56 protein-coding genes and 1 tRNA gene (1 of these 57 running past the window's edge) are annotated in these 55,226 nt (G+C 72.2%); 18 read left to right on the forward strand and 39 right to left on the reverse strand.

Annotation, left to right across the window (positions count from 1 at the left end):
- The 3 genes from ACFFF6_RS12415 to ACFFF6_RS12425 form a co-directional block, all read left to right on the forward strand.
- Positions 1–253, forward strand: a 253-nt coding sequence (locus ACFFF6_RS12415) for a putative immunity protein (protein WP_376981157.1), incomplete at its 5' end; no start/stop codon positions are given.
- Between the two features lie 20 nt (positions 254–273).
- Entirely contained in the window at positions 274–1,098 is an 825-nt protein-coding gene (locus tag ACFFF6_RS12420) for a TrmH family RNA methyltransferase (protein WP_376981159.1), read from the forward strand.
- On the forward strand, positions 1,095–1,505 hold the full coding sequence (locus ACFFF6_RS12425) for a GNAT family N-acetyltransferase (protein ID WP_376981161.1): 411 nt from the start codon (positions 1,095–1,097) through the stop codon (positions 1,503–1,505). The genes ACFFF6_RS12420 and ACFFF6_RS12425 overlap by 4 nt, the downstream gene beginning before the upstream one ends.
- A 228-nt stretch (positions 1,506–1,733) precedes the next feature.
- On the opposite strand, the gene ACFFF6_RS12430 is transcribed toward ACFFF6_RS12425, so the two are convergent.
- The 5 genes from ACFFF6_RS12430 to ACFFF6_RS12450 form a co-directional block, all read right to left on the reverse strand.
- Positions 1,734–2,438 (reverse strand): VOC family protein, encoded by a 705-nt coding sequence (locus ACFFF6_RS12430; protein ID WP_376981163.1) that lies wholly within the window; start codon positions 2,436–2,438, stop codon positions 1,734–1,736.
- Between the two features lie 264 nt (positions 2,439–2,702).
- Complete coding sequence (locus ACFFF6_RS12435; RefSeq protein WP_376981164.1) at positions 2,703–3,287, reverse strand: CG0192-related protein; 585 nt, start codon at positions 3,285–3,287, stop codon at positions 2,703–2,705.
- Positions 3,288–3,350: 63 nt separating this feature from the next.
- A complete protein-coding gene (locus ACFFF6_RS12440; protein ID WP_376981166.1) occupies positions 3,351–3,857 on the reverse strand; it encodes a GNAT family N-acetyltransferase in 507 nt (168 codons plus the stop codon).
- Positions 3,854–4,873, reverse strand: a complete 1,020-nt coding sequence (locus ACFFF6_RS12445; protein ID WP_376981168.1) for a GNAT family N-acetyltransferase — start codon at positions 4,871–4,873, stop codon at positions 3,854–3,856. The genes ACFFF6_RS12440 and ACFFF6_RS12445 overlap by 4 nt, the downstream gene beginning before the upstream one ends.
- 14 nt (positions 4,874–4,887) lie before the next feature.
- Entirely contained in the window at positions 4,888–5,985 is a 1,098-nt protein-coding gene (locus ACFFF6_RS12450) for a winged helix DNA-binding domain-containing protein (protein WP_376981170.1), read from the reverse strand.
- Positions 5,986–6,066: 81 nt separating this feature from the next.
- Between ACFFF6_RS12450 and ACFFF6_RS12455 the strand changes: the two genes are divergently transcribed.
- Positions 6,067–6,870 carry a sulfite exporter TauE/SafE family protein gene (locus ACFFF6_RS12455; RefSeq protein ID WP_376981172.1) on the forward strand — a complete coding sequence of 268 codons (804 nt, stop codon included), beginning with the start codon at positions 6,067–6,069 and terminating at the stop codon, positions 6,868–6,870.
- Between the two features lie 55 nt (positions 6,871–6,925).
- On the opposite strand, the gene ACFFF6_RS12460 is transcribed toward ACFFF6_RS12455, so the two are convergent.
- On the reverse strand, positions 6,926–7,420 hold the full coding sequence (locus ACFFF6_RS12460; RefSeq protein ID WP_376981174.1) for a 4a-hydroxytetrahydrobiopterin dehydratase: 495 nt from the start codon (positions 7,418–7,420) through the stop codon (positions 6,926–6,928).
- Positions 7,421–7,564: 144 nt separating this feature from the next.
- On the opposite strand from ACFFF6_RS12460, the gene ACFFF6_RS12465 reads away from it, so the two are divergent.
- The 5 genes from ACFFF6_RS12465 (at position 7,565) to ACFFF6_RS12485 (ending at position 12,437) form a co-directional block, all read left to right on the forward strand.
- Positions 7,565–8,557, forward strand: coding sequence for a PAC2 family protein (locus ACFFF6_RS12465; RefSeq protein ID WP_376981176.1), 993 nt, complete (start codon positions 7,565–7,567; stop codon positions 8,555–8,557).
- A 181-nt stretch (positions 8,558–8,738) separates the two neighbouring features.
- Positions 8,739–9,485 (forward strand): sugar phosphate isomerase/epimerase family protein, encoded by a 747-nt coding sequence (locus ACFFF6_RS12470; RefSeq protein WP_376981178.1) that lies wholly within the window; start codon positions 8,739–8,741, stop codon positions 9,483–9,485.
- A gap of 8 nt (positions 9,486–9,493) precedes the next feature.
- On the forward strand, positions 9,494–10,618 hold the full coding sequence (locus ACFFF6_RS12475) for a Gfo/Idh/MocA family protein (RefSeq protein WP_376981180.1): 1,125 nt from the start codon (positions 9,494–9,496) through the stop codon (positions 10,616–10,618).
- 110 nt (positions 10,619–10,728) lie between these two features.
- Positions 10,729–11,730, forward strand: coding sequence for a sugar phosphate isomerase/epimerase family protein (locus ACFFF6_RS12480; protein ID WP_376981182.1), 1,002 nt, complete (start codon positions 10,729–10,731; stop codon positions 11,728–11,730).
- A 38-nt stretch (positions 11,731–11,768) separates the two neighbouring features.
- Positions 11,769–12,437, forward strand: a complete 669-nt coding sequence (locus ACFFF6_RS12485) for a TIGR03085 family metal-binding protein (RefSeq protein ID WP_376981184.1) — start codon at positions 11,769–11,771, stop codon at positions 12,435–12,437.
- 11 nt (positions 12,438–12,448) lie between these two features.
- Here ACFFF6_RS12485 and ACFFF6_RS12490 read toward each other — a convergent pair whose 3' ends face one another.
- Positions 12,449–13,468, reverse strand: coding sequence for a methyltransferase (locus ACFFF6_RS12490; protein ID WP_376981186.1), 1,020 nt, complete (start codon positions 13,466–13,468; stop codon positions 12,449–12,451).
- A gap of 134 nt (positions 13,469–13,602) precedes the next feature.
- Here ACFFF6_RS12490 and ACFFF6_RS12495 point away from each other — a divergent pair, with 134 nt between their 5' ends.
- On the forward strand, positions 13,603–14,394 hold the full coding sequence (locus ACFFF6_RS12495; protein ID WP_376981187.1) for a ParA family protein: 792 nt from the start codon (positions 13,603–13,605) through the stop codon (positions 14,392–14,394).
- Between the two features lie 108 nt (positions 14,395–14,502).
- Here ACFFF6_RS12495 and ACFFF6_RS12500 read toward each other — a convergent pair whose 3' ends face one another.
- The 10 genes from ACFFF6_RS12500 to ACFFF6_RS12545 all read right to left on the reverse strand — a co-directional run bounded on the left by ACFFF6_RS12500 (position 14,503) and on the right by ACFFF6_RS12545 (position 21,537).
- On the reverse strand, positions 14,503–15,087 hold the full coding sequence (locus ACFFF6_RS12500) for a MerR family transcriptional regulator (RefSeq protein WP_376981189.1): 585 nt from the start codon (positions 15,085–15,087) through the stop codon (positions 14,503–14,505).
- A 152-nt stretch (positions 15,088–15,239) separates the two neighbouring features.
- Positions 15,240–15,935 (reverse strand): transcriptional regulator FtsR, encoded by a 696-nt coding sequence (gene ftsR / locus ACFFF6_RS12505; RefSeq protein ID WP_376981191.1) that lies wholly within the window; start codon positions 15,933–15,935, stop codon positions 15,240–15,242.
- Positions 15,936–15,938: 3 nt separating this feature from the next.
- A complete protein-coding gene (locus ACFFF6_RS12510; RefSeq protein WP_376981193.1) occupies positions 15,939–16,376 on the reverse strand; it encodes an FHA domain-containing protein in 438 nt (145 codons plus the stop codon).
- A 133-nt stretch (positions 16,377–16,509) separates the two neighbouring features.
- Positions 16,510–17,262: a DUF881 domain-containing protein gene (locus ACFFF6_RS12515; protein ID WP_376981195.1), complete on the reverse strand. Its 753-nt coding sequence runs from the start codon at positions 17,260–17,262 to the stop codon at positions 16,510–16,512.
- Positions 17,259–17,591, reverse strand: a complete 333-nt coding sequence (locus ACFFF6_RS12520; protein ID WP_376981197.1) for a small basic family protein — start codon at positions 17,589–17,591, stop codon at positions 17,259–17,261. The genes ACFFF6_RS12515 and ACFFF6_RS12520 overlap by 4 nt, the downstream gene beginning before the upstream one ends.
- Entirely contained in the window at positions 17,588–18,499 is a 912-nt protein-coding gene (locus ACFFF6_RS12525) for a DUF881 domain-containing protein (protein ID WP_376981199.1), read from the reverse strand. Before ACFFF6_RS12525 ends, ACFFF6_RS12520 begins: the two co-directional genes overlap by 4 nt.
- 256 nt (positions 18,500–18,755) lie before the next feature.
- Positions 18,756–18,829, reverse strand: a tRNA-Pro gene (locus ACFFF6_RS12530).
- 212 nt (positions 18,830–19,041) lie between these two features.
- Positions 19,042–19,362 carry a histone-like nucleoid-structuring protein Lsr2 gene (locus tag ACFFF6_RS12535; RefSeq protein ID WP_376981201.1) on the reverse strand — a complete coding sequence of 107 codons (321 nt, stop codon included), beginning with the start codon at positions 19,360–19,362 and terminating at the stop codon, positions 19,042–19,044.
- A gap of 320 nt (positions 19,363–19,682) precedes the next feature.
- Positions 19,683–20,372: a response regulator transcription factor gene (locus ACFFF6_RS12540; RefSeq protein ID WP_376981203.1), complete on the reverse strand. Its 690-nt coding sequence runs from the start codon at positions 20,370–20,372 to the stop codon at positions 19,683–19,685.
- Positions 20,362–21,537: a sensor histidine kinase gene (locus ACFFF6_RS12545; protein WP_376981205.1), complete on the reverse strand. Its 1,176-nt coding sequence runs from the start codon at positions 21,535–21,537 to the stop codon at positions 20,362–20,364. The genes ACFFF6_RS12540 and ACFFF6_RS12545 overlap by 11 nt, the downstream gene beginning before the upstream one ends.
- 212 nt (positions 21,538–21,749) lie before the next feature.
- Between ACFFF6_RS12545 and ACFFF6_RS12550 the strand changes: the two genes are divergently transcribed.
- Positions 21,750–22,421, forward strand: coding sequence for a DedA family protein (locus ACFFF6_RS12550; RefSeq protein WP_376981207.1), 672 nt, complete (start codon positions 21,750–21,752; stop codon positions 22,419–22,421).
- On the opposite strand, the gene ACFFF6_RS12555 is transcribed toward ACFFF6_RS12550, so the two are convergent.
- A complete protein-coding gene (locus tag ACFFF6_RS12555) occupies positions 22,385–22,885 on the reverse strand; it encodes a universal stress protein (RefSeq protein ID WP_376981208.1) in 501 nt (166 codons plus the stop codon). The genes ACFFF6_RS12550 and ACFFF6_RS12555 overlap by 37 nt on opposite strands.
- A gap of 129 nt (positions 22,886–23,014) precedes the next feature.
- On the opposite strand from ACFFF6_RS12555, the gene ACFFF6_RS12560 reads away from it, so the two are divergent.
- Positions 23,015–24,094 (forward strand): NADH:flavin oxidoreductase/NADH oxidase, encoded by a 1,080-nt coding sequence (locus ACFFF6_RS12560; RefSeq protein WP_376981210.1) that lies wholly within the window; start codon positions 23,015–23,017, stop codon positions 24,092–24,094.
- 36 nt (positions 24,095–24,130) lie between these two features.
- Entirely contained in the window at positions 24,131–25,018 is an 888-nt protein-coding gene (locus ACFFF6_RS12565) for a formyltetrahydrofolate deformylase (protein ID WP_376981212.1), read from the forward strand.
- Positions 25,019–25,027: 9 nt separating this feature from the next.
- On the opposite strand, the gene ACFFF6_RS12570 is transcribed toward ACFFF6_RS12565, so the two are convergent.
- Together ACFFF6_RS12570 and ACFFF6_RS12575 are read right to left on the reverse strand one after the other, a co-directional pair.
- Positions 25,028–25,705, reverse strand: coding sequence for a response regulator (locus ACFFF6_RS12570; protein WP_376981214.1), 678 nt, complete (start codon positions 25,703–25,705; stop codon positions 25,028–25,030).
- The gene (locus tag ACFFF6_RS12575) at positions 25,702–26,979 is read right to left on the reverse strand and encodes a sensor histidine kinase (RefSeq protein ID WP_376981216.1); all 1,278 of its coding nucleotides are present in this window, start codon (positions 26,977–26,979) and stop codon (positions 25,702–25,704) included. The genes ACFFF6_RS12570 and ACFFF6_RS12575 overlap by 4 nt, the downstream gene beginning before the upstream one ends.
- Before the next feature lie 120 nt (positions 26,980–27,099).
- Here ACFFF6_RS12575 and ACFFF6_RS12580 point away from each other — a divergent pair, with 120 nt between their 5' ends.
- A complete protein-coding gene (locus tag ACFFF6_RS12580; RefSeq protein ID WP_376981218.1) occupies positions 27,100–28,323 on the forward strand; it encodes an acyltransferase family protein in 1,224 nt (407 codons plus the stop codon).
- Between the two features lie 103 nt (positions 28,324–28,426).
- On the opposite strand, the gene ACFFF6_RS12585 is transcribed toward ACFFF6_RS12580, so the two are convergent.
- The 11 genes from ACFFF6_RS12585 to ACFFF6_RS12635 form a co-directional block, all read right to left on the reverse strand.
- Complete coding sequence (locus ACFFF6_RS12585) at positions 28,427–29,299, reverse strand: carbohydrate ABC transporter permease (RefSeq protein ID WP_376981220.1); 873 nt, start codon at positions 29,297–29,299, stop codon at positions 28,427–28,429.
- Entirely contained in the window at positions 29,296–30,234 is a 939-nt protein-coding gene (locus ACFFF6_RS12590; protein WP_376981222.1) for a carbohydrate ABC transporter permease, read from the reverse strand. The genes ACFFF6_RS12585 and ACFFF6_RS12590 overlap by 4 nt, the downstream gene beginning before the upstream one ends.
- Complete coding sequence (locus tag ACFFF6_RS12595; RefSeq protein ID WP_376981224.1) at positions 30,231–31,622, reverse strand: extracellular solute-binding protein; 1,392 nt, start codon at positions 31,620–31,622, stop codon at positions 30,231–30,233. Before ACFFF6_RS12595 ends, ACFFF6_RS12590 begins: the two co-directional genes overlap by 4 nt.
- A 130-nt stretch (positions 31,623–31,752) precedes the next feature.
- Positions 31,753–32,379 carry a hypothetical protein gene (locus ACFFF6_RS12600; RefSeq protein ID WP_376981226.1) on the reverse strand — a complete coding sequence of 209 codons (627 nt, stop codon included), beginning with the start codon at positions 32,377–32,379 and terminating at the stop codon, positions 31,753–31,755.
- A complete protein-coding gene (locus tag ACFFF6_RS12605) occupies positions 32,376–32,849 on the reverse strand; it encodes an NUDIX hydrolase (RefSeq protein WP_376981228.1) in 474 nt (157 codons plus the stop codon). The genes ACFFF6_RS12600 and ACFFF6_RS12605 overlap by 4 nt, the downstream gene beginning before the upstream one ends.
- A 15-nt stretch (positions 32,850–32,864) precedes the next feature.
- Entirely contained in the window at positions 32,865–35,099 is a 2,235-nt protein-coding gene (der, locus tag ACFFF6_RS12610) for a bifunctional cytidylate kinase/GTPase Der (protein WP_376981230.1), read from the reverse strand.
- Between the two features lie 19 nt (positions 35,100–35,118).
- Positions 35,119–36,243 carry a prephenate dehydrogenase gene (locus tag ACFFF6_RS12615; RefSeq protein ID WP_376981232.1) on the reverse strand — a complete coding sequence of 375 codons (1,125 nt, stop codon included), beginning with the start codon at positions 36,241–36,243 and terminating at the stop codon, positions 35,119–35,121.
- Positions 36,240–37,085, reverse strand: a complete 846-nt coding sequence (locus tag ACFFF6_RS12620) for a pseudouridine synthase (protein WP_376981233.1) — start codon at positions 37,083–37,085, stop codon at positions 36,240–36,242. Before ACFFF6_RS12620 ends, ACFFF6_RS12615 begins: the two co-directional genes overlap by 4 nt.
- The gene (locus ACFFF6_RS12625; RefSeq protein WP_376981235.1) at positions 37,085–37,957 is read right to left on the reverse strand and encodes a ParA family protein; all 873 of its coding nucleotides are present in this window, start codon (positions 37,955–37,957) and stop codon (positions 37,085–37,087) included. The genes ACFFF6_RS12620 and ACFFF6_RS12625 overlap by 1 nt, the downstream gene beginning before the upstream one ends.
- 138 nt (positions 37,958–38,095) lie before the next feature.
- Positions 38,096–39,070, reverse strand: a complete 975-nt coding sequence (locus ACFFF6_RS12630) for a tyrosine recombinase (protein ID WP_376981237.1) — start codon at positions 39,068–39,070, stop codon at positions 38,096–38,098.
- 49 nt (positions 39,071–39,119) lie between these two features.
- Entirely contained in the window at positions 39,120–40,097 is a 978-nt protein-coding gene (locus tag ACFFF6_RS12635) for a heme o synthase (protein ID WP_376981239.1), read from the reverse strand.
- 321 nt (positions 40,098–40,418) lie between these two features.
- Here ACFFF6_RS12635 and tkt point away from each other — a divergent pair, with 321 nt between their 5' ends.
- The 4 genes from tkt to pgl all read left to right on the forward strand — a co-directional run bounded on the left by tkt (position 40,419) and on the right by pgl (position 47,036).
- A complete protein-coding gene (gene tkt, locus ACFFF6_RS12640; protein ID WP_376981241.1) occupies positions 40,419–42,515 on the forward strand; it encodes a transketolase in 2,097 nt (698 codons plus the stop codon).
- A gap of 99 nt (positions 42,516–42,614) precedes the next feature.
- Positions 42,615–43,727: a transaldolase gene (gene tal / locus ACFFF6_RS12645; RefSeq protein WP_376981243.1), complete on the forward strand. Its 1,113-nt coding sequence runs from the start codon at positions 42,615–42,617 to the stop codon at positions 43,725–43,727.
- A gap of 73 nt (positions 43,728–43,800) precedes the next feature.
- On the forward strand, positions 43,801–45,336 hold the full coding sequence (zwf, locus tag ACFFF6_RS12650; RefSeq protein WP_376981245.1) for a glucose-6-phosphate dehydrogenase: 1,536 nt from the start codon (positions 43,801–43,803) through the stop codon (positions 45,334–45,336).
- Positions 45,333–47,036, forward strand: coding sequence for a 6-phosphogluconolactonase (gene pgl, locus ACFFF6_RS12655; protein WP_376981247.1), 1,704 nt, complete (start codon positions 45,333–45,335; stop codon positions 47,034–47,036). Before zwf ends, pgl begins: the two co-directional genes overlap by 4 nt.
- 89 nt (positions 47,037–47,125) lie before the next feature.
- Here the strand turns inward: pgl and secG are convergent, their stop codons facing one another.
- From secG to uvrC, 8 genes are all read right to left on the reverse strand, one after another.
- Entirely contained in the window at positions 47,126–47,374 is a 249-nt protein-coding gene (secG, locus tag ACFFF6_RS12660) for a preprotein translocase subunit SecG (protein ID WP_376981249.1), read from the reverse strand.
- Between the two features lie 114 nt (positions 47,375–47,488).
- Positions 47,489–48,265 carry a triose-phosphate isomerase gene (gene tpiA, locus ACFFF6_RS12665; protein WP_376981251.1) on the reverse strand — a complete coding sequence of 259 codons (777 nt, stop codon included), beginning with the start codon at positions 48,263–48,265 and terminating at the stop codon, positions 47,489–47,491.
- The gene (locus tag ACFFF6_RS12670) at positions 48,262–49,464 is read right to left on the reverse strand and encodes a phosphoglycerate kinase (RefSeq protein WP_376981253.1); all 1,203 of its coding nucleotides are present in this window, start codon (positions 49,462–49,464) and stop codon (positions 48,262–48,264) included. Before ACFFF6_RS12670 ends, tpiA begins: the two co-directional genes overlap by 4 nt.
- A 114-nt stretch (positions 49,465–49,578) precedes the next feature.
- The gene (gap, locus tag ACFFF6_RS12675; protein ID WP_376981254.1) at positions 49,579–50,583 is read right to left on the reverse strand and encodes a type I glyceraldehyde-3-phosphate dehydrogenase; all 1,005 of its coding nucleotides are present in this window, start codon (positions 50,581–50,583) and stop codon (positions 49,579–49,581) included.
- Between the two features lie 218 nt (positions 50,584–50,801).
- Positions 50,802–51,779, reverse strand: a complete 978-nt coding sequence (gene whiA, locus ACFFF6_RS12680; protein ID WP_376981256.1) for a DNA-binding protein WhiA — start codon at positions 51,777–51,779, stop codon at positions 50,802–50,804.
- Positions 51,763–52,830: a gluconeogenesis factor YvcK family protein gene (locus tag ACFFF6_RS12685; protein ID WP_376981258.1), complete on the reverse strand. Its 1,068-nt coding sequence runs from the start codon at positions 52,828–52,830 to the stop codon at positions 51,763–51,765. The genes whiA and ACFFF6_RS12685 overlap by 17 nt, the downstream gene beginning before the upstream one ends.
- A complete protein-coding gene (gene rapZ / locus ACFFF6_RS12690) occupies positions 52,827–53,726 on the reverse strand; it encodes an RNase adapter RapZ (RefSeq protein WP_376981260.1) in 900 nt (299 codons plus the stop codon). Before rapZ ends, ACFFF6_RS12685 begins: the two co-directional genes overlap by 4 nt.
- A 33-nt stretch (positions 53,727–53,759) precedes the next feature.
- Positions 53,760–55,226, reverse strand: partial view of an excinuclease ABC subunit UvrC gene (uvrC, locus tag ACFFF6_RS12695; protein ID WP_376981262.1) — the 3' portion only. It continues 426 nt past the right edge of the window; only the last 1,467 of its 1,893 coding nucleotides appear in the window; the start codon falls outside the window, past its right edge; it ends in the stop codon at positions 53,760–53,762.

The raw sequence follows: 55,226 nt of genomic DNA on the forward strand, positions 1-55,226 counted from the left end.
CCTGCGCGGGCCGGCCCGCTTCGCGGCCTACGCCGCGGGACAGGCCGCCTGCGTGGGACACGTCGCCGAGCACGACCTGGGCGCCGCCGCCTATGCGATCCGGGCCGTCCGCGCCGCGCACGGCGAGGATCCGGCGGCCGGTCGCGCCGAGCGCGACTGGCAGCGGGAACGGCTGCCCGCGGCGATCCGGGCGCTGGTGCTGGAGGACCAGACCCGGCGCGATGCGATCTGCTGGCACGCCTTCTCGGACTGACCAGGCACTACGCTGGTCCCATGTCGCCCGCACCCCGCCCCGTCACCACGAGGAACGCCCGCTTCCAGCAGTGGCAGGCGATGCTCGCCAACCGCACGAAGCGCCAGCGCCTGGGAGGCTTCCTGGTCCAGGGCGTGCGTCCCATCACGATCGCCCTCGAGCACGGCTGGTACGCCGAGGCGGTCCTCTACGACGCCGAGCGCGAGCTCTCGTCCTGGGCCCGCCAGGTGCTCGAGGACGCCGGCGCACCCCGTTACGCGCTCTCGGCCGAGCTCATGGCGGAGCTGGGGGAGAAGACCGAGGACGTCCCCGAGCTCATCGTCGAGATGCAGATGCCGCGCGACGACCTCTCGCGCATCCGGGTCGGCCGGGACTTCCTGGGCGTCGCCTTCGACCGGCCGTCGAGCCCCGGGAACCTCGGCTCGATCATCCGCTCGGCCGATGCCTTCGGCGCCGCCGGCGTGATCGTGACGGGCCACGCGGCCGATCCCTACGACAGCGCCGCCGTGCGGGCGAGCACCGGGTCGCTGTTCGCCACGCCCACGGTGCGTGTGTCCTCGCCGAGGGACGTGCTGGCCTGGGTGCGTGCCCGCCGCGAGGACGGCGACCCCATCCAGATCCTCGGCACCGACGAGAACGGGCAGGCCGAGGTCTTCGACGCCGACCTCACCGGACCCACCTTGCTGGTCATCGGCAACGAGACCAGCGGCCTCAGCACCACCTGGCGCGAAGCCGTCGACCTCATGGTGAGCATCCCGATGACCGGTTCCGCGAGCTCTCTGAACGCGGCGAACGCGGCCAGCATCGTGCTCTACGAGGCGACCCGGCAGCGGCTGCGGTCATGAGCGTCGAGGGCGTCCGTCTGGAGTGGCGCGGACAGATCGACGACGCCGAGATCGTCGAGCTCACGCAGGCGCACGGCGGTCGCGCCGAACCGGGCTGGTGGGACCGGGTGCGGCCTCATGCGCTGGGCTGGGTCGCCGCTCGCGCCGATGACGGCGAGCTCGTCGGGTTCGTGAACGTCGCCTGGGACGGCGGGGACCATGCGTTCCTCATCGATACCAAGACGCGGCCCGCACGGCAGCGCGGCGGTCTGGGGACCGCCGTCGTCTCGCTCGCTGTCGCCGAGGCGCGCGCCGCGGGCTGCGAGTGGCTCTTCGTGGACTTCTCGGAGGATCTGGCGCCGTTCTACCTCGATGCCTGCGGATTCCGCGCGACACCCGCAGGCCTGATCCATCTCGCGGACCGCTGATGCCGATCTCACCGGGCTGACCCTGCTGGTCATCGGCTACGGGACCAGCGGACTCAGCACCACCAGGCGCGAGGCCGTCGACCTCATGGTGAGCATTCCGATGCCCGGGCCCGCCGAGCTCCCTGGACGCCGCGAGCATCGCCCCGTGCAGGGCGCGACCCAGCAGCAGCCGCGGGCGGTGTGACGACGCCGGGTCGCGGGGGACCGGCGTCCCAGCCCGGCGATGCCTCAGACCGACGAGGCGGCGGAGGCATCGACGCACAGCACGCCCTGGTTGCCCTCCTGGTCGGCGATCACCGTGAGCGACGGGGCGCCGCTCGCGTCGAGAACCGTTCCTCCCGCGGCGACGGCGGCGGCGATCCGGGACTCGGCCGCCTCTGGGGCGACGTAGACCTCGAGGTGGAAGCGCTGCTCGGAGCTCCCGTCGCGGGGAGGATCCCCGAACCAGAGGTGGGGCACGCGGCTCCCGGCGTCGCGGATCTCGTCTCCGGGGGTGCCACGGCCCTGAGAGTCCGGATCCCCGGTCAGCAGGGCCGCCCAGACCGGCGCGATCATCGCCGGATCGGCGGCATCGAGGCCGAGCTCGAGCATGGCGACGGCTGCGGGATCGGCCCTCAGCCCGTGCTCGGCGGCGATCTCGGTGATCCGCCGGGCGAGGTCGATATCCTTCTGCGTCACCCATTCGACGGTGTGCGCCGTCGTGCCGTCGTCATAGATCGCGTCCCGGCTGACGAGCTCGAGATCGACGTGTCCCGCGCCGATCGTGGCCTTCGGGTGGTGGCCCGCGGCGTCTCCGGCCTCGCCGATGCTCACGAGGAATCGTGCGCCGGAGGCGAAGTCGGCGATGCGATATCGCGCATGGAGTCCCTGGGCGAGCTTGCGCCAGTCGGTCAGGTTCGCGGCGGCGATCTCGTCGCCCATCAGCATCGTCATCGTGCCCTCCGGAGTCCGGCGCCCGCGAGCGGTACCCGCGCGCGCGTCGACGGATGGACGGCTGAGGCAGCGGCGGACCGTCACCGCGCCGTAGATCCTCGTAGCGCTACTGTACGGGCGAGGACGCACCTGGGGGCGCTTGCCGCCGCAGGAGCATCGAGAGTCGTTCCGCCGATAATGTACGTTATGTAAAGTCAGGTGGGCGAGGGCGGCATCTTCCTGCGCGGTGCCCGCTCCCGTCCGTTCCGCGGCGGGCGCCGATGATCAGCCGATCGCGGGATCATAGGCGGCGATGACGCCGCGACCCCCGGGCCAACTCGCCACGAGCCGCACCGTGCCGTCCAGGCCCTCGACCGTGCGAGCGATGGTGAACGGCTCGCCGTCCAGCAGCCGCGTGAACTCTGGCGCCGTCGCGCCCTCGTCGATCACGAGATCCAGCCTCACGCTCTGCGGTCGTCGGGCGATCTCCGCACCGCCCTCGTCCACGATCGCGAGCTCCGCCTGCGACTGCTCCGCACACAGGGCGCGGGCGAAGCAGTCCAGCGCGACCTCGTCCGCCAGGCCGTCGTACACGTACCGGGTGCCGAGCACGGAGTGCTCCATCGTCCCCACCAGCGCGTCCTCCGCCCCCTCGAGCGGGGCGTCCCGGTAGGTGAGCGGCAGGTGGTAGAGGTTCTCCCCCACGCGTGCCAGATGGCATTCGACCCCCACCTCGCCCGCCGGATCGTCGAAGCGGTACGCGCCCAGGATCTCGATCTCGCCGCCCTCGCCCCAGGGCCGGGAGCGCAGGAACACCTCCAGCATCTCGGCCTTGGACGGAGTGAGCTGCGCCTGGTGGATGATCGCCATGGCCCCACGGTATCGTCCGAGCCGGACCCGCCGTGCCCGCGCCGCCGGGCGACCCGGTCGGGGTCAGGCAGGCGTCTCCCCCGCTCCCAGGTCCTTGACCAGCAGGATCACCTGGGCGTGGTGGCGGTACGTCCGGCCGTCGGGTCCCCGCTCGTCCCACTCCTCCGGGACGATCTCGCCAGTGCGGACGTAGCCGAGGCGCTCGTACAGCGCGAGCGCCCGCGGATTGTCGTCCTCGACGCCCAGCACGGCGCGGGCTATGCCCCGCTCCCCCGCCGCGCCCTCCAGCGCGGCGATGAGATACGAGCCGAACCCCTCGCCCTGACGCGAGGGATCGGTCGCGAGCTGCCACAGATGTGCTTCACCAGGGCGCTGGCGCGGGTCGGCCCCGCCGATGGCGACGGGGAGATCGTCCTCGAGCACCAGCAGGTAGATGACCTCGCCGCGCCGGGCGCGCTCGAGCTGGCGGGCCACGTCCTCGAGGTGCAGAGAGGATCCCGCCCAGGTGCACCGCGGGAGGTCCGCGACGTCGAGGTCGCGGACGCTCCGCCCGGACGTGACCGGCGTCATCGCCGGGCCGGCGCGGCGGCAGGCATGTCCTTGGCGTAGGTGACGCGCTCGCGGACGGTGCGGAAGCCGACCTTCTCGTACAGCCGGGTGGCGCCGGTGGGGCTGTCTGCGTCGACCTCCAGGGTCGCCTCGTGCAGGGTCCCGTCCTGGGCCGCCCGCGCGATCGTGCTCGCGAGGGCAGCCCGGGCGATCCCGCGCCCGCGGGCGGAGCGCACGGTGCCGACCAGTCCGATGTAGAGGCTGCCGGCCTCGTAGACAGAGGTGAGGACGTAGGCCAGGACCTCGCCGGTCGACGCATCGCGCGCGACCGAGGCGAGGTCGCGGCGAGTCTTCGCCGAGTTCCAGAAGGACGCCCAGCGGGCCTCGTCGATCGGGGCGTAGCCCCAATGGTCCTGGAAGGCCGCCAGGTGCGCGGCGTGCACGTCCGCGGAGTCCTCGTCGCGGGCCGGGCCGATGTGCACGCCGTCGATCTCCGGAGCTGCGAGCTCCTCGCCCGGCAGCTCACGGGCGAGGTCGAGCCAGGTGCGGACCTGCCCGTAGCCCTCTCGCTCGAGCAGAGGCCGGACGGTCGAGGTCGACACGCCGCCGCTCGCCCGCAGATGGTAGGGACGGCCGGGGTGCCGCTGCGCCATGAGCTCGGCGGCGCGCCGCTCGGCGAAGGCCAGCAGGCGGGACCCGAGGCCGGCACGCCGGTGCGCGGCGTGCACGCCGCCGCCGAGGGAGGCCCGGATGAAGCCCTCCTCGTCCGGGCTGGTCCCCAGCATCACCGACGCATACCCGATCAGCTCCCCGTCGAGGCGCACGCCGATCCCGTCCGTCGCCGGGTCGAAGCCGGGGCTCGTGAGCATCTCGCGGGCATCGGTCTCGTCGACCGTCTCCTCGATCCCGTCGACGTGCTCGAGATGGGTGAGCAGCGCCGCGAGCTCGGCGGCGTCCTCGAGGGCGAGCGGGGCGAAGGCGGGGCCGGCTCCTGTGGGCTCGGCGGAAGGGGCGATGGAGGTGGAGGTGCTCGTCATGGCTCCATCCTTCCTCACGCCCGCAGGAACGGGAAAGCGGAATACCGCGCGCGGACCCGACGGTGCGCGACGGCGGGCCAGGGGGCGAGCTCCGTCGTGGCGAGCCGTCGCGCCCCGGGTCTCCCCTCCCGCTTCCAGAGGCCGATGACACGGCCGCGTCGCACGACGGCGGGCTGGAAGACCCCGTTGTTGCCGGGGACCAGCCGCCCGTGATGCTCCGCGTCGATGAGGTCCAGACGATCGGGGTAGCCCAGGACGAGCTCGTCGAATCCGGGCAGGAGGAACGCGTCATCTGCCGGGCCGGGGTCCGCGGCGAGCCGAGAGGCGATCCCCGGCCGGCTGTAGCGCATCTCGCCCCGGGCGTCGAGGCCCGCCTCCTCGAGCTGATCGCGGATGCGGGGCAGCGCCGCGCGCAGTCGGCGCAGCGGGAGCTTGCTGAACCAGCTCGCGTCGCGGACCGTCGCCGGGCCGCGGCTGGCGAGATGACGCAGGAGCAGCTCCGCGACGGCGGCCTCCTCGTCCCCGTCGAACCGGGCCTCCAGCCCGTGCTCCTCCGCGGCGAGCCGTCGCAGGAGGAGGACGCGCTCCTCCCCCGTCGGCTCGTGCGACAGCACCAGGTCGCCGCGCATGACCAGGGAGGTGAGCAGGTGGTAGGCGCCGCCGCCGGCGACCGGGACGCCGGCGTCTCCCCAGAGCGCGATGAGCTCGGCGCGGCCGATCCCCCGGGGGGCATCGGCCGCCTCGAGGGCGAGGCCCCGGCCCCGCGCCGTCAGCTCCGGGGTGATGCCGCGCTCGGCGCACAGGCGCGCCGAGATCCGCAGCGGTGCGGCGGCGCACAGCTGGGTGACCCAGCGGACGTCCTCCGCCGCCATGAGGAAGACCGTGCCGCGCAGGGGGTAGGCGCGCACCAGCCGCCCGGTCCCGACGGCGTTCGCGATGCGGCCGAGCGGATCGTCCCCCGCCAGGCGCAGGGCGAGCGAGGCGATCACCCCGGGCAGGTCCTGGCCCTGCATCGCGAGGAAGGACGCGGCGAGATCGACGGGATCGCGGACCGCGGGGACGGCGAGCCCCTGCGCGAGGAGGCGGGCGCGGATCAGGGCGGGATCGACCATGCCTGGACGCTACCCGGCCCGGCGGACAGGATCTGTCCGCCGGGCGTCGTGGACGGGGCGGCTGCCCTAGGCTGATCGACCGTGCATGATCTCGCGCTGCTCGGCGACCTCTCCCCCTGGCTCCTGCTGTTCCTGTGCACCGCCGCCCTCGTGGCAGGCTGGGTGGACGCGGTCGTCGGCGGCGGCGGGCTGGTGCAGCTCCCCGCGCTGCTGACGGGCATGCCCGCGGACACGGCCACGGGCGCCGTGCTGGGGACGAACAAGGTCGCGAGCGCCGCCGGGACCTCGATCTCCGCGCTCACCTTCGTACGGCGCGTGCGGCCGGTGCTCGCCACCGTGCTCCCGCTCGTGCTCACGGCGGCCGCCGGCAGCGCGATCGGCGCGGGTCTCGCCGGGCTCATCCCGCGCGCGGGCATGGCGCCGATCGTCCTGGTCGCGCTGGTCGTCGTGGGCGTCCACACGCTGCGCCGCCCGGTGATGGGCCTCGAGCACGCACCGCGCTGGAGCGGTCGCGCCCACACGCTGCGGACCGGCGCGATCGGGCTGGGCGTGGGGATCTACGACGGCGTGCTGGGCCCGGGAACCGGCAGCTTCTTCATCATCCTCATGGTGGCGGTGCTGGGATACGGGTTCCTCGAGGCGAGCGTGCATGCGAAGCTCGCGAACCTCACGACCAACCTCGGAGCGCTGCTCGTCTTCGGTCTGCAGGGGCACGTGTGGTGGGCGCTCGGCGCGCTGATGGCCCTCGCGAACGTGGTGGGCGGATATGCGGGGGCGCGGCTCGCGATCCGCTTCGGATCGGGATTCGTCCGGATCGTCTTCCTCGTGGTCCTCGGTGCGCTGATCCTGCGTCTCGCGTGGGACAGCCTTCAGCTGCTGTGGTGAGGTGCCGGTCGCGCCCACGTCCCGGCCCTCGCGACACCCGCCGCGGACCCGCCCCTCAGACCTCGTCCCCGCCGTCCGGGGCTCCGCGCCGAGGATCACCCCCATCGGGCCCCACCCCGCCCTCCGCGGCGGCCGCGCTGATCCCGGCGGCCAGGCGCACATCGCGCCGGGTCACGGCGCGGACGTCATGGCTCACCGTCCTCACCTCGACCGTCGGATAGGTCAGGAGCACATCGGGATGATGAGCGGCGGCCTCGGCGATCTCGCCGATGCGGTCGACCAGCGCGAGGCCGGCCCGGAAGTCGCCCGTGGCGTACCGGGCGCACAGCCCGTCCTCGTCGATGCGCCACTCCCCCGCGCCATAGGCGTCCAGGAGCTCGCGCAGGGCACCGGCCGGGATCGCCTCCTCATCGCTCAGCGCCGCCAGGTCCGCCGGAAGCGTCCTGCCCTCGCCGTCCGGTGTCAGCGCGCCGACGTCGCCCTCGTGCCCGCCGCTGTCGGCGCCGCCGTCCCGGTTCTCGCTCCGACCTCTTCCCGTCGTCTCGTCCATGCTGCCACCCTGGCACAGATGTGGCAGGAACCACAGCCCCGCGGCGGCTCGGAGCGGGGAATAGCGTCGTCGAGCACGGCGTTCCCGCAAATGTCACCACCGTGCCGTCGGCCCTCAGCGGGCGGCCCGACCCCAGGAGGAGCCATGGACCCGACGACGCTGTTCAGCTACGAACGCCATGTGGACTCGCGCTCGCTGAACGCGCGCGTCCTGCTCGTGACCCTCGGCGCCTTCAGCGACGCGGCGGCCGCGCAGGCGACGATCGACGACCACCTGCTCAACACGCTGCCCAGCCGCGTGGTCGGACGCCTGGACATGGACCAGATCTACGACTACGCGGGCCGTCGACCCGAGGTGACCCTCGAGCTCGACCACTTCCAGGACTACGAGACCCCGCAGATCCTCCTGCACGAGGTGACGAGCCCCGACGGGGAGACGTTCTTCCTCCTCACCGGGCCGGAGCCGTCGTTCCAGTGGGAGCGGGTCGCCTCCGCCCTGAAGATCATGGTCGAGCAGCTGGGCATCGAGCGGACGCTCATGCTGCAGAGCTTCCCCGCCCCGGTCCCCCACACCCGGGAGCTGCCCGTGACCCGCTTCGCCGGCGACCCGGACGTCATCTCCGTGCGCCGCCCCATGCCGGGCGTCTTCCGCCTGCGCGCGCCGTTCACGGCGATGCTCACGCTCCGCCTGGCCGAGGCCGGCCACGCCGTCGTGGGCCTCGTCGTCCATGTGCCGCAGTACCTGAGCGACGTCCTCTACCCCGATGCCGCGATCGAGCTGCTGAAGGCCGTCCGCGAGGAGCAGGGACCGGACCTGCCGACCGGCGCGCTCGAGACGCAGGCCGCACCGATCCGGGAGTCGATCGCCGCGCAGGTCGGCGCCTCGCCCCAGCTCCAGGAGCTGGTCCGCGGCTTCGAGCAGCAGTACGACCGGATGATCACCGACGGCCGCAGCCACGTCCCCACCGGGGACGACATCGCCGCCGAGGTCGAGAAGTACCTCGCCGGCCTCGACTCCGAGAGCGGCGGGGATGCTCCGTCCGGCCCCGACGCCTCCGCCGACCCCTCCGGCCCGGACTCCCCCTCCGGCCCGGACGGGCCCGAGGATCCCGGGAAGGACGGTCCGCAGCCGGCCTGAGCACCGCCGCGCAGGACCTCCCGGTCCCGCCCGGACATCCGGCGCCGGAGGCCTCTCCGGGATGCGGACCCTCCCCGCGGCCGGACGGCGGTGACCGCCGCCACCTGATCTGGCATAGGGTTGTCACCCTGACATGGTGTCCCGCTGGGCACCTCCGACGCCGCCGTCCCCAGGAGATCCCGTGCGCACCTCGGTCCAGCTGTACAGCGTGAGAGAAGCCCTCGCGGCGGACCCCCGCGCGACCCTCACGGCCCTGCGGGAGCAGGGCTTCGAGCACGTCGAGCCCTTCGGGCTGCTCGACTGGGCGGAGCGTCTCCGCCCGCTCCTGCCGGAGCTCGGTCTCACCGCTCCGTCCACGCACGCCTCCGTGATCGACGCGGAGGACCCGGCCCGCCTGTTCGGCGTCGCGGCCGAGCTCGGGGTCGGCACCGTGATCGATCCGTACCGGGACCGGGAGCAGTGGACGAGCGTCGAGGGTGTCGAGCGCACCGCGGACCTGCTGAACTCCCTCGCCGATGCTGCGCAGTCCGCCGGCGTCCGGATCGGCTACCACAACCACGAGTTCGAGGTGCAGACCGACCTCGAGGGCCGCACGGGGCTCGAGGTCCTCGCCGCGGCCCTCGACCCGCGGATCGTCCTCGAGGTCGACACCTTCTGGGTCGCCGTCGGCGGCCAGGACCCGGCCCGGCTGCTGCGTGCGCTGGGCCAGCGGGTCCAGCTCGCCCATCTCAAGGACGGACCGCTGAATCGCGAGACGGCCCTGCAGACCCCCATCGGGCAGGGTGAGATGGACGTGCCCGCGATCCTCGAGGCCGCGCCGTGGCTCGAGTACGGGGTCATCGAGTTCGATGACTACACCGGCGACGTGCTGGACGGAATCCGGCAGTCGCGGGAAGCACTGGGACGACTTCAGTCGAACGGAGAATGAGAAGGACGATGAATCAGACCACCACCACCGGCCCCATCGGCGTCGGGATCATCGGAGCGGGTGTCATCAGCGCCCAGTACCTCGAGCACCTGTCGTCCTTCCCGGACGTGCGCCTGCTCGCCATCGGCGACATCGTGCCCGAGGCCGCGGCGGCCCGCGCCGAGGAGTTCGGCGTTCCCGCGCACGGCGGGGTCGACGTCGTGCTGGAGAATCCGGAGATCGAGATCGTCGTCAACCTGACGATCCCGGCCGCCCACTTCGAGGTCTCCAAGCAGATCCTCGACGCGGGCAAGCACGTGTGGAGCGAGAAGCCCCTCACCACGGAGCGCGAGACCGCGCAGGAGCTGCTGGCCTACGCGGCGGAGAAGGGCCTGCGCGTCGGCGGGGCGCCGGACACCGTGCTCGGCGCCGGCATCCAGTCCGGCCTGCGCGCCGTGGCCGCCGGGGAGATCGGCGAGCCGCGCGCAGGGCTGGCGCTCTTCCGCACCCCCGGCCCGGAGTCCTGGCACCCCAGCCCCGAGTTCCTGTTCCAGGTGGGCGCGGGCCCGCTGTTCGACATCGGCCCGTACTACTTCACGAGCCTCGTGCTGGCCCACGGCCCGGTCGCCCGCGTCACCGCGGTCGGCTCCCAGTCGACGCCGCAGCGCACCATCGGCTCCGGTCCCAAGGGCGGCACGGTCTTCGACGTCGAGGTCCCCACCCAGGTCTCCGCGCTGCTGCAGTTCGAGAACGGGTCCAACGCCACCGTGCTGCTGTCCTTCGACGCCGGCACGAACTACCCGCACGTGCTCGAGATCCAGGGCTCGAAGGGCACGATCGCCCTCCCGGACCCGAACGTGTTCGACGGTCCGAGCTCGGTCGCGCTGCGCGAGAGCACCGAGGAGCCGGCCTGGACCGAGCAGGAGGCCACCGGCCCCGTGTTCGGCCGCGGCCTGGGCCTGCTCGAGATGGGTCGTGCGATCCGTGCCGGCGTCCCGCACCGCCTGACCGGCGAGCTCGCCGCCCACGTCCTGGACGTCATGGCGTCCGTGGGCGAGGCCGTGGCGAGCGGCGGTGTCGTCGAGGTCGTCTCGACCGCGACGATCCCCGCCCCGCTGCCCGCCGACTTCGACCCGGCGGCTGCCACCCTCTGATCCTGCGGGATCCTCGGCGCCGGGCCTCCTGAGGGGAGCCCGGCGCCGTCCCGCATCCGCCCCTCCCCGTCCGCCCCCACACGCATCTGCTCACGAAGGAGTCCGCAGCAATGTCCCACCCCCATACCCTGTACACCGGCCAGTGGGCCGACCTCTCCCTCGAGGAGATCGCCGAGCTCGCCGCCGGCTGGGGCTACGACGGCCTCGAGATCGGCGTGAACGACGTGCATCTGGATGCGAGCCGCTGGGACGACGACGCCTACGTCGCCGAGCGCCGCGGGATCCTCGAGAAGCACGGCCTCGGAGTCTGGGCGATCTCCAACCACATGACCGGCCAGGCGATCTGCGACGACCCGATCGACTTCCGGCATCAGGCCATCATCCCGGCCCGCGTCTGGGGCGACGGCGAGGGCGAAGAGGTGCGCCGACGCGCCGCGGAGGACATGAAGAACACCGCGCGGCTCGCACAGAAGCTCGGCGTCGACACCGTCATCGGCTTCACCGGCTCGAGCATCTGGAAGTACGTGGCGATGTTCCCGCCGGTCCCCGAGTCCGTGATCGACGCGGGATATCAGGACTTCGCGGACCGCTGGAACCCGATCCTGGACGTGTTCGAGGACTGCGGGGTCCGCTTCGCCCACGAGGTGCATCCCTCGGAGATCGCCTACGACTACTGGACCACACAGCGGACGCTCGAGGCGATCGGACATCGCGAGTCCTTCGGTCTGAACTGGGACCCCTCGCATTTCATGTGGCAGGAGATCGATCCGGTCTCCTTCATCACGGACTTCGCCGATCGCATCTACCACGTGGACTGCAAGGACATCCGCGTGCGGATCACGGGGCGCAACACGCGGCTCGGCTCGCACCTGCCCTGGGGCGATCCGCGCCGCGGCTGGGACTTCGTCTCCTTCGGCCGCGGCGACGTGCCCTGGGACGCCGCGTTCCGGGCGCTGCGCTCGATCGGCTACGAGGGCCCCCTCTCGATCGAGTGGGAGGACGCCGGGATGGACCGCCTGCACGGCGCCGCCGAGGCGATCGAGGTGCTGCGGCGCTTCGACTACCCGGCCTCGGAGCTGTCCTTCGACGCCGCCTTCTCCGCGGAGGGCTGATCGGGGCGGCGTCCAGGGCGCCTCTCTAGGATGTCCCCATGGACTCCGCCGCCTCCGCCCCCGCCGCCCGCATGCCCTTCGTCCGGCGGGAGCGCGAGGCGCTCGCGGACTCGCTGCTGAGCTTCGGCCCCGATGCTCCCACGATCCTGGACGGCTGGACCGGCACGGAGCTGCTGGACCATCTGATCCACCGGGAGCTGGTCCTGCCCGCCGCCGCGGCCGCACGGTCCCCGCTGGCCCCTCTCCGTCTGCGGGGGCGCGCCTCCCTCGCCGCGCTCGAGGAGATGACCTGGTCCCAGAAGGTCGCCCTGTTCCGCGCCGGCCACGGCCGCTTCTCCCCTCTGCGGCTGGCCGATCCGGTCATGAACACGATCGAGTACCTGGTCCACCACGAGGATCTGCGCCGGGCCCGGCCCGGCTGGGCCCCGCGCGAGCTCGCGACCGCCGATGAGCGGACCGTGTGGACGCAGCTGTCCCTCGGCGCACGGCTGCTGATCCGGGCGAGCGTGGACCTGACCCTCGTGAGCCCGATCGGCGGTCTGCGCGTTCCCGCGCGCTCGGCCGCGGCCGAGAGCCCGGTGCGGGTGCACGGCAGCGTCACCGAGCTGCTGCTGTGGGCCTACGGGCGCGACCGCGTCGCCCGCGTGCGCCTCGACGGGGAATCCGCGGCGCTGCTCGTCCTGCGGGAGGCGAACCGCGGCGTGTGACCAGGACCTGCTCAGCCTGCCCGGTGCTCGAGCAGGAACAGCCGCGGGTGGTGCCCCTTCTGGAAGAAGCGGTGCTCCCGGCGCGGTTGCCAGGACCCCTGGCGGTCCAGCACCGCGTGCATGCGCGCGATCTCGTGGGTGAGCACGCCCAGCCGGGCCCCGGGGGCGGCGAGCTGATGCGCTCGTCGCAGCAGGTCCTCGAGCAGCTGCTCGTTCGTGCTGTGCTCGCCGTGCAGCGTGCCCCAGGGCGGGTTCGTGACGATGCGGGTGAAGTCGCCCTCGAGCGGCTGGGAGAGCACGTCCCCGACGATCCAGTCGATCCGACCGCGGCGTCGCGCGGCGCGCTGGTGCTGCCGCGCGGCATCGATCGCGACGGCGGAGATGTCCACGCCGACGGCCCGCGCCGGCGCCGCCGCGTGGAGCTGCTCGAGGAGCAGGGTTCCGGAGCCGCAGGTCATGTCGAGCAGCGCGTCCTCGGGTCCGATCTCCAGCAGGTCCAGGACGGCTGCGGCGATGGTCGCGTTCACGGCGCCCGGATAGTTCACCGTCCGCCAGGCCCGGGTCGCGAGGGGCCGCGCGGTCGTGCGCAGGAGCAGCTCCCAGCCGCTGCGGTCAGCGCTGCGGCGCACCCGCACCAGCAGGTCGCCGTCGTCCTCGTCGACCGGGAGGGCGGCGAGCTCGGAGATCTGATCGAGGATGCGGCGCATGTCGGGGGTGTCCGCCCCTGCCGCGGCGAGGCGGACGCCGTGGAAGTCGGGGCGCGGCGCGGTCCGACGGATCCGTCCGAGCAGCTCCCCCACCCGCTGCATCACCGAGGTCTCCAGCAGCTCGCGGGGGCGCCGGGCCGGGATGCTCACGGCCGCGTGCACGGCGACGACGCGGCGCAGGGCCCGGGATCCGGCGAGATCCGTGGTCCGCAGGCGCAGTTCCGTCGGAGAGATGATGGACACGTCGCCGAGAGCGGCCGCCTCCCGCTGCGCAGAGGGTCCGCAGCCCTCGAGGGTCTCGAGCACGAGGTCATAGGTCGGCATCGGTCCTCCGCGGCTCGGGACCGCGCCCCGGACGGAGCACGGCAGGCCGGTCCAGGGTAGTCCAGCGCGGACGGAGGACGCGCCCGGGCCCGGAACGTGCGCGGGTACAGGCCCGTATCGGTAGACTGGCCTCCGTGTTCACTGTGAGTGTCTGTTCCCTGAAGGGCGGCGTCGGCAAGACGTCCGTGACTCTTGGGCTCGCCTCGGCTGCCCTCCACCAGGGTGTCAACACTCTGGTGATCGATCTGGACCCTCAGGGGGATACGACCCTGGGCCTGCTGGGCGAGCCGGCCACGAGCACGGATGTCGCAGACGTGCTCTCCGCTCCTCGCACCGAGACCGTGGACCGGGCCATCATCCCGACGCCGTGGTCGCAGGGGGCCTCCTCGCACCTGGACATCATCCCGGGCGGGCATCGGTCCGTCCTCGTGGACACCCCGGCCCCGGGCCCGAAGGACATCCGCCGGCTGCGCGACGCGCTGGACAAGCGCACCCACCAGTGGGACCTCGTCCTCATCGACTGCCCGCCCTCGCTCAACGGCCTGACCCAGATGGCGCTCGCCGCCTCCGACCGCTCCCTCGTCGTGGCGGAGCCCGGCTTCTTCGCGGTCACCGCGGCGGACCGGGCGCTCAAGCTCGCCTACGAGATGCGCGAGGAGAAGCTCGCCCCCCGCCTCCAGCCCCTCGGGCTGGTCGTCAACCGCTATCGTCCCCGCTCGGTCGAGCACCAGTACCGTCTCGCGGAGCTGCGCGAGCTCTTCGGGGACCGAGTCCTCGAACCCGTCATCGAGGAGCGCGTCGGACTGCAGCAGGCCCAGGGCGGCGCCGTGCCGCTGCACCAGTACCAGGGCGCGAGCGGCAAGCGTCTGACGGAGGACTTCGACGCGCTGCTGAAGGTCGTCCTCGACTCCCGTCAGCACAGCTGACCCTCGCCGCGCGGCGTCCGGCCCCGCGCGGTCCCCGTTCATCATGAGGACGAGGCGAGCACCCTTCCCCAGGTGCTCGCCTCGTCCGGTTCGAGGGTCCGTGCGGACTCAGCCCGCCTGACGGGAGCGCCGCCGCGCTGCGAGCTCGTCGTGCAGGGCCACGGCCTGGTCGTCGGCGGGATCGACGCTGGGCAGGCAGGACAGCTCCGTCTCGACCTCGCGCCACACGCGGCCCACGGCGATGCCGAACACTCCCTGTCCGCCCTGGATCAGGTCGAACATGTCCTGGGCGCTCGTGCACTCGTACACCGAGGCGCCATCGCTCATGAGGGTGATCTGGGCGAGGTCGTCGATGCCGCGCTCCCGCAGCGCGCCCACGGCGATGCGGATCTGCTGGAGGGAGACGCCGGTGTCCAGAAGGCGCTTGACGACCTTCAGGACGAGCACGTCGCGGAAGCCGTACAGACGCTGGCTCCCGGATCCGGAGGCGCCGCGGACGCTGGGCTCGACCAGGCCGGTGCGCGCCCAGTAGTCCAGCTGGCGATAGGTGATCCCCGCGGCCTTGCAGGCGGCCGGGCCGCGATAGCCGAGCTCTCCGGGGGTGTCGACGACGTCGTCGAACAGCACGCCCTGCGCGGGCTCCGCGGGCACGGTCGACTGCACGGTGCGGTCCTCACGGGATTCGTGGGTCACGATGGCCTCCAGGTGTCGGCTCTCGACGGGGAAGGATGAGAGCGCACGACCAGATTAGCGCGGACCGGCGACGTCCGGAGGAGGGCTCGCCGGGACGAGGTCACGAACCGGTCTCGGAGCGCGGGCATCCGCCCTCCCGGAGCGGCTTCCCCTCAGCTGCGGCGCAGCCGTGCGCGCAGCAGCGCGCTGTGCAGGGTGATCATCGATTCCCCGAGGTCACGGACCAGATCCTCCACCTCGCCCCGCGAGGCCGGGTCCCCGGGACGCGAGCGGGGCCGGGCCACCGAGTCGATCATGTGCGCCTCGCGCTCCGCGGAGGTGCGCAGCATCACGAGGTGCCGCGGATGCAGCCCCTCGTCGGCGAGGCGACGGGCGGCCTTCACGATCTCCAGCTCGGTGCCGCCGAAGAAGAGCAGACCCGCCTCGATCATCCCGAACTGCTCCAGCTCGTCGAGGAAGTCGTCGTCCACCTGCGCCTCGAGCATGAGCCCGCGGCGGTCCAGGCGGACGGGACGCAGCTGCGCCGAGGGGCCGGGCCGGGAGGCGATCGAGGTGACGTCCGAGCCGTCGGCTCCGTGCTCGAGCAGATGCTCCTTGATCACCTTGAGAGGCCAGAAGCGGTCCCGCTGCGCACGCAGGACGAACAGGAGGGTGTCCACGTCGTCCCGGGAGTACTTGCGGTAGCCGCTCGGGGTGCGCTCGGGGCTGATGAGCCCTTCGGCCTCGAGGTAGTGGAGCTTCGAATGCGACAGCTCGGGGAACTCCTCCTGGAGCTGCGCGAGGACCTGTCCGATGCTCAGCCGTGCTCCGCCCCCGACGCCCGGCCGGCGGTTCGCGGAGGCCGGCACGGCTCAGGCCTTCCCGTGGAAGGGGTGGAACGTGAGGCGGTACTTCCCGATCTGGACCTCCTGGCCCGCCACGAGCCGTGCCTCCTCGACCCGCTCCTTGCTCACATACGTGCCGTTCAGCGAGCCCTGATCACGGACGACGAAACCGTCGCCCGCACGGAGGAAGGCCGCATGCCTGCGGGAGACCGTCACGTCGTCCAGGAAGATCTCGCTGCGGGGGTCGCGGCCCGCGACGGTGCTGTCCGCGTCCAGGAGGAAGCGGGCGCCCAGGTTCGGACCCTTGCGGACGATGAGCAGGGCGCTGCCCTCCGGAAGGGCCTCGATCGCGGCGCGGTCCTGGGGGCTGAGTCCGTACTCGGCGTCCTCGACGGCATCGGGGAAGGAGATGGCGGTGAGCTTCGACGTCTGATCGAGACGATCGCTGTGCTGGCTGTCGCTCATGGTGATCGCATCCTTCCGTGGTGCAGATGGGGGCATCGCCCCGGACCCCGGGTCGCACGCCTGTGCGACCATCATCCCACGTCGAACCATGTGCATGCAGTCGGTCGGCCCGCGCGAGAGCAGGATTTGACGATCACTTGACCGGGCGAGCCGCCTCGGGGCTGCGCGGGTCGGCGATCGCGTCGATCTCCACCCGCTCCGCGTCGCGGATCTCCAGCGCGGCGCCGTCGCCCTCGACGGAGTCGGCGGCGCCGCCGGGGATCAGCAGAGCCGGTCCCATCACGGAGGGATCGCCGATCGCGCGGATCTCGTACGGGGCGGTGAGACGCCGCCCGTCGACGACCAGACGGCCTTCGGCATCGGTCCCCACCCAGCTCCCGGCGGTGAGCCGCACGTCATCGACCTGGATGACCTCGGCACCGGCGTTGCGCAGCTCCTGGACGACGCCCAGCATCGTCGAGGGACGGAGCGTGCCGGCGGGATCCTCGAGGGTGAGCACCGCTCCCCTGCCCTGGGCCGGCACGGTCCCGGCGAGGATCTCGAGGGTGCTCATCCGCTCCTCCGCCGCCTCCTGCGCGGCCGCCTCGTCCTCCGCCCCCGCGCGCAGCGCCTCGAGCGTCGTGTCGAGCTCGTCGTTCTCCGCCTCGAGCGCCTCGACGTGCCGATCCGACTCGTCCAGCAGGCGCACCAGCTCGCCCTGGCTGAGCCCGTCCAGGGAGTCGTCGCTCTGCCGGACCTGGGCGGCGATCGACAGCCCCAGCAGCAGGCACAGCGCGCCGACGATGAGCTGGCTGGCGCGGGCGCGCGGGCGCAGGCTGTTGCGCAGCCGTCGCCACGCGCGCTGCTGCTCCTCGCGCGAGCCGGCGACGCGCGGCCCCTCGCTCATGACCGGAAGAGGCTGCGCCGGATCGCCGCAGCGTTGGAGAAGATCCGGATCCCGAGCACGACCACGACCGCGGTCGAGAGCTGGGCCCCGACCCCGAGCTGATCGCCGAGGAACACGATGCAGGAGGCGATCAGCACGTTGAACAGGAAGGACGTGATGAAGATGTGCGAGTCGAAAGCGGCCTGCAGCGCGGCTCGCAGACCGCCGGCGAGGGAGTCGAGGGCCGCGACCACGGCGATGGGCAGGTACGGCTGCATCCACACCGGCACATCGGGCTGCAGCACGAGCCCGAGCACGATGCCGAGGGCGAGGCCGATGATCGCGATCATCCGTCGTCTCCGTTCGTGAGAGGGGTGGGCGCGTCCAGGGGACGGGCCTCCTCGAGGCCGGTGCGGGCGCGGGAGGGGACGCCGACCTCCTCGCGAGCGGTCCAGCTCGATCCGATGCCGTAGCGCTCGCCCAGCTCGAGCACGAGCAGATCCGCCTCGGACCCGGTGTAGGAGGCCCGCAGCGAGGCCGGGTCCCCGATCGCGGTGATCGTATAGGGAGGCGACAGGGGACGGAAATCGACCAGGACGGCGTCCCCCGCGGTCCGGATCGCGGTCGTGGACGTCACCCGCTGGCCGTTCACGGAGATCGCCTCCGCGCCGGCTTCCCACAGGCCGTTCACGACGATCTGGATGTCCCGGTCCTGGACGCGGTTGACCACGACCTCCTCGGAGCCGGGCTCCGCGGGCAGCGGCGCCGAGTCCTCGAGGACGATCTCGACGCCCGGTCCGGCGAGGGCGGTCGTCCCGGCGACGAGCTCGGCATCGGCCAGCCGCTTCGCACCCACGGCATCCCCGGGCTCCAGCAGCTGCTCCTGCCGACTGCTGATCTCCTGCTCTGTCCGCTCCTGCCGCCCCTCGAGCTCTCCGATCCGGTCGCGCCGCTCCTGGACCCTCTCGACCAGCGCACTGCGCGGTCCGTCCTGTGCCGCCTCCGCGGCGCGCAGCTGCGTCGCCGCGACCGCGACCAGGAGACCCAGCGCGATGGCCAGGAGCAGGGTGCCGGCGCGCATCGGCCGCGAGTCGGGCGGAGCCGCCTCGTCGTGCGGGATGTCGCTCCCGCGCAGCTGCTCGACGTCCAGCGGGTTCGAGGTCAGCGCCCGCAGCAGGGATGCCGGCGAGTAGTCGGTCTCCCCGTGCGGGGAGCTGTGCTCCCCGGGGCCGCGCCCCTCCGGTGTGCTCTGCGCCATGCCGCCACCCTATCGATCGTCCGCAGGGCGCCTCCGAGCGTTCGTGCGCCGAGGGCTCCATGCGCCCCGCCTCGGTCGCGCAGCCGTCGCGACGGGGACGCCGCAGCCTCTGCGTGGACAGGTGCCCGGTCGCGGCGAGAACCGCCTCCCGGCCCGGGCAAGGCCTCCTCCCGGCGCCTGCGGTCGCCGCCGCGGCCGCGTCGATCCCGGAAACGACGAAGCCCTGGTGAGAAACCATCTCTCACCAGGGCACCCGTCGGGCTGACAGGATTTGAACCTGCGACCCCTTGACCCCCAGTCAAGTGCGCTACCAAGCTGCGCCACAGCCCGAAACCCTTCGCGGCGGAAGGGCCGTGATGAATACTAGCCCCACTTCCGCCCCGGATGCGAATCGAGAGGGACGTGACCTGCGGCACCCCGGCCGCGAGACCCTCGATCCCGTCCGCGCCGCGGGGGCCGCGGGCGTGATGCGCGACCCGGGCAGGAGCATCGAAGGGCGCCGCCTCCCCGGGGAGGCGGCGCCCTTGGTCAGGTGGCCGAGCTCAGTGCGCGGCGAGGTAGGCCTCGCGGATCCCCGCCGAGATCCGGCCGCGGTCGGACACCTCGATGCCCTGCCCACGCGCCCACTCACGGATCCTGCTGGCATCGCCCGACGGGGCGGAGGTCCCGGTGCCGCGAGCACGGCGGCCGCCGGTGCGGCGAGCCTTCGCGGTCCATTCGCCGAGCGCCGAACGCAGCTTCTCCGCATTCTCGTCCGAGAGATCGATCTCGTACTCGACACCGTCCAGGCCGAAGCTCACGGTCCCGGTCGCCGTCGTGCCGTCGAGATCGTCGACCAGCTCGACAAAAGTCTTCTTCGCCATGGGGTTCTCCCTGTATTGTCCACATCCGGCGGATGCTTCGGGGTTCTGCGTACGGCGTCAGCGTAGCGGGCACGCCGGGGAATTCGTCAACTCCGACACGAGAATGAGCCGAGATCGCCTGCATTCTCCGCCCATCGGATCCTCCGATCCTGCACGGGTACCCGGGCACGAGAGAAGAGCCGCCTCCGGGGCGTCGGGACGCGACTCGGCGTCGGCGGCCGGAGGAGGAATAGCGTCCGGCCCCGATTCTGCGCAGGGGACGTGCGGTCTCCGTGCGGCCGTTCAGGAATGCAGCGGTATCATGCGGGTCGCAGGACCGGTCAGGACTCCGCATCCTGCCCCTGGTGATATCGCAGCACCGCCATCACCCGCCGGCTCGAACGATCGTCGCCGATCAGGTCGAGCTTGTCGAAGATCGCGCTGCACGCCTTCTCGACGGAGCTCACGGACAGGTGCAGCTGCTCGGCGATCCCTCGGTTCGACATTCCTGCGCTCATCGACTCGAGGACCTCGAGCTCCCGCGGGGTGAGCCGGCCCAGCTGCAGCTGCTGCTCCGGCGTGGCGAGGAGCCCGCGCAGGACCGCGGGGTCGATGACGGTGCCGCCCTCGGCGACCCGGTGCACGGCCTCGAGGAAGGCGTCGATCTCCGTGATCCGGTCCTTGAGCAGGTAGCCGACGCCGGGGATGTCCGCTCCCAGCAGGTCGGTCGCGTACTCGCGCACGACATACTGGGACAGCACGAGGACCCCCACCTCGGGATGCGCGCGCTTGAGGGCGAGCGCCGCGACGAGGCCCTCGTCCGTATGGGTCGGCGGCATGCGCACGTCCACGATGGCGAGATCGGGCAGCGTCCGTCCCACCTCGTCGAGGAGCGCGGTCGCGTCGCCGACCGAGGCCAGCACCTGCAGGCCCTCGTCCTCGAGGAGGCTGCGCAGGCCCTCCCGCAGGAGGACGGCGTCATCGGCGAGGACCACGGTGGTCGCGGCCTCGGGGGCGGTCTCAGTCGTCATAGGGGATCTCCGCGGTGATGAGGGTGGGGCCGCCCGGAGGGCTGCGGACGTCCAGGATGCCGTCGAGCGCGGCCACGCGTCGAGCCAGCCCCTGCAGCCCCCCGCCCTCGGCGTCCGCGCCGCCGCGCCCGTCGTCCTCGATCCGGACCCGGAGGCTGCGCCGCGGCGGCGCGCCGCGGGCGGCGACCGCGAGGTGGATGCGGTCCGCCGCCGCATGCTTGACCACGTTGGTGACGGCTTCGCGCGCCACGAAGTAGGCGGCGGACTCGACGGCGGACGGAGGGCGCGCGGCGAGGTCGACGGAGAGGTCCACGGGGACCGGGGAGCTCCGGGCGACGTCCTCGAGGGCGGAGGCCAGGCCGCGCTCGTCCAGGGCGGTCGGGTGGATGCGCCAGGCGACCTGCCGCACCTCCTCGATCAGGGCCTGGGACTGCCGGTGAGCCTGGGCGAGCAGCTCCGCGGAGCGCTCCGGGTCCTCCGTGCGTCGGGCGCGGGCGATCAGCACGGAGAGGGAGACGACGTTCTGCTGGACCCCGTCGTGCAGATCGCGCTCGATGCGCCGCCGCTCGTCGTCGATCGCCATGACGACGCCGCGACGGGTGGTGACCAGGCGGCTCATGCGGGTCTCGAGGGCGTCGGCGCGGCGCATGCCGGGGATCCAGCGCCGCAGCACCCATGCCTGCGCCCAGACCGAGATCTCGGCCCAGCCGACGCAGGCGATGAAGGTGGCCGGCGCGTACACGATGACGACGAGGAGCGCGGACTGGCTGACGGTCCAGACCGTGAAGTCGAAGCGGACGGTGCCGCCGGTGAGGAGCTGGAGCACGCTGCCGAGCTGGACGACGACGAGCATCTGCAGGAGCTGGAGCATGATCAGTCCGGCGACCGTCGAGGCGAGCCCGTGGGCCACGGCCTGCGGGACGGACGGGGGCTCCGCGACGTCGCCGGGCAGCTCGAAGCGGAAGAAGCGGCGCAGGCGGCGCGCGTCCCAGCCGGCGACGGCCGCGAAGGGCCGCGGGATGCGCACCAGCCGCAGGAGGGCGGTGAGCACGAGCAGGGGTCCGAGGCCGATCCCGAGCACGATGCCCGCGACGGAGCGGACGGCCCGGCGCAGCAGCCGACCCGCTTCCTGCCGGAACGGCGTGGGGAGATCGTCTCGGGCCATGGAGCGGACAGCCTTCCGGAGCGGCGGGCGCCGGGACAGCGGCGCGCGGACGGTGGAAGCCTTCCCGAATCGGGGCCGATCCGCCAGGGGGATTCCCGTAACGGGGACCGCAGATCCCCGTCCGCAGCACGACGGCCGCCTGCGTGTCGGCGGGGCGGACGGCGTTCCTAGGGTGGCAGCAGTCCTGGATCCCTGCCCTCGAAGGAGCTGCGATGGACGCCCTGCTCGCCCTGATGGAGGCGACCGTCGCCTCTCCCTGGCTGTACGCGCTGATCTTCGCCGCCGCTCTCGTGGACGTGCTGCTCCCGGTCGTGCCCGCGGAGACGATGGTGATCGCCGCGGGCGCCTTCGCCGCGGCGGGAACCGTCGATCCCGCGGCGCTGATCGCGGCCTCCGCGGGCGGGGCGCTCTGCGGCGACCTGCTGGCGCATCAGCTGGGCCGCGGAGCGGGAGGGCTCGCGTGTCGCCTGCGGCAGCTGCGGGGCGTGCGGGCCCTGCTGGACTGGGCGGAGCGAGGGCTCGCCGAGCGCGGGGGCGCGGTCATCATCGGCGGGAGGTTCCTCCCGGGCGGACGCACGGCGGTCGGCCTCACGAGCGGGATCGTCCGGTATCCGCGGGCCCGCTTCGCGGCCTTCACGGCCGTCGCCGGTGTGCTGTGGTCGCTGTACAGCGTCGGGATCGGCATGGCGGGCGGCGCGATGTTCGCGCACGACCCGCTGGTCGGGGTGGCGCTGGGCATCGGGATCGCGGTGCTGGTGGGCGGCGCCGCCGAGCTGCTGCGGATGCGACGCATGCGGCAGTCCGCGCGCACCGGCCGACCGCGGACCGGGGCGTCGAGCGTCTCGCCTCAGTCCGCGCCCGCCCAGGGCAGCTGCGTGCCGTGAGGCTTGGGGTCCAGGGGGACGACCACCACGGGCCGATGCTGATGGTGTGCGAGGTGCACGGCGACGGAGCCGCTGAAGAACTCGCGCAGCGAGCCGCGCAGACCGGCCTCGCGGGTGCCGACCACGATCATCACGGCGTCGACCTCCTCGGCGAGCGCCGCGAGCTCGACCGCCGGGTTTCCGGCGAGCGCGCGCACGCTGTAGCTGATGCCGCGGTCGGCGAGGGTCCGCCCGATGCTCTCCTCGAGCAGGGGGTCGAAGGTCTCGGGTCTCTCGTCCATCAGCTCGGGGTCGATGGACGAGGCGATGATCGTCCCGTCCAGGCTCTGGGCCACCGTGTAGCGGGCGATGTCCACGCTCGCGCACACGAGGTCCGCGTCATAGCGGGCGGCGATGTCCGCCGCGGTCTCGACCACGGCGGCGGGCTGCCCGGGGATCACTCCGACGACCACATGAGCGTTCATGCGGGCATCGTCCCACACGCAGGAGACCTGTGTCACATGAGAGGCCGGGTGGGCAGCAGGAATACTTCTGGCGGTCAGAAGTTGTCATGGGGGTACATCCGCTCGCGACCCGGAAGCCGGTGCTCCCCGATGACCCACACCCTGTTCGAGCCCCTCACCCTGCGTGATCTGACCGTCCGCAACCGGATCTGGGTCCCGCCGATGTGCATGTACTCCGCGCGCGCCGAGGACGGCATCGCGACCCCCTTCCATCTCATGCACTACGGCTCCTTCGCCCGGGGCGGGGCCGGGGCGATCATCCTCGAGGCCACAGCCGTCGCCCCGGAGGCGCGGATCTCGCCCCGCGACCTGGGCCTGTGGGACGACGCCCAGCGCGATGCCCTCGTCCCGATCGTGCAGCTCGCACACGAGCACGGAGCGGCCATCGGGATCCAGCTCGCCCATGCGGGCCGGAAGGCGTCGACCTATCCGGGCTTCGACGCCGCCGGCGAGGGGAGCCTCGCACCGCAGGACGGCGCCTGGAGGACGCTCGCCCCCTCCCCCATCCCCTTCCCGGGGCTCGAGACGCCCCAGCAGCTCGACGCCGAGGGCATCGAGGCGGTCGTGGAGGCCTTCGTGAGCGCGGCGCGGCGCGCGGCGCAGGCCGGCTTCGACCTGATCGAGCTGCACGCCGCCCACGGCTACCTGCTGCACGAGTTCCTCTCCCCGCTCAGCAACGCGCGCACCGACGAGTACGGCGGCGATCTCGCGGGGAGGGCACGCCTGCTGCTGCGCATCGTCGACGCCGTCCGTGCCGAGATCCACGAGGGAATGCCGCTGCTGGTGCGGCTGTCGGCGACCGACTGGGTCGAGGGCGGCCTGGACGTCGAGGAGGTCGGGCAGGTGGGTGCCTGGCTGGCGGCGCACGGTGTCGACCTGCTCGACGTCTCCAGCGGCGGGAACATCCACCCGGCGCCGATCCCCGTCGGGCCCGGCTACCAGGTGCCGCTGGCGAGCGCGGTGCGCGCCGCGAGCGGTCTGCCCGTCGCGGCGGTCGGCATGATCGACGAGCCCTTCCAGGCGGAGCAGGTGATCGCCACCGGACTCGCGGACGTGGTGCTGCTGGGCCGCGAGATGCTGCGCGACCAGAACTTCCCCATCCGGGCCGCCCGGGCGCTGCGCTTCGACGGGCACTACATCACGCCCCAGTACGCCCGCGCGCACCGCTGAGCCCTCGCCCTTTCGGGCCCCGATAGAATCCCGGACATGGCTTCCACCCCGCTCACGCCGTCCCCCGCCCCTGCCGAGCACACCGAGTTCGTCCTGACCCTCGTGTGCGCCGACGGCCCCGGGATCGTCCATGGCGTGACGGGGGCCGTGGTCGCCGTCGGCGGGAACATCACCGAGTCCCAGCAGTTCGCCAGCTCGGAGACCGGCCGCTTCTACATGCGACTGCAGGTCGATGCCCCGGCGACCGCGGAGGAGTTCGAGGCTGCTCTCGCACCGGTGGTCGCACGGCACCGGATCGAGCATGTCCTCGATCGCGCCCGGCGCCCGCTGCGCACGCTCATCCTCGCCTCCAAGGCGACCCATGCCGTGAACGACCTGCTCTATCAGCGCTCGAGCGGTCACCTCCCGATCGACGTGCCCCTGATCCTCGCCAACCACGACACGATCGCCCCGCTCGCCGGCTTCTACGGAGTGCCCTTCGAGCACCGTCCGGTCAGCGGCCCGGAGGAGAAGGCCGCCTTCGAGGCGCGGGTCCTCGAGGCGATCGCCGAGCACGACATCGAGCTGGTGGTCCTCGCCCGCTACATGCAGATCCTCTCCCCCGAGCTGTGCGCGGCGCTCGCCGGGCGCTGCATCAACATCCACCACTCGTTCCTGCCCGGGTTCAAGGGCGCCAACCCCTACCGGCAGGCGTATGCGCGCGGGGTGAAGCAGATCGGGGCGACCGCGCACTTCGTGACCACGGACCTCGACGAGGGACCGATCATCGAGCAGAACGTGATCCGGGTGGACCACACCCGTTCGCCCCGGGAGCTCATGGCGATCGGTCAGGACGCCGAATCCCGCACCCTGCGCCAGGCCGTCACCTGGTACGCGCAGTCCCGGGTGCTCCTGGACGGGACGCGCACCGTCGTCTTCCGCTGAGCGCGGCGCTCAGACCAGACCCTGCTCCCAGGCGGCTCGGACCGCGGAGGCCCGGTCGGGGACCTGCAGCTTCTCGTAGACGTGCCCGAGGTGCGTCTTCACCGTCGCCTCGCCGATGCCCAGACGCGTGGCCACGGCACGGTTCGTGCAGCCCTCGGCCACCAGGCGCAGCACCTCCGCCTCGCGGGCGCTGAGCGCGTTGCGCGGCGCCCCGCGGCCCGTCAGCGCGGCGAGAGCGACGGAGCTGAGAACCGGGCGGCCGGCGGCCAGGTCATGGACCGCCCGGACGAGCTCCGCCCCGCGGGCGTCCTTGAGGAGGTATCCGTCCGCGCCGGCGTCGAGCGCGCCGATGATCTCCCGGTCGGTGTCGTACGTCGTCAGCACCAGCACGCGGACGCCGCTCCCCTCCGCGCGCAGCCTCCGGATCGCCTCGACGCCTCCCATCCGCGGCATCCTCAGGTCCATGAGCACCACATCGGGGGCATGCTCCGCGATCCGGGCCAGGGCGTCCTCGCCGTCCTGCGCGGCGCCGACCACCTCGATGCCTGCGTCCGCGCCGAGCATGGCGACCAGACCGTCGCGCACCACCGGATGGTCGTCGACCACGAGGACGCGCACCGGGGGCGTCGAGCACGAGGGGTTGCTCACCGGCCCCGATGCGCTCACCGGGCTCGCGGGGCCCGTCACGGGATCCTCGCGAGGAGGACGCAGCCCGCGCCGGGCGAGGCCTCGATCCGCAGCTCCCCGCCGAGCTCGACGAGCCGTGCCTGCATGTTCTCCAGCCCGTGCCCCCGCGCGGCCCGTCGGGGATCGAAGCCCGCGCCGTCGTCGGCGATCCGCAGGAGAAGTCCGTGGGCCTCGGCCGCGAGGGTGATCTCGACGGTCCGCGCTCCGGCGTGACGGGCGATGTTGGACAGCGCCTCCTGCGTGACGCGGATCAGCGCATGCCCGTGCGGGCAGGGGTCCGGAGCGCGGTCCGCATCGAAGGTCGCGACGATCCGATGGTCCCGGGCCCAGCGCGCCACGAGCTCCCCCAGCACATCGGTGAGATCTCCCGCCGCCAGCTGGCGAGGGGCCAGGGCCTCGACGGCGCGGCGGGCGTCGACGAGGCACTCTCGGGCGGCCTCCTCCGCCGTGGCGATGCGGCGCAGGGCCGTCGCGTCCAGCGAGCGGGCGGGCACCGCCTCGAGCTGCCGGATCACGCCGACCAGCCCCTGGGCGACGGTGTCGTGGATCTCCCGGGCCAGCCGGGTTCGCTCCTCCCCGGCACCGGCCTCCCGTGCGCGGCGCAGCAGCTCCTCCTGCAATGCCGCGTTCTCGCGCATCGCCTGCTCGAGCTCGAGGGCCGCCTGCTCGCGCGCCGCGACCTGCATCTCCCGCTCCTCGGCCAGATACCCCATGCCGAGGCTCAGCAGCACGTTGACCAGCAGCAGCAGACCGAACAGGGCGGGAACCGCCAGCGCCCCCTCTGGCCCGCCCGCCTGCCCCAGAGCACAGGTCAGGGCCGTGCCGACGACCGCGACCAGGACAGCCCTCCCGGTCAGGAAGCGCGGGGCGTCGATGTAGCCGATGAACGCGTAGATGCAGGCGAGCGGATTCAGCGCGACCGCCACGAGGATCAGGAGCTGGTGCAGGGCGAACACGGCGATGAGCCGCCGGTCTCCTGCGCCGCGCCGGCGCAGCAGGCGCGTGAGGACCGGGCGCAGCAGCAGCGTCGCGAGGATGGGCAGGATCGAGTGCAGCACCGTGCTGCGGAAGCCGAGCGCCCCGGAGGCCTGCCAGCCCACCCCGAAGGAGACCGCGGCGAGCACGACGGGGAGCCAGCGTTCCATGAACAGGGCGAATCGGCCCGTCGGCCGGGAGGGCGGCGGCACCGTCGGCCGCACGTCCTCGCGCGGCGCAGGATCATCCGCCGGGACCGAGGACTGCTCCGGCGGCGTCCGCGTGGAGAGGGCGACCATGCCACCAGTCTCCCCGGCGATGCCATGGCGCGCCACCGGTGCGGCATCCCCCGATCGGCGGAGCGCCCCCCGCCCGACAGGAGGAGGTGGGCGCGCCGGGGCGCGCGTAGCCTCGCTGCCATGCGATCTGCATCCTCCACCCCGCCTCCCACCCCACCCGATCCGGTGCTCGACCTCGCGGCGCCCGCCGGCTCGGCGTCGACGTCGCCGCGCCTGCACCACCTCGACGCCCTGCGCGGCGGCGCACTCCTGCTGGGTCTCGTCCTGCACATCGCACTCGGCTTCGTGCCCGGACAGTCCTGGCTGTTCGTCGACGCGGACCCGACGGCCCTCGCACTCCCCACCGTCTTCGTGATCCACCTGTTCCGGATGGCGCTGTTCATGATGCTCGCCGGCTACTTCGGCCGCATGGTCCTGCACCGCCGCGGCGCCGGCGCCTACATGAAGGACCGTCTGGTGCGGATCGGCCTCCCGCTCATCGCCTTCTGGCCGCTCGCCGTCCTCAGCCTCCCCGTGGTGATCGTGGTCGGCTCGGCGCTGCGCGGCACCGAGATCCCCACCGACCCCCGGGCCGCCCAGGAACCGGGGCTGCTGGACATGCTCACCCCGGGGCAGCTCTGGTTCCTCCTGCTCCTGCTCGAGATCGCCCTCCTCGTCGTCGCCGCGCGGGGGCTCCTGGTGCACCTGCTCGGCACCGATCGCGCCGGAGCGATCTCCCGTCGCCTGGGCGGAGCGCTCGCCTCCCCCGCGGGCATCGTGCTCGCCGCCGTCCCGTACGCGCTCGGGATGCTCGCCCAGGGCACCGGGACCGGCGGGATCCAGGAGCCGCTGACGATCGTGCCCGTCGCCGGTGCCAGCATCGCGTACACCGGCGCGTTCCTCACCGGGTGGTTCCTGCACGCCGAGCCCGGATCGATGGCGCGGATCGCCCGCGCCTGGCCCGCGAAGCTCGCGCTCGCGGTCCTCGGCACGGTCCTGGCCTATCTCGCCCCCGTGCAGGCGCCGGCTCTCGCCGCGGTGCTGGTTCCCCTCGCGGCCTGGGCGTGGATCCACGGTCTGATCGGCCTCAGCGCCCGCTTCCTGGACCGGGAGATCCCGGCTGTCCGCTACCTGGCGGACGCCTCCTACTGGATCTATCTGCTCCATCTCCCGGTCGTCGTGGCGATCGGGATGGCCCTGGGCGACGTGCCGTGGCCCGGCCCGCTCAAGATCGCTGTGAACTTCGCCGTCACGACCGCGGCGCTCGTGCTGCTCTACGACCTGATCGTGCGCAGCACCTGGATCGGCCGCTGGTTGAACGGGCATCGACGTCCGCGGGCGATCTTCCGGTCGCGGAGGCGATGAGCCGGAGCGGAGACGATCAGATCTGTGCGGGATGGCCGATCGTCTCCGCACCACCTGCGGCGCCCCTCGTGCCTCGGGCCACCTCCGGCCGGAGCGGAGACGATCAGCCCTTGACGCCGCCGGCGGCGGCGAAGCCGGTGCCCAGGCTGCGCCCCATGATCAGATAGAGCGCCACGACCGGCAGGGAGTAGAAGATCGAGAAGGCGGCCAGCTGTCCGTAGGCCACCTGCCCATACTGCGAGGAGAAGGTGTACAGCGTGACCGCCGCCGGCAGCTGATCCGGACTCAGCAGCAGCATGAAGGGGACGAAGAAGTTCCCCCACATGCCCACGAAGGTGAAGATGGTCGCGACCGCGAGGCCCGAGCGCATCAGCGGCACCACGACCGACCACAGGGTCCGCAGCACGCCCGCGCCCTCCGTCCAGGCCGACTCCTCGATCTCGATCGGCACCGCGTCCATGAACCCCTTGGTCAGGAAGATGGCGTACGGCAGCGAGGACGCACCCAGGAACAGGATCGCCCCGACCATCGAGTCCACCAGGTTGACCTGCACGAAGAGCGAGTAGACGGGGATCATGACGGCGGTGATCGGCAGGCCCGTCGCGAAGATGACCGTCAGCAGGAGGGGCCGCTTCGCGGCGAAGCGGTATCGCGAGAACGGATAGGCGCACAGCACCGCCGCGACCATGGTGACGATGGTCGCCCCGCCGCACAGGATCAGCGAGTTCGCCAGAGGGCGGAAGGTCGTCTCCGCGTTCCAGATCGCCTGGAAGTTGCCGAGGCTCCACTGATCGGGCCAGGCGACGGAGAGGGAGGCGCTCGTGTTGAAGGAGGCGAGCACCACCCACAGCAGCGGGATGAGGAAGACGACACCGATCACGGTGATGACGAGGTTCGAGAGCGCGTCGGCGGCGCGTGCCCGGGAGCCGGTGCCGGAGCGGCGCGGACGCAGGGAGGTTCGGGTGCCGGTGGTCATCGCTTGTCCTCCTCGGGGAGCAGGCGGAGATAGACGAGGGAGGCGACGGCCCCGATGAGCAGGAGGATCAGCGCGACCGCGGTGCCGTAGCCCAGCTGGCCGTAGGAGAAGGCCTGCTCGTACATGTACAGCGGCATCGTCTGGCTCTTCCGGGCCGGGCCTCCCCCGGTCATGATGAAGATCAACCCGAACACCGACAGGGTCTGCAGGGTGATGAGCATCAGGTTGGTCGCGATCGCGGGTCGCAGCAGCGGCAGCGTGATCGACCAGAACCGGCGCACGGGGCCCGCGCCGTCCATCGCCGCGGACTCCTGCACGTCGCCGGGGATCGCTCCCAGCGCCGCGGAGTACACGAGCATCGAGAACGCGGTGCCGCGCCAGATGTTCGCGAAACTCACGGCGACGATCGGGGCGCTGAACAGCAGCGTCTGCGGCGGCAGGCCCACCAGGGAGAGGAGCCCGTTCAGGCTGCCGCCGTCGGCGAAGAACGTGTACAGCAGGTAACCGGCCACGACCTCCGGAAGGATCCAGGCGGCGATCACGATCGACGTCATCAGGAAGGAGATCCCGCGGTGCGCCCGCTCCATGAGCATCGCGAGCAGCATGCCCAGCAGGTTCTGCCCGATGACCGCGGAGATCACGGTGAACACGAGCGTGAGGACGACCGAGTTCCAGAAGTCGCCGTCGGCGAGCGCACGGGTGAAGTTCTCGAGACCCACGAAGGACGTCTCGGAGGCTCCCTCCCCACGGATCGCCTTATCCGTGAAGGCGAGGTACAGCGAGTACAGGATCGGCCCGGCCATGAAGACCAGCAGCAGGATCGCCGCCGGAAGCATGGGCAGAGCGCGCACGAGCGAGATCCGGTCCCCGTTCCCCGCACGAGGACGACGGGGCCGGGCGGTGCCGCTGCGAGCGGTCGGTGCGATGGCGCTCATCGGGCTTCCTCCTGGACGTTCTCGGCGCCGACGATCTCCGCGACCTGGGCGTCATAGGCCGCCGCTGCACGGGCGGGATCCGCGGTACCGGTCATGACCACCTCCATCGCCTCCTGGATCGCGGCGGACACCTCGGGATAGGCGGGCAGGGCGGGTCGATAACGGGCCGTCTCCAGCAGCTCGGTGAAGAAGGAGACCGTCGGGCTGTAGCTGAGGTACCGCTCGTCCGCGGCGACATCGGCGCGCACGGTGATGTGGTTGTCCTCGATCGCCCGCAGCACCGAGTTCTCTCTCTCGCACAGCGCCTGGATGAAGTCGAAGGCCGCCTGCTTGTCGCTCGCGTGCTGCGGGATGGTCCAGCCCCAGCCGCCGGCGAGGGTCACGGATCCCGGATCCTGGCCGTGCTGGGTGGGCATCTTCGCGAGCGCGATGGTCTCGGTCCACTCCGGCCAGGCGGCCGGAGCGCCCTCGGCCCAGTTGCGGGAGATCCAGGAGCCGTCCAACAGGATGCCCAGCCGCCCCTCGGGCAGCAGGGTCGAGTAGATCGACTCGGAGATGTTGGGGTCCAGGTGCTGGGACAGCGTCAGCGTGAGCTCCTCCGCGAAGAGGGTCCGCAGGAAGGCCAGGGAGTCCTCGAAGCCCTGGCTTCCCGTGACCCACGTCCGCGCGTCCTCGTCGTAGAGGGTCGATCCCGTCCCGTACAGCAGCATCTCGAATCCCTGCATCGAGGCCTTCTCGCCCTGGGCCTTCCCGCTGAACACGAACAGCGGGGCCGCCTGCGTGCTCGAGTCGCGGATGGTCCGTGCGGCCTCCAGCACGTCCTCCCAGGACCGCGGCTCCCAGGGGTCAGGCAGGCCCGCCTCCGCGAAGACGCCCCGGTGGTACCACAGGGCCCGTGTGTCGGTCGAGACCGGGATGCCGTAGATGCGTCCGTCCTCGCCGGTGAAGGCATCCTGCGAGGCGGGGGCGATCTCCGTCCAGGGAGCCCAGGCGGAGACCTCCTCGTCGATGCTGCGGAGGTAGCCGGCCCCCACGTCCGACAACAGGATGAAGGAATCCTCGTACACCACGTCCGGGGAGGTCCGCGGGGAGGCCATGAGCAGCTCGTTCTTGGTGAAGTAGTCGTTCTCCGCGGCGACGATGGGCACGAGCTCGATGGTCACCGAGGGGTTCTGCGCCGTGTACGACTCCGACACGCGGCGGAGCATCGTCTCCATCTCGGTCCCGGACCCGAACTGCTGATAGGCCACCCGGATCGTGCCGGGGTCCCGGGCAGGGCCGGAGCAGCCGGCGAGAGCGGCGATCGGCAGCAGGACGGCGGACCCGGCTGCGATCCGGAGGAAGGTACGCCGAGCGGGCGCGGCGGGGATGCGGGGTGGGGCGGACATGGGTGGAGTCCTCCTCGTCGTGGACTCGCCCGGGGCGCGGTCGGAGCTCCCGGACCGAACGGGCCATCCACCCTACAAGCCCGTCGCCCGCAGGGCGGGGACGCGCCCCGCCCGGCGGGCCCTCCCCGGGTCAGCTCCGCGGCAGGAAGCGCTCCAGAGGTCTCCCCTGCGCCCGGGCGGCGTCCGCGTAGCGCATGGTGCGCGGGACCTGGGCGATGTCGAACCACCACTGCGCATGCGGCACGAGGCGGACGTCATGCCACGGAACCTCGAAGCCCTCCTGGTGCCAGCGCGTCAGCGCCACCTCGTCGCCGCGTCCGAGCGCGCTCAGGGTCAGCCGGCGCAGCTCGGGCACGCGATGCACTCCGGGCCGGCAGGAATCGGGCACGCGCACGCTCCCGTCCAGGGGCAGCGGCCAGCTGGTCTCGCCCCAGGCGAGCATGCTGTCCGATCCCTCGCCGAGGACGACGGCCGGGAAGCGCAGCCCGAGCGGGTCCACCGGCGCCCGGTGCGGGCGCGCATCGAGCATCGCCAGGGATTCGTCGACCCAGGCGCCGGGGATCACATCGCGACCGCGCACAGTGACCTCGACCAGCGCGGCGTCGAGGAAGAAGCGCAGCACAGGGGTCGGGTCCGGGACCGTGAGGAGGTCGCGGCGCGTGCCGGCGAGCACCCGCACCTGGGCGGTGTCGCCGGGAGCATCGGACAGCGAGAGGTCCAGGACGGTGCCCGGCAGCGGCGGCGCGAGCGGGCTCATGCGCGGAACCGGGTCTCGGGTTCGCCGGAGAGCGCGATCGCCAGCTGCTCGCGGAAGCGGTCGTTCATGGGCGGGAGGTCCTCCAGCGGAGCGAACCGGGCGGCCGTGTTCTCGCCGTCGGCCGGGTGAGGCTCTCCGCCCGTGTGCGCGAGCAGGAAGCAGAGGTCCAGGTACTGGGCCTGGTCCCCGTTGGCGTAGGTCGTCTGCGGCAGGGTGCGCACGTCGACCAGCCGCACCGGCACGGCATCGATGCCGGCCTCCTCCCGGACCTCCCGCACCGCGGCGCGCGCGGGCTCCTCCCCGGGGTCGATGATCCCCGTCACCGGGGTCCAGGCGCCCGTGTCGCTGCGACGGACCACGAGCAGGCGGGTGCGGGAGGCGTCGAGCACGATCGCCGTCACCCCCGACATCCACAGCGGGGCGTGGCCGATGCTCCGGCGCAGGTCGAGGACGAACTGAGGGGTGGCCATGGCATCAGCCTACGGTCAGCGGCGCCGCTTCTCGCGGATCCGCACGCCGATCTCGACGGGGGATCCTGCGAAGCCGAAGTCCTCGCGCAGGCGGCGCTCGATGAAGCGTCGGTATCCGTGCTCGAGGAAGCCGCTGGCGAAGATCACGAACCGCGGCGGACGGGTGCGGGCCTGCGTCGCGAAGAGGATCCGCGACTGCTTGCCGCCCCGCAGCGGGTGCGGATGCGCCGCCACCAGCTGGCCCAGGAACGCGTTCAGCCGGCCCGTCGGGATGCGGGTGTCCCAGGAGTCCAGCGCCAGGTCCAGGGCCGGCAGCAGCTTGTCGGTGTGCCGACCGGTCCTCGCCGAGAGGTTCACGCGCGGCGCCCAGGCGACGTGCGCGAGATCCTTCTCGATCTCCCACTCGAGCTGTCGGCGACGCTCCTCGTCGATCAGGTCCCACTTGTTGAAGGCGAGCACGAGGGCGCGCCCGGACTCGAGGACCATGTCGATGATCTTCAGGTCCTGGGTGGAGATCGGCTCCGAGGCCTCCAGCAGCACGACCGCGACCTCTGCCCGATCCAGGGCGGAGCGGGTGCGCAGCGAGGCGTAGAAGTCCGCGCCCTGGGTGTTCTGGATGCGGCGGCGGATCCCGGCGGTGTCCACGAAGGTCCAGGGCCGCCCACCCAGCTCGATCTTCTCGTCGACGGGGTCGCGGGTGGTCCCGGCGACGTCGTCGACGACCACCCGGTTCTCGCCCGCGAGGCGGTTCAGCAGGGAGGACTTGCCGACGTTCGGACGACCCACGAGGGCGACGCGGCGGGGCCCGCTGTCCGGCGGGAGGCCGCGCCCCTCCTCGGGGAGGACCGCGAGCACCGCGTCCAGCAGATCGCCGGAGCCGCGCCCGTGCAGGGCCGAGACCGGGTGCGGCTCGCCGAGGCCCAGGTTCCACAGGGCCGCGGCCTCGAGCTCGCCGCGCTCGTCGTCGACCTTGTTCGCCGCCAGGACGATGGGTCGTCGGGAGCGGCGCAGCACCTTCAGCAGCTGCTCGTCGGTCTCCGTGATGCCGACGTTCGCGTCGACCACGAACAGCACCGCATCGGCCAGCTCGACGGCGATCTCCGCCTGCTCGGCGACCCGGTACGCGATGCCCTGCACCCGGTCCTCCCAGCCGCCGGTGTCGACCAGCCAGAAGTCTGTGCCGGCCCACTCGGCCTCGTAGAAGACCCGGTCGCGGGTGACTCCGGGGGTGTCCTCGACCACGGCCTCCCGACGGCCCAGGATGCGGTTGACGAGCGTGGACTTGCCGACGTTCGGGCGGCCCACCACGGCGAGCACGGGCATGGGCGCGGCGTGAGCGCCCCGGGGCAGCTCCTCCGCGTCTCCGTCGAGCAGGGCGAGGTCCTCCTCGTCCAGCTCGTAGTCGCCGAGCCCGGCGCGCCAGGCGGCCTCGACGGCCGCGTCCTCGATCCCGTCGTCCGCGGGCTGCTCCGCGTCGAAGGCCGCGGGGGCCGCGGTCTCGAGGACCGCGGCGAGGCGGGCGGCATCGACGAGGTCGAGGACGGCGTCGACCGCCTGGTCGATCGTGAGGTCGGTGGTGTCGATCTCGGTGACGCCCTCGGGAGCGGTCAGGAACTGGGAGACCGTCGCATCGTCCTGATCCCGGCGCACCACCTGATGGTGCATGCGCTCACGGGTCTCGGCGGAGTCCTCGAGCCCCAGCTGCGCGGCCCGGCGCGCCATCCGGGACTCCTCGCTCGCGGTGAGGAGGACGCGGACCTCGGCATCGGGTGCGACGACCGTGGTGATGTCACGTCCTTCCGCGACGGCGACGCCGTGCTCGCGCGCGCCGGCCAGGAGGATCTCCCGCTGCCTGCGCTGCAGGAGGGGGCGCAGCAGGGTGTTCGTGGACGCCCCGGTCACCTGCGCGCTGATCCGCTCGGTCCGGATCTCGGTGCTGACGTCCTGCCCGCGCACGAGGACGCGGGGGCTGTCGGGATCAGTGCCCAGATCCAGATCGAGCTGCTCCGCGAGGGCCAGGACCGCCGCGTGGTCGGCGAGGTCGATGCCGTCCTCGAGGGCGGCCCAGGTCACCGCGCGGTACATGGCGCCGGTGTCGAGGAGCCCGCCGCCGGTGGCCTGGGCGACCCGGCGGGCGATGGTCGACTTGCCGGATCCTGCCGGGCCGTCGATGGCGACCACGACGCCGCCTGCGGCAGGGGCGGGGCGCGACGATCCGGCGTTCGCGGGCACGGGAGCGGAGACGTTCATCGCCCCAGGATACGGGCGATCACCCGTCGGCGACGGTCCAGCCCCGCTCGCGGAGCGCATGGGTGAGCAGAGACTCATGGGCGCGCTCGATCGAGACATGGGCCAGACCCACCTTCTTGCCCAGCGTGTGCTCGAGCCGGAGGTCCTCGAGGTTCACGCCGATCTGTCCGATCTCGGTGAGCAGACGGGCCAGGTGGCCAGGCCGGTCCGGGACGAGCACCGTGATCGTGGTGAAGGCGTCCGATGCGCCGCCGTGCTTCCCGGGGATGCGGGAGACGCCCCGGTTGCCCTCGGCGATGAGCCCCGCGAGCGCTCGGCGGGAGCCGACTCGGGGATCGGGGTCCCCCTCGAGGGAGGCGAGCGCCTCGAGGACCCCGTCGAGACGTCCGCGGATCGCCTGCAGCACCGGGATGATCGCCGCCGCGTTCGCGCCGAGGATCTCGACCCACAGGCGGGGATCGGAGGCGGCGATCCGGGACGTGTCGCGCAGCCCCTGTCCCGCGAGGCCCAGGGCCGGATCCGTCGCGTCGACGAGGGTGGAGGCCAGCAGCGAGGCCATCACCTGCGGGACGTGCGAGACGCGGGCGACGGCCGCGTCGTGCGCGGCGGCGTCGAGCTCGATCGGCACCGAGCCCAGCTCGACGGCCAGCGCGCGCAGGCTCGCCCGGGCCTCGGGGGTGCTGGTTCCGTGCGGGACGACGACGAAGGGCCGCCCCTGGAACAGGTCTCCACGGGCGGCGATGACGCCGGCGACCTCGCGGCCCGCCATCGGGTGCGCGCCGGCGTACCGGGAGAGGTCGGCGGCGGAGATCTCGCCGGCCCGCACGGCCGCGACGACGCCCGCGAGGACGGTCGTCTTGACGCTCGCGACATCCGTCACGACCGCCCCCGGCCAGCGCCGCAGCGCCTCGACCACCAGGTGCGCGGCCACGTCCGGAGGCGCGGCGACGATGACGAGGGCGGGATCCGGCTCGTCCTCCGCCGGGGTGCGGCCCACCCCCATCTCGACCGCGAGCGCCTCGGTCCCCGGCGAGATGTCGCTGAGGACCACGTCGACGCCGGCGGCGCGCAGCGCCAGGCCGATCGAGCCGCCGATGAGCCCGGTGCCGATGATCCGCACGGGCTGCGGGACGAGCACGCTCACAGACCGACCTCGGCCATGAGGGTGCCGAGCTCGCGGACCGTCAGCTCGCGGCTCTGCCCCGAGCGGAGGTCTCCGAGGATCACGGGCCCGATGCGGGTGCGCATGAGATGCGTGAGCTCGACGCCCTGGGAGGCGAACATGCGGCGCACGATGCGGTTGCGGCCCTCGTGGAGAGTCACCTCGACGACCGCCTCCCGGCCGTTGTGGGCGAGCAGCTTCGCGGCGTCCGCGCGAGCGGGGCCGTCCTCGAGCTCCACGCCCTCGCGCAGCGTCCTCACCAGTCCGCGCGGCGGGCTGCCGGGGGCGGAGAAGCGGCAGACGTAGGTCTTCTCGATCGCGAAGCGGGGATGGGTCAGGCGGTGCGTGAGCTCGCCGTCGTTGGACAGCAGCAGCAGACCCTCGGTCTCGTAGTCGAGACGCCCCACATGGTAGAGCCGCCGGTCGTAGCGCTCGACGAACTCCGTGAGGTCCCGCCGGCCCTCAGGGTCCCCGAGGGTGGTCATGACGCGCCGCGGCTTGTTCAGGACGACGGTGAGCGTCCCCTCGTCCAGCTGCAGGCGGCGGCCGTCGACGTGGATGGCCTGGCGTGCGGGGTCCACCCGCACCCCCTGCTCCGTGACGACCGCGCCGTCCACGGCCACGCGTCCCTGACCGATGAGGGCCTCGCAGGCCCGACGGGAGCCGAGGCCGGCCTTGGCGAGGACCTTCTGCAGACGCTCGCCCGTCTCCTGGTGGACGTCCTCCGGGTCGGGGGCCGCTCCCGCGCGTCCCTCGCTGTCGCGCAGGCGGACCGTGCGGGGCGGGGTGAAGGCGCTGCGGCGTCGACGCTGCGGAGCGGGCATCAGGCCGCGCCGCCGCGCGCGATGAGCTCGCGGGCGAGCTGGCGGTACGCGTCGGCGCCCTTGGTGTTCGAGGCGAAGCTCGTGATCGGCTCCGCGGCGACGGAGGCGTCGGGAAACTTCACGGTGCGGTTGATCGTCGAATGGAACACGGAGTCGGGGAACGCCTCGACCACGCGGGCGCACACCTCCCGGGCATGCAGGGTGCGCTGGTCGAACATGGTGATGAGGATCCCGTCGATCTCCAGGGCCGGGTTGATGCGGTCCTGCACCTTCTCGATGGTCTCCACCAGCAGCGCCACGCCGCGCAGCGCGAAGTACTCCGCCTCGAGCGGGATGATCACGCCATGGCTCGCGGCCAGGGCGTTGATCGTCAACAGGCCCAGCGAGGGCTGGCAGTCGATGATGATGACGTCGTAGTCGTCGAGCACCGGCCGCAGCACCCGCGCGAGCGCCATCTCCCGGGCGACCTCGTTGACGAGCTGGACCTCCGCAGCGGACAGGTCGATGTTCGCCGGGAGCACGTCGAGGTTCTCGGTGTCCGTGCCCTGGATGACCTCGCGCACGTCGTGCCCGCGCTCCATGAGGAGGTTGTAGACGGTCACATCGAGGTCATAGGGGTTGATGCCGGTGCCCGCGGACAGGGCTCCCTGCGGGTCGAGGTCCACCAGCAGCACCCTGCGGCCGATCTCGGCGAGGGCGGCGCCGAGGCTGATGACGCTCGTGGTCTTGCCGACGCCCCCCTTCTGGTTGACCATCGAGATCACCCGCGCGGGTCCGTGCCCGTCGAGCGCCGGCGGCTCGGGGAACTCCGGGAGCGGGCGTCCGGTGGGCCCGAGTCCGAGTTCCAGCGTCTGCGCTGCTCTATCGCTCACGTATGAATCCTGTCGTCTGCGTCGCGGCCCGGGCGCCGGGCCTGGGCGGAGCCGGTCCGTCCCCGTCCCGGACGCACCGGGGGCGGTGCGGGTCCTCGAGGTGCGGAGCCGGCGGTCCCGGGGTCCTGGCCGACAAGTCTAGTCCCCCGCGACGGCGCGGGGATGGGCCGCGGCATGCGCCGCCCGCAGCGTGTCGACGGTGACCTTGGTGTACAGCTGCGTCGTCGTGACGCTCGCGTGGCCCAGCAGCTCCTGCACGCTGCGCACGTCCGCCCCGCCGTGCAGGAGATGGGTCGCGTAGGAGTGCCGCAGGGTATGAGGGCTGACCCGCTCCTGCAGACCGGCGGTCTCCGCCGCCTCCGCGACGATCGCCCAGGCGGCCTGGCGGCTGAGGCGGGTGCCGCGGCTGCCCAGGAACAGCGCCGGGCTCCCGCCGCCGCGGGCCAGGAGCGCAGGCCTCCCCCGGCTGACGTAGGCGTCCACCGCGTCGAGGGCGAAGGTCCCGGCGGGGACCACGCGGTGCTTGTCGCCCTTGCCGTGCAGGACGACGGCGCGGCCGTCGCGGTCGAGGTCGTCCAGGTCGATGCCGACGGCTTCGGAGATCCGGGCCCCCAGGCCGTACAGCAGCTCCAGCAGCGCGCGATCCCGCAGGGCGCGCGGGACCGCGAGGCGGCCGCCGCGCTCACGGCCGGAGGCCTCGATCAGCGCGATGACCTCCTCGATCTCGAGGGGGTGCGGGAGCCGCTGCGGGCGGGAGGGTGCGGGGACGGCGCGGGTGGGATCGGTGCCGGAGAGGTCGTGCTCCTCGGCAAGGAAGGAGTGCAGCCCGCGGACCGCGGCGAGGGCGCGGGCGGCGCTGCTGGCGGCCAGGGGTGCGAAGCCGTCGGCCCCCTCCCGGACCGTCCGCAGGTACTCCGCGATCTGCTCGGGCCCCACCTGCTCGAGCGCGAGGCCCGTCGCCTCGAGACGGGCCAGGTAGCGCGTTAGGTCCCGCCGGTAGGCGGCCACCGAGTTCGCGGACAGTCCGCGCTCGATGCGCAGCTGCGCGAGGTGCTGGTCGAGCGTCCGCTGATGGAGGCGGTTCAGCTCGACGGTCCGGCTGCGAGCTCCCATGGGCGTCTCCCCCGTTCCCCTCCTCGGCCCCAGGGCCGGGCGATCGAGCTCAGAAGCGGACGAAGGGATCGATCGCGAGGGCCACGAACAGCAGGGTCAGATACGTGATCGAGCCGTGGAAGACGACCATCGGCCCCAGCTTCTTCCCGCTCAGACCGCGGTGCACGCGCACGGCGTACCGGACCACGAGCCAGCCGAACCAGGCACCTGTCGCGACGGCCGCGATCCCGTAGACCCAGCCCGTGTGCCCCAGGGGGATGATCGCGAGCGAGCAGGCGATCATGAGCGCCGTGTGCAGGATCATCTGGTGCGCCACGTTCGTGCGGGAGGAGACGACGGGGAGCATCGGCACGCCCGCAGTCTCGTAGTCCTTGGTGAACTTCTCCGCGAGCGGCCAGTAGTGCGGCGGCGTCCAGAAGAAGATGATCCCGAACAGCAGCACCGCGGTCCAGGAGACCCCACCGGTCACGGCGGACCAGCCGATCAGCACGGGCATGCATCCGGCGACCCCGCCCCAGACGATGTTCTGGGAGGTGCGGCGCTTGAGGATCATCGTGTAGAAGACCACGTAGAGCAGGATCGCGACGATCGCGAGCACCGCGGACATCACGTTGACGAGCACGGCCAGCCAGGCCGCGGAGAGCACCGACAGGGCGATGCCGAAGATCACGGCCGCGCGGGGCGAGACCTCGCCCGTGACGATGGGGCGGTTGCGGGTGCGCTTCATGTGCGCGTCGATGTCCCGGTCCAGGTACATGTTCAGCGAGTTGGCGCCGCCAGCGGCGAGATAGCCGCCGACCATCGTCGCCACGATCAGCCACAGGTTCGGAAACCCGCCGGCCGCGAGGAACATCGTCGGGATCGTCGTGATGAGCAGCAGCTCGATGATGCGCGGCTTGGTGAGCGCGACGTACGCCCGCAGGACCGAGGAGACGCTGCGCGACGACGGGGCTCCCCCGGGGGTCCGCCTCCGCGCCGCGGGGCCCGATGCCGACCGCCGGGGCCGGGTGTCCTGGGTGGCGTCCACCGCTCACCGTCCTTCCACGAGGGATCCCCCGACGCGGGACGGGCGCCGGATGGACGTACGCGCACCAGCCTACCGGAGGAGCGCCGTCGCACCCGGCCGCCCTGCCGACAGGTCGCGTGAGCTGCGCCGCCCTGGGTGAGACCCCTCACGCAGGGGGAACACGCACGGCGCCGCAGGTGTTCCACCAGATGACGGCGGCTCGGTGCGAGCCGCCCGCCACCACTAGAGTGGGCGCCGTCGGCGTGCAGGACCGCACGCCCAGGAAGGCCCACCGGGCGCCGCCCCAGGCGACGACCGGTCCACCGACATGAGGGAGTACACGTGACCGTCACCTTCAAGGCCCCCGAGGGCTGGACCGAGACCGACAAGCGCGCCGTGGACACGGCGCGCGTGCTCGCGGCCGATGCCGTGCAGAAGGTCGGCAACGGTCACCCGGGCACCGCGGTGAGCCTCGCTCCTGCGGCATACCTGCTCTACCAGGACATCATGCGCCACGACCCCCAGGACCCGACCTGGCTGGGACGCGACCGGTTCATCCTCTCCGCCGGCCACTCCAGCCTGACCCAGTACATCCAGCTGTACCTGGGGGGCTTCGGCCTCGAGCTGGAGGACATCGAGGCGCTGCGCACCTGGGGCTCCAAGACCCCGGGCCACCCCGAGAACTTCCACACGAAGGGCGTCGAGATCACCACGGGCCCGCTGGGCCAGGGCATCTCCTCCGCGGTCGGCTTCGCCATGGCGCAGCGTCGCGAGCGCGGCCTGCTGGATCCGGAGGCGGCCCCGGGCACGAGCCCCTTCGACCACTTCACCTACGTGATCGCCTCCGACGGCGACCTCGAGGAGGGCGTCTCGAGCGAGGCCAGCTCCCTCGCGGGCACCCAGCAGCTGGGCAGCCTCATCGTCATCTGGGACGACAACGAGATCTCCATCGAGGGCGACACCTCGATCGCCTTCACCGAGGACACGGCGGCCCGCTACGAGGCCTACGGCTGGGACGTGCGCACCGTGGACTGGACGAACGGGGGCACCGAGTACGTCGAGGACGTCGCCGCGCTCAAGCAGGCCATCCTCGAGGGTCAGAAGGTCACCGACAAGCCGACCTTCATCCGCCTGCGAACCGTCATCGGCTGGCCCACCCCGGAGCTCGCCGGCAGCCACAACGTGCACGGCAACGCGCTGGGCGAGGAGGCCGTGGCCGGCCTCAAGAAGGTCCTGGGCTTCGATCCGGAGAAGAGCTTCGAGGTCGAGAGCGACGTCCTCGCCCGCACCCGCGAGCTGTCCTCCCGCGCCGCCGAGGCGAAGGCCGCCTGGGAGACGAGCTACCAGGAATGGCGCGGCGCGAACGCGGACGCCGCGGCGCTGCTGGACCGCCTCGCCGCGCGCGAGCTGCCCGAGGGCTTCGCCGACGCCTTCCCGGTGTTCGAGGCCGACGCCAAGGGCCTCGCCTCCCGCGCCGCCTCCGGCCAGGTGCTGAACGCCCTCGCCCCGGTCATGCCGGAGCTGTGGGGCGGCAGCGCCGACCTCGCCGGCTCCAACAACACGACCATGAAGGGCGAGCCCTCCTTCCTGCCGGAGGAGCTCTCCTCGCACGAGTTCGCGGGCGACAAGTACGGCCGCACGCTGCACTTCGGCATCCGCGAGCACGGCATGGGCGCGATCCTCTCCGGCATCTCGCTGCATGGCCTGACCCGCCCCTATGGCGGCACCTTCTTCCAGTTCGCCGACTACATGCGCGGCGCCGTGCGCCTGGCCTCGCTCATGAACGTGCCCGCCACCTACGTGTGGACGCACGACTCCGTCGGCCTCGGCGAGGACGGCCCGACCCACCAGCCGGTCGAGCACCTCGCCGCGTACCGCGCGATCCCCGGGCTGTCGATCGTCCGCCCCGCGGACGCGAACGAGACCGCCCAGGCCTGGAAGGCGCTGCTCGAGCGGGACAACGGCCCGGTGGGCCTGGTCCTCTCCCGTCAGGCTCTGCCGACCCTGGACCGCTCCGAGTACGCCGGCGCCGAGGGCGTCGCGAAGGGCGGGTACGTCCTCAAGGACGCCTCCGCCGCACCGCAGGTCATCCTCATCGCGACCGGCTCCGAGGTGCAGTACGCCGCCGAGGCGCAGAAGCAGCTCGAGGCCGAGGGGATCCCGGCCCGCCTCGTCTCCATGCCCTCGGTCGAGTGGTTCGACGAGCAGGATGAGAACTACAAGGAGTCCGTGCTGCCGTCCTCGGTGACCGCTCGCGTCTCCGTCGAGGCCGGCATCGCCATGCCGTGGTACCGATTCCTGGGCTCGCACGGCCGTGCGGTGTCCCTCGAGCACTACGGCGCCTCGGCCGATGCGAAGACCCTCTTCCGCGAGTTCGGCTTCACCCCTGATGCCGTGGTCGCGGCGGCGAAGGAGTCCCTGGCCGCGGCCGGAGCCTGATCGCCCGCGGGGCGGGACCCCGGTCCCGCCCCGCTCCTCTTCCACCCGCATCACCACAGTTCGACACAGGGCACATCAGCGCCCGGAAAGAACGCCCCCATGACCCAGAACCCCCGCACCCAGGCCCTGTCCGACGCCGGTGTGTCCATCTGGCTCGATGATCTCTCGCGCGAGCGCATCTCCTCGGGCAGCCTGCAGGAGCTCATCGACACCCGGAACGTGGTCGGCGTGACCACCAACCCCTCCATCTTCCAGGCCGCGATCTCCGGCCGCTCCGACTACGACGCCGACATCGCCCGCCTCGCGGGCGAGGGCGCCGACGTCGAGGGCGTCGTCGAGGTCCTCACCACCGACGACGTGCGCACCGCCGCCGACCTCCTCTCCGACGTCTACGCCTCCAGCAAGGGCTTCGACGGCCGCGTCTCGATCGAGGTCGACCCGCGTCTCGCGCACGAGACCGAGAAGACGATCGAGCAGGCGAAGCGCCTGCATGCGACCGTCGGCCGCGAGAACGTCATGATCAAGATCCCCGCGACCCTCGAGGGGCTCCCGGCGATCACGGCCGTGATCGCCGAGGGCATCAGCGTCAACGTGACGCTCATCTTCTCCGTCGCCCGCTACCAGGAGGTCATCGAGGCCTACCTCGCGGGTCTCGAGCTCGCCGCCCGGGCCGGCAGGGACCTCTCCGCCATCCACTCGGTGGCCTCGTTCTTCGTCTCCCGCGTCGACACCGAGATCGACAAGCGCCTGGAGGCCCTCGGCGGCGACGCCGCGGCGCTCCAGGGCAGGGCCGGAGTCGCCAACGCCGTCGCCGCCTTCGGCGAGTACCTCGAGGCCTTCGGGGGCGAGCGCTTCGCCGCCCTGAAGGCCCAGGGCGCGAACCCCCAGCGTGCGCTGTGGGCGTCCACGGGCGTGAAGAACCCCGACTACTCCGACACCATGTACGTCGACGGCCTCGTCGCCGACCCGAGCGTGAACACGATGCCGGAGAAGACCCTCGAGGCCGTCGCCGACCACTCCGCGCCGGGCGCCGCTCTCGACGCCGCCGCGGCCCAGCAGGCCGAGGCGACCCTCGCCGAGGTCGCCGCCGCGGGCGTCGACCTCGCCGACGTCTTCGCCGTGCTCGAGTCCGAGGGCGTCTCCAAGTTCGAGGTCGCCTGGAACGAGCTGCTCGCCACCGTGCAGTCCTCGATCGAGGCCGCCCGGGCCTGACCGGCCCTCCTCCCGAATCCTGCAGCGTGGGGTCGGCCCCTGGCCGGCCCCACGTCCTGCCGAAAGGAACACCGTGAACGACACCGAGACGCAGGGCAATCCCCTGCGGGACCCGCGTGATCGCCGACTGCCTCTCATCGCGGGCCCCTGCTCGATGGTGATGTTCGGCGTGACCGGCGACCTGGCCCGCAAGAAGCTGCTGCCCGCGATCTACGACCTCACCAACCGCGGCCTGCTGCCGCCCAGCTTCGGCCTGGTCGGCTTCGGCCGCCGCGACTGGAGCGACGAGGACTTCGCGCAGTACGTGCACGACAGCGTCGAGGCCCACGCCCGCACGCCCTTCAGCGAAGCCGTCTTCGAGCAGCTGCGCGGAGGCCTCCGCTTCGTCACGGGCAACTTCGATGACACCGCCGCCTTCGAGGAGCTCACCCGCGTGGTCGGGGAGCTGGACCGCACGCGGGCCACCGGCGGGAACCACGCCTTCTACCTCTCCATCCCCCCGGGCGCCTTCCCGCAGGTGTGCGAGCAGCTGGCGAACTCCGGTCTGAACACCCCGCGCGACGGCTCCTGGCGCCGCGTGGTCATCGAGAAGCCCTTCGGGCACGACCTCGCCTCCGCGCGCGAGCTCAACGACGTGGTGGAGAAGGTCTTCCGCCCCGAGGACGTCTTCCGCATCGACCACTACCTGGGCAAGGAGACGGTCCAGAACATCCTCGCGCTGCGCTTCGCGAACCAGATGTTCGAGCCGATCTGGAACGCCAACTACGTCGACCACGTGCAGATCACGATGGCCGAGGACATCGGCATCGGCTCCCGCGCCGGCTTCTACGACGGCATCGGCACCGCCCGCGACGTCATCCAGAACCACCTCCTGCAGCTGCTCGCCCTGACCGCCATGGAGGAGCCCGTCTCCTTCGACGCGGCCGAGCTGCGCGCGGAGAAGGAGAAGGTCCTCGCCGCGGTGACCCTGCCCGAGGACCTCGGCGCCCACACCGCCCGCGGACAGTACGTCGGCGGCCTGCAGGGTGGCGAGGAGGTGCGCGGCTACCTCGAGGAGGACGGCATCCCCGCCGACTCGAAGACCGAGACCTTCGCCGCGATCCGCCTGGACATCGCGACCCGCCGCTGGGCGGGCGTGCCGTTCTACCTGCGGGCCGGCAAGCGTCTGGGACGCCGCGTGACCGAGATCGCCGTCGTGCTCAAGCGCGCGCCCTTCCTGCCCTTCCGCTCGACGGACGCCGCGGATCTGGGCCAGAACGCGATCGTCATCCGAGTCCAGCCCGATGAGGGCGTGACCATGCGCTTCGGCTCCAAGGTCCCCGGCACCCAGATGGAGGTGCGGGACGTGACGATGGACTTCGCCTACGGCTCCTCCTTCACCGAGGAGTCCCCCGAGGCCTACGAGCGCCTGATCCTGGACATGCTGCTGGGCGACCCGCCGCTGTTCCCGCGCCAGCGGGAGGTCGAGCTGTCCTGGAAGATCCTGGACCCGATCACCGCGTTCTGGGCGGAGCAGCTGCCGCCCACCCCGTACCGCTCGGGGACCTGGGGCCCCGACACCGCACACGAGATGCTCGCCCTCGACGGGCGCGCCTGGAGGCGACCGTGATCACGACCCTCACCGACACCACCGCGTCGGCGATCGACAAGAAGATGACGCAGATGCGGGAGACGTTCGGGGCCAACACCATCGGCCGCGTCCTGACCCTGCTGATCGTCGCGACCGGCGACGACATCGACGAGGCGCTCGAGGCCGCGGTCCGGGCGAGCCATGAGCACCCCAGCCGCGTCATCGTCGTCGACGCCGACTTCGACGCCGAGGCCTCCGGCCTGGATGCGGAGATCCGCGTGGGCCGCGACGCCGGCGCCGGCGAGATCATCGTGCTGCGGGCCCGCGGAACGGTCATGTCGAACCTCGACACGCTGATCATGCCGCTGCTGCTGCCCGACGCCCCGATCGTCACCTGGTGGCCCGAGGGCGCTCCCTCCTCCCCCGTCCATGACGTGCTGGGCTCCATGTCGCAGCGCCGCATCACCGACGCCGCCGCATGCGACGAGCCCACCGCGATGCTCAAGCGGCTGCGGCGCGGCTATGCGAGCGGCGACTCGGATCTCTCCTGGGCCCGGCTGACCAGCTGGCGCGGCCTCATCGCGACCGCCTTCGAGGTCCCGCCGGCGACCCTGCCGGACCGGATCGTGGTCCTCGGCCCGAAGGAGGACCCCTCGGTCGTCCTGCTCGCCTCATGGCTCGAGCTGTCGCTCGGCACCGCGGTCGAGGTCGAGGAGCCGACCGATCCCGCGACCGCCGGCGTCCAGGGCGTCCTCCTGCACCGTCCGGACGATGCCAGCGTCTCCCTGCGCCGAGAAGGGCCCGAGTCGATCGTCATGACGCTCGGCTCCCAGCCCGGACAGCACGTGGCGATGCCGGAGCGCTCCCTCTACGAACTGCTCGCCGAGGAGCTGCGGCGCCTGGACCCCGACGAGGTCTACGGCGACGTGCTCACCCACGCATACTCCGTCGTGCGGAACCTGTCCACGTACGCCAAGGACAAGCCCGCCCCGACCGACGTCGTCTCCGCCGACGCCGATGCGGTCGCCGCCTCCGCGGCGTCCGCGGTCGCCGGTCAGCTGCGCGATGCGATCGACGCCCGCGGCGTCGCGCACCTCGTCCTGACCGGAGGAACGGTCGGTGTGAAGACCGCCCTCGCCCTCCCCGTCGCCCTCGCCGAGGCCGGGGTCGACACGGGCGCCCTGCACCTGTGGTGGGGCGACGAGCGCTTCGTCGAGTCCGGCAGCGCCGACCGCAACGATGTCGCCGTGCAGGGCCTGCTAGACGCCCTGGACCTGCCCGCGCACCGAGTGCACCGCATGCCGGCGACCACCGACGGCATGTCGTTGGACGAGGCGGCCGCCTGGTACGGGCAGCAGCTCGATCTCGCCGGCGGCGACGCCCCGTTCCGCACCCGGGGCCATGCCTTCTTCGACGTGATCCTCCTGGGCATGGGGCCTGACGGCCACATCGCCTCCCTGTTCCCGGAGCATCCGGCACAGCAGGACGTGAGCATGAACGTGATCCCTGTGCGGGACTCCCCCAAGCCGCCCTCCGAGCGGATCTCGCTGACCTGGCCCGTGGTGAACTCGGCGCGCCACGTGGCGCTGCTGGTCGCGGGAGCGGAGAAGGCCGCGGCCGTCGCCCGCGGCCACGGGGAGATCGACCCGACCGGCACGCCGGCCTCCGCCGTGCGCGGTCTCGAGTCGACGACCTGGTACCTCGACGAGGCCGCCGCCGCGGAGCTCACGGGAGCCTGACGCGCAGCACCTGCGTGCCCCGCCGATACGAGAACGGGTCGCCCCCGCAAGGGGGCGACCCGTTCTCGATGAGCAGGGTCAGCGATGCATCACAGGAAGCGCTCGATGACGCCGAGACCCACGGCGCTCGCACCCCAGATGACGCCGAGGGTCACCGTGAGGCGGTTGAGGTTCCGCTCCGCGACGCCGGAGGCGCTCGCCGAGGAGGAGACGCCGCCGCCGAACATGTCCGACAGGCCCCCGCCCTTGCCCTTGTGCAGGAGGATCAGCACGATCACCAGCAGACCGGTGACGGCGAGCAGCACCTGCAGGATGATCCGCAGCAGTGACAGGTCCACGAAGACCCCTTCCGTTTCGGCTCGAACCGGACCAGCTTACGCCACGGCCCGCCTGCGTCGGACGCGGGCGGGCCGTGGGACCGGGCACATGGCCCCGAGGTCCGATCGGGAGGATCAGGCCTTCTCGAAGCCGGCGATCTTCGCGAACTCGTCGGCCTTGAGCGAAGCGCCGCCCACGAGCGCGCCGTCGACATCGGCCTTGCCCATGAGCTCGGCGACGTTCGAGGACTTCACGCTGCCGCCGTACAGGACGCGGACGGCCTCGGCGACCTCCGGGGAGAACAGGCCCCGCAGCGCCTCGCGGATCGCGGCGCAGACCTCCTGCGCGTCATCGGGCGTGGCGACCTCGCCGGTGCCGATGGCCCACACGGGCTCGTAGGCGATGACGATCCTCGCGGCGTCCTCGGCGGAGAGCCCCTCCACGCCACCCTCGAGCTGGGCGAGGGTGTACTCGACATGCTTGCCGGCCTTGCGCTCCTCGAGCGGCTCCCCGACGCACAGGATCGGCACCAGACCGGCCGCGAAGGCGGCCTTGACCTTGGCGTTGGTGATCTGCTCGGTCTCGGCGTGGTACTGGCGCCGCTCCGAATGACCCACCAGGGCGTAGGTCGCGCCGAGCGCCTTCAGCATCTGCCCGGAGATCTCGCCGGTGTAGGCGCCGGACTCGTGCTCGGAGACGTCCTGGCCGCCGTAGGCGATCGGCAGCTTGCCGGCCTCGACCGCGACCTGGACGGTGCGGATGTCGACGAACGGCGGGATCACGGCGACCTCGACGGCGTCGGTGTCCACGGACTTCAGGGCGTCGCCCAGCTCCTCGACCAGGGCGAGGCCCTGCTTCCAGTCGAGGTTCATCTTCCAGTTGCCCGCCATCAGCGGGGTACGGGTGCTCACTTGGTGTCCTCCTCGAGGATAGAGATGCCCGGCAGGGACTTGCCCTCGATCAGCTCGAGGCTCGCACCGCCGCCGGTGGAGATGTGCGAGAACTTCGACTCGTCGAAGCCGAGGATGCGGACCGCGGCGGCGGAGTCGCCGCCGCCGACCACGGTGTATCCCGGAGCGTCGGCGAGGGCCGCGGCCACGCCGCGGGTGCCGCCGGCGAAGGCGTCGAACTCGAACACGCCCATCGGCCCGTTCCAGAACACGGTCTCCGCATCGGCGATCTTCGAGGCGAACAGCTCCGTCGAGGCGGGGCCGATGTCCAGACCCATCTGGTCGGCGGGGATCGCATCGGCCGCGACCACGGTCGCCGGGGCGTCCGCGGCGAAGGCGGGGGCCACCACGGCATCGGTCGGGACGACGAGCTCGACGCCCGCGGACTCGGCCTGGGCGATGTAGCCCTTGACCGTCTCGAGCTGCTCCCCGTCCAGCAGGGAGGTGCCGATCTCGTGACCCTGCGCCTTGAGGAAGGTGAAGGCCATGCCGCCGCCGATGAGGATGCGGTCCGCCTTGGCCAGCAGCGACTCGATGACGCCGAGCTTGTCGGAGACCTTGGAGCCGCCGAGGATCACGACGAAGGGCCGGGCCGGCTCCTCGGTGACCTTGCGCAGCGCCGCGACCTCGGTGCCGACCAGTTCGCCGGCCGCGGCCGGGAGGAGCTGGGCGAGCTCGTAGACGGAGGCCTGCTTGCGGTGCACGACGCCGAAGCCGTCGGAGACGAAGGCATCGCCGAGCTCCGCGAGCTCGCGGGCGAAGGCGAGCCGGTCGGCCTCGTCCTTCGCGGTCTCCCCCGGGTTGAAGCGGAGGTTCTCGAGCACGGCGACCTGGCCGTCCGCGAGACCGGCGACGACCTCACGGGCGCTCTGGCCGACGGTGTCGGTCGCGAAGGCGACGTCCTGGCCCAGCAGCTCTCCGAGCCGGCCCACGACCGGGCGCAGGGAGTAGCGGTCCTCGGGGGCGCCCTTGGGGCGTCCCAGGTGGGAGATGACGACGACCCGCGCGCCGGCCTCGACGAGGCGGGAGAGCGTGGGCAGCGCCGCACGGATGCGGCCGTCGTCGGTGATGGCCGTCCCGTCGAGGGGGACGTTGAGATCCGCGCGCACGATCACGCGCTTCCCGCGCAGATCGCCGAGCGATTCGAGGGTCTTCAGCACAGAGCTTCCTTCCGGTCGGAGGGGGACGAGCGGAGCCCGCCGGTCGCCGACCCTGCGGGGTGGCGTCCGGCGGGCTCCGTGGCTGTCCGTGTCGTCAGATCGACGACGCGCGGATCAGAGGGACTTGCCGACGAGCTGCGAGAGCTCGACCAGGCGGTTGGAGAAGCCCCACTCGTTGTCGTACCAGGCGAAGACCTTGACGAGGTTGCCGTTGACCTTGGTCAGCTGCGCGTCGAAGATCGAGGAGTGCGGGTCGCCCTCGATGTCCTTGGAGACGATCGGGTCCTCGGTGTAGCGCAGGATGCCCTTGAGCGGACCCTCGGCGGCCTCCTTGACGGCGGCGTTGATCTCCTCGGCGGTGACCTCGCGGGTCGCCTCGAAGGTCAGGTCCGTGATCGAGCCGGTGGGGACCGGGACGCGCAGCGAGTAGCCGTCCAGCTTGCCCTTCAGCTCCGGCAGCACGAGCGCAACGGCCTTGGCGGCGCCGGTCGTGGTGGGGACGATGTTCAGGGCGGCGGCGCGGGCACGGCGCGGGTCCTTGTGCGGGCCGTCCTGGAGGACCTGGTCCGAGGTGTAGGCGTGGATCGTCGTCATGAGGCCCTTGACGATGCCGAACTTCTCGTTGAGCACCTTGGCGAGCGGCGCCAGGCTGTTGGTGGTGCACGAGGCGTTGGAGATGATGTTGTGCGCGGCCGGGTCGTAGTCGCCCTCGTTCACGCCGATCACGAAGGTCGCGTCCTCGTTGGTGGCGGGAGCGGAGATGATGACCTTCTTCGCGCCGGCCTCGAGGTGAGCCTTGGCCTTCTCCGCGTTGGTGAAGATGCCGGTGGACTCGATGACGACGTCCGCACCGATCTCGCCCCACGGGATGTTCTTGGGGTCGCGCTCGGCGAACGCCTTGAAGGTGTTCTCGCCGACGGTGATGGACTCCTCGTCGTGGGAGACCTCGTAGGGCAGCACGCCACCGATCGAGTCGTACTTGATGAGGTTCGCGAGAGTCGCGTTGTCGGTGAGATCGTTGACACCGACGATCTCGATGTCCGCCTGCTGCTCGAGCGCGGCGCGCAGGAAGTTGCGCCCGATGCGACCGAATCCGTTAATACCGACCTTGAGGGCCACGGTTCCTCCTAGGATCGCGGCACCAGAGCGATGCCGCGGCGATGGGTGTCGCGCACGCCGTCGTACGCTCGGATCGACCGGACGATGTGCGCCCGACCACGAAGAATCCTACCAACTGCCGGGCGGGTTCCGTCACAGCGCCCGGCCCGGATGAGACATGGGCGGGAGGCCGGGGCGAACATCCTGGTCAGGGGATCGCGACCAGGCCCCTGGACAGATCAGGGCGCGTCGTCCTCGCGGATCCCGTCCTCGGTCCCGGGGACCCCCAGCTCCTCCGCCCGCTTGTCGGCCAGGGCCAGCAGCCGGCGGATGCGACCGGCGACGGCGTCCTTGGTCATCGGCGGATCGGAGTGCCGCCCCAGCTCCTCGAGGCTCGCCTGCCGGTGCTCGAGCCGGAGCCGACCGGCCTGCAGGAGGTGATCGGGCACGTCCTCGCCGAGGATCTCGAGAGCCCGCTCCACCCGCTGCCCGGCCGCGACGGCGGCGCGCGCGCTGCGACGCAGGTTCGCATCGTCGAAGTTCGCGAGGCGATGCGCCGTCGCCCGCACCTCGCGCCGCGTGCGGCGGTCCTCCCAGGTGAGCACCGTCTGATGCGCGCCCATGAGGGTCAGCAGAGCGGAGATCTGGTCGCCGTCGCGCAGCACGACCCGGTCGATTCCCCGTACCTCCCGGGCTTTCGAGGCGACGCCGAGGCGGCGAGCCGCGCCGACCATGGCGAGAGCGACCTCGGGGCCCGGGCAGCTCAGCTCGAGGGCCGAGCTGCGACCCGGCTCGGTGAGGGATCCGCGGGCGAGGAAGGCGCCGCGCCAGGCGGCCTGCGCATCCGGCAGGGCGCCCCCGACGACGGCGGGCGGCATGCCGCGCACCGGACGCCCTCGGGCATCCAGCAGCCCCGTCTGCCTCGCCAGCACGGCCCCGTCCCCGGTCACCCGCAGCACATACCTCGTGCTGCGACGGATCCCGGAGGCGGCGAGCACGGCGATCTCACAGCCATGCCCGTACATGTCCGCGATGCTGGCCCGCAGGCGGCGCGCCGTCGCAGCATGGTCGAGCTCGGCCTCCACCACGATCCTGCCGGCCACCAGATGGAGGCCTCCGGCGAAGCGCAGCATGGCCGAGGCCTCCGCCTTGCGGGCCGAGGGCCGTGTCACCTCGAGGTGCGCGAGCTCCTCCTTGACGTCACCGGTCAGCGCCATCGGCGGCACTCTCCTTCTGGGGGATGTTCTGATCGTCGACATCGCCGTACGCGCCGTCGAAGAGGTCGCGGTACGCGGCCGCGAGGCGGATCGGGTCGTGCTCGGCCACGCCGGTCCGCACGCTCACCTGCCGCAGCAGGATCTGCATGCCGTGGTCGTCCGCGAGCTCGGCGAGCTCGGAGGCGTCCGCGAGCGCCGTCGGATCCGCGAGCAGGGCGTCGAAGCGGATGTCGGGCTCGCGCTCGAACAGCTCCTCGAGGAGGTCGCGGCTCGAGCGGCCCTCGGTCTCCGCCATGCCGGTGCTGAGGTTCATGGTCACGCAGCGACGGGCGCTCGTGGTCCGGATCGCCTCGGCGATCTCCGGGATCATGAGATGCGGGAGGACCGAGGTGTACCAGGAGCCGGGTCCGATGATGATCCAGTCGGCCCCGTGGATGGCGTCGATGACCTCGGCGGGGACCCGTGGCGTCGGGGGCAGCAGCCGCACGTCCTGGACGCGGCCCTCGGCCTTGGCGACCTCGGCCTGTCCGCGGACCAGATGCACGTCCCCGGCGGGGCTCAGCACATCGGCCTCGATGTCGAGGGGCTCGAGGGCCATGGGCAGCACCCGTCCGCGCGCCCCCAGCAGCTCCCCCATCTGATCCAGCCCGGCGATCGGATCCTCGAGGATCTGCCAGAGGGCGACGATCAGGAGGTTCCCGAGGGCGTGCCCGTCGAGGTCGCCCTCGGTCGCGAAGCGGTGCTGGATCACGTCCCGCCAGATCGAGCCCCAGTCGGAGTCCTCGCACAGCGCTGCGAGAGCCATGCGCAGATCGCCGGGCGGGAGGACCGGCAGCTCCGTGCGGATCCGCCCCGAGGAGCCCCCGTTGTCGGCGACGGTGACCACCGCGGTGATGTCCTCGACCAGCAGGCGCAGGCTGCGCAGGTTGGCGGCGAGCCCGTGGCCGCCGCCGAGGGCGACGACCCGCAGCCCGCCGGTGTCCCCCGGGGAACCGGCCCGATGGACCCGCCCCCGGCGCCGGGGCGTCCCCGGCGCCGATGCGGCGTTCATTCCCGCCCCAGATCACGGTGGCGGACGCGGACGGCGTGCCCGCTCTGGCGCAGTCCGTCGGCGATGTGCTCGGCCATGGCGACGGAGCGGTGCTTCCCGCCCGTGCAGCCGATCGCCAAGGTCGTGAAGTGCTTGTTCTCGCCCGTGTACCCGCGCAGGACCGGCGCGATCATCTCGAGGTAGCGGTCGGCGAACTCGCGCGCGTTCGCGTTGTCGAGGACGAACTCGGCGACCTCCGCGTCGGTGCCCCGCTTCTCGCGCAGCCCCTCCACCCAGTACGGATTCGGGATGAAGCGGACGTCGCTGACGTGATCCGCCTCGATCGGGATCCCGTACTTGAATCCGAAGGAGACCACGTTGACGGTGAGCGACTGCTGCTCGAAGGAGCCGAAGGTCGTGCGCATCTTCATCGTCAGCTGGTGCACGTTCAGGGTGCTCGTGTCGATGACGACGTCGGCCAGGCGCCGGTAGGGAGCGAGCATCTCGCGCTCGCGCCGGATCCCCTCGAGCACGCCCTCCTCGCCCTGCAGCGGATGCGGGCGGCGCACGGAGCCGAAGCGCCGCACGAGGACGTCCTCCTTGGCGGTGAGGAACACCAGGCGCGGGCGCAGCTCGGCGCGGCGCAGACGCTGGACGACCTCGGAGAGCTCGGCGAAGAACGGGCCCGAGCGCGGGTCGACGACGACGGCGAAGCGGGTGTCGCGGCCCTCGGCCTGGGCCTGCAGCTCATACAGGGTGGGGATCAGCTGGGGGGCGATGTTGTAGACGACGTACCAGCCGAGGTCCTCGAGCGCGTGGGCCGCGGTCTCCCGGCCCGAGCCGGCGAGGCCCGTGATGATGACGATCTCCCCCGGCTCGCCGACGGCCTCCGTCGGCTGCGTGGCTCCACTGGTCACGTGCTCTCCTTCCGCTGGCCCTCCGCGCGCTGGTCACGGCTCGATGATCTCGCCGGTGGACATGTCCACCGCGGGTCCGGGCTCCTCGGATCGTAGCGCGGCGAGGATCTGCGCGGCCAATGCCGGACCGATCCCCTCGACCTCCTGCAGCTGCTCGGGATCGGCCTCGCGGATCGCGCGCACCGTCACGAAGGCGTCCAGGAGGGCGCGACGGCGCGCAGGGCCCAGCCCCGGGATGCCGTCCAGGGCGCTCTGGTTCTGCGCTCTCCCCCGCTTCGAGCGGTGGTAGGTGATCCCGAAGCGGTGGGCCTCGTCCCGCAGGCGCTGGACGAGGAAGAGGGCCTCGCTCGTGCGCGGAAGGATGAGCGGATGCTCCTCCCCGGGAAGCCAGATCTCCTCGAGGCGCTTGGCGATCCCGGCGAGGGCGACGTCGGTGACCCCCAGGTCGTCGAAGGCGCGCTGGGCGGCCGCGACCTGCGGGGCGCCGCCGTCGACGAGGATCAGCGACGGCGGGTAGGCGAAGCGGCGCGACTCCTCCTCGGTCTTCTCCGGCGGGTGCAGATGCCGCTGGAGGCGGCGGTGGATCACGTCGTACATCGAGGCGGTGTCGTCCCGGGCGGCGTCGCCGCTGACCGAGTAGCGGCGGTACTCGCTCTTGCGGGGCAGGCCGTCCTCGAACACCACCTGGGAGCCGACGACGTTGGTGCCCTGGGTGTGGGAGATGTCGAAGCATTCGATCCGCAGCGGCGGCTCCGCGAGCTCGAGGGCCTCCCCCAGGTCCTCGAGAGCCTTGGAGCGCGCGGTGAGATCGCCGATGCGACGCAGCCGCCCCAGCCGCAGCGCCTCCTGCGCGTTCGCGGTGACCGTCTCCAGCAGCTCCTTCTTCTCGCCACGGCGCGGGACGCGCAGATCCGTGCTCCGGCCGAGCAGGGCGCGGACCTGCTCCTCGTTCGCCGGGAGCTGGGAGACGAGGACCTCGCGAGGCACCTCGCCGTCGGTGTAGAGCTGGGTGAGCCCGCGCTCCATGAGGTCCGCGGGGGTGGAGTCGTCCAGGATCTCCGCGGTCCAGCCGCGCTGCCCGCGGATCCTGCCGCCACGCACATGGAAGACCTGGATCGAGGCCTCGAGCTCGTCGTGCACGATGGAGACGAGGTCCGCGTCGGTGGCGTCGGACAGGACGACGGAGTTCTTCTCCATCACGGCGGTCAGCGCCTGCAGGTCGTCCCGCAGGGACGCGGCGGTCTCGTAGTCCATGGCCGCGGCGGCCTCGCGCATGCGCTGCTCGATGCGACGCGTATAGGTCGCGGTGTTGCCCGCCATGAAGTCCGCGAACTGCTCCGCCAGCAGCCGATGCTCCTCCTCCGAGATCTCGCCGGTGCAGGGCGCGGAGCACTTGCCGATGAAGCCGAGCAGGCAGGGCCGTCCGCTGCGCTCGGCGCGGCGGAACACGCCCGCGGTGCAGCTGCGCACCGGGAAGACGCGCAGCATCAGGTCGACGGT

The sequence above is a fragment of the Brachybacterium hainanense genome, assembly GCF_042434575.1.
Classification (GTDB): Bacteria; Actinomycetota; Actinomycetes; order Actinomycetales; family Dermabacteraceae; genus Brachybacterium; species Brachybacterium hainanense.

Excerpts from the sequence above, each read along its gene's own strand:
- ACFFF6_RS12435 (WP_376981164.1), bottom strand. The coding sequence starts at position 3,287 with ATGGCGATCATCCACCAGGCGCAGCTCACTCCGTCCAAGGCCGAGATG.
- ACFFF6_RS12605 (WP_376981228.1), bottom strand. The coding sequence starts at position 32,849 with ATGGCCACCCCTCAGTTCGTCCTCGACCTGCGCCGGAGCATCGGCCAC.
- ACFFF6_RS12515 (WP_376981195.1), bottom strand. The coding sequence starts at position 17,262 with ATGAGCGAGGGGCCGCGCGTCGCCGGCTCGCGCGAGGAGCAGCAGCGC.
- ACFFF6_RS12460 (WP_376981174.1), bottom strand. The coding sequence starts at position 7,420 with ATGGACGAGACGACGGGAAGAGGTCGGAGCGAGAACCGGGACGGCGGC.
- ACFFF6_RS12555 (WP_376981208.1), bottom strand. The coding sequence starts at position 22,885 with ATGAACGCTCATGTGGTCGTCGGAGTGATCCCCGGGCAGCCCGCCGCC.
- ACFFF6_RS12630 (WP_376981237.1), bottom strand. The coding sequence starts at position 39,070 with ATGGGAGCTCGCAGCCGGACCGTCGAGCTGAACCGCCTCCATCAGCGG.
- ACFFF6_RS12490 (WP_376981186.1), bottom strand. The coding sequence starts at position 13,468 with ATGCCGACCTATGACCTCGTGCTCGAGACCCTCGAGGGCTGCGGACCC.
- ACFFF6_RS12600 (WP_376981226.1), bottom strand. The coding sequence starts at position 32,379 with ATGAGCCCGCTCGCGCCGCCGCTGCCGGGCACCGTCCTGGACCTCTCG.
- ACFFF6_RS12685 (WP_376981258.1), bottom strand. The coding sequence starts at position 52,830 with ATGAACGCCGCATCGGCGCCGGGGACGCCCCGGCGCCGGGGGCGGGTC.
- ACFFF6_RS12565 (WP_376981212.1), top strand. The coding sequence starts at position 24,131 with ATGGCTTCCACCCCGCTCACGCCGTCCCCCGCCCCTGCCGAGCACACC.
- ACFFF6_RS12425 (WP_376981161.1), top strand. The coding sequence starts at position 1,095 with ATGAGCGTCGAGGGCGTCCGTCTGGAGTGGCGCGGACAGATCGACGAC.
- ACFFF6_RS12550 (WP_376981207.1), top strand. The coding sequence starts at position 21,750 with ATGGACGCCCTGCTCGCCCTGATGGAGGCGACCGTCGCCTCTCCCTGG.
- ACFFF6_RS12510 (WP_376981193.1), bottom strand. The coding sequence starts at position 16,376 with ATGAGCGACAGCCAGCACAGCGATCGTCTCGATCAGACGTCGAAGCTC.
- ACFFF6_RS12480 (WP_376981182.1), top strand. The coding sequence starts at position 10,729 with ATGTCCCACCCCCATACCCTGTACACCGGCCAGTGGGCCGACCTCTCC.
- ACFFF6_RS12590 (WP_376981222.1), bottom strand. The coding sequence starts at position 30,234 with ATGAGCGCCATCGCACCGACCGCTCGCAGCGGCACCGCCCGGCCCCGT.
- ACFFF6_RS12595 (WP_376981224.1), bottom strand. The coding sequence starts at position 31,622 with ATGTCCGCCCCACCCCGCATCCCCGCCGCGCCCGCTCGGCGTACCTTC.
- ACFFF6_RS12585 (WP_376981220.1), bottom strand. The coding sequence starts at position 29,299 with ATGACCACCGGCACCCGAACCTCCCTGCGTCCGCGCCGCTCCGGCACC.
- ACFFF6_RS12420 (WP_376981159.1), top strand. The coding sequence starts at position 274 with ATGTCGCCCGCACCCCGCCCCGTCACCACGAGGAACGCCCGCTTCCAG.
- ACFFF6_RS12440 (WP_376981166.1), bottom strand. The coding sequence starts at position 3,857 with ATGACGCCGGTCACGTCCGGGCGGAGCGTCCGCGACCTCGACGTCGCG.
- ACFFF6_RS12520 (WP_376981197.1), bottom strand. The coding sequence starts at position 17,591 with ATGATCGCGATCATCGGCCTCGCCCTCGGCATCGTGCTCGGGCTCGTG.
- ACFFF6_RS12450 (WP_376981170.1), bottom strand. The coding sequence starts at position 5,985 with ATGGTCGATCCCGCCCTGATCCGCGCCCGCCTCCTCGCGCAGGGGCTC.
- ACFFF6_RS12430 (WP_376981163.1), bottom strand. The coding sequence starts at position 2,438 with ATGACGATGCTGATGGGCGACGAGATCGCCGCCGCGAACCTGACCGAC.
- ACFFF6_RS12525 (WP_376981199.1), bottom strand. The coding sequence starts at position 18,499 with ATGGCGCAGAGCACACCGGAGGGGCGCGGCCCCGGGGAGCACAGCTCC.
- ACFFF6_RS12575 (WP_376981216.1), bottom strand. The coding sequence starts at position 26,979 with ATGGTCGCCCTCTCCACGCGGACGCCGCCGGAGCAGTCCTCGGTCCCG.
- ACFFF6_RS12485 (WP_376981184.1), top strand. The coding sequence starts at position 11,769 with ATGGACTCCGCCGCCTCCGCCCCCGCCGCCCGCATGCCCTTCGTCCGG.
- ACFFF6_RS12535 (WP_376981201.1), bottom strand. The coding sequence starts at position 19,362 with ATGGCGAAGAAGACTTTTGTCGAGCTGGTCGACGATCTCGACGGCACG.
- ACFFF6_RS12445 (WP_376981168.1), bottom strand. The coding sequence starts at position 4,873 with ATGACGAGCACCTCCACCTCCATCGCCCCTTCCGCCGAGCCCACAGGA.
- ACFFF6_RS12465 (WP_376981176.1), top strand. The coding sequence starts at position 7,565 with ATGGACCCGACGACGCTGTTCAGCTACGAACGCCATGTGGACTCGCGC.
- ACFFF6_RS12475 (WP_376981180.1), top strand. The coding sequence starts at position 9,494 with ATGAATCAGACCACCACCACCGGCCCCATCGGCGTCGGGATCATCGGA.
- ACFFF6_RS12540 (WP_376981203.1), bottom strand. The coding sequence starts at position 20,372 with ATGACGACTGAGACCGCCCCCGAGGCCGCGACCACCGTGGTCCTCGCC.
- tal (WP_376981243.1), top strand. The coding sequence starts at position 42,615 with ATGACCCAGAACCCCCGCACCCAGGCCCTGTCCGACGCCGGTGTGTCC.
- whiA (WP_376981256.1), bottom strand. The coding sequence starts at position 51,779 with ATGGCGCTGACCGGTGACGTCAAGGAGGAGCTCGCGCACCTCGAGGTG.
- ACFFF6_RS12545 (WP_376981205.1), bottom strand. The coding sequence starts at position 21,537 with ATGGCCCGAGACGATCTCCCCACGCCGTTCCGGCAGGAAGCGGGTCGG.
- der (WP_376981230.1), bottom strand. The coding sequence starts at position 35,099 with ATGAACGTCTCCGCTCCCGTGCCCGCGAACGCCGGATCGTCGCGCCCC.
- ACFFF6_RS12620 (WP_376981233.1), bottom strand. The coding sequence starts at position 37,085 with ATGCCCGCTCCGCAGCGTCGACGCCGCAGCGCCTTCACCCCGCCCCGC.
- ACFFF6_RS12580 (WP_376981218.1), top strand. The coding sequence starts at position 27,100 with ATGCGATCTGCATCCTCCACCCCGCCTCCCACCCCACCCGATCCGGTG.
- ACFFF6_RS12560 (WP_376981210.1), top strand. The coding sequence starts at position 23,015 with ATGACCCACACCCTGTTCGAGCCCCTCACCCTGCGTGATCTGACCGTC.